We start from the raw sequence: 53720 nt of genomic DNA on the forward strand, positions 1-53720 counted from the left end.
TTTTTGGGAACTTCAATCTGTTCTTGCGTATAACTATTCGCATAGCTCGTGACAGTTGTTGTCGCACCAATCCGATTTTTCGTTGTGAATTTTGAAGCATCTAAGTCCCGCATACCTTCCACAAATTCATCTAATGCTTCATAAAAAGGTTGGTCAATCTTGTCTTCTACAAGGTTCCCCGCTTCTCCTGCAAAGTCATATAAAACTTCAAAATCCTCGAACAAACTTTGATATTTGCTTTTATTATTCGTATGTGAAAATGAAATGGCGCCATCTGCATCCCATCTCGCAATATCTTTTTCCACCTCTTCTAGGTTCTTGGAGACATCTTTTAAACTATCAATCGCCCCTTTACCCCAAACGCCTTTGCCGATTAAGCTCCCAATGCTTTTTTCAGCTTTCTCAAAATCCGCTTCAATGTAGTGGACATCCTTCATCCTTTATCGCCTCCAATATTCAGCGACGCGATAATTTTTTCGCCCACTTCTTGGTCAGCTTGAATCATCGCATTTAACGTCTCAAAAACAAGTGATGATGCACGGGAATAGTGATCTTGTAATTCCAAAACGCGATCATTCGCATCGGATACTTTCTTCATCGCTTTTTTTTGCTTTTCCGGCCGTTACATAGTTTTGTTGATTGATATTCTTAATCGCCGGCGCAATCACCGATTCGAATTCATTCGCGATCGCCATTAGTTCATTCGCAATGTGTGTCAGTTCATCTGGATTGATTGAAATCGTTCCTGAACCGCCCGCTCCACTAAATGCCTGTTGTGCCATTCTCTAGCGCCTCCTTCACTGGAAACTTCAATTCGCGGTAAAGCTCATTCCACAGCCAATAACCGCTCACTTGATAATACGCCTCACGTACCACGTCAACCGCAATCAACCGCTCTTTCCAAACAAACAAGAAATACTGCTGATAAAATTCACGATTTTCTTCCACACATGGCTCCTCGTTTACATGAAAATATTCCATACTCAAAAAACGTTCATCTGGCTCACTTAGCGCAGCTAACTCCGAGTCTTCCGTACTCAGCTTACGCATTAAAAATGATTTTTCTTCTTCCGACAACGTTCTTTTAAGTAGCGGGAACTGCTGGGTAAGAAGTTGCAAAATGAATACTTTATCCATGACTTCAAACCGGTAAGAAGAATCTTCTTCCACCTCAATCAGCAAATACGCGTTCTCTGAATCCTCATCCCGAAACCCGAACATAAATTGATTGAGCCGAACATACGACTGACAGTGCTGATAGTTTTCGAGAGATTCGACAACGAGTGCGCCTCCATCTGTCAGTTCGCCAATTTCATTCAAAATCCCTTTCGCTTGAAGCGCCTCATAGCCTTCACGAAAACCTTCTTCGCCTTGCAGCTGGAAAACCGCTCGGTCTGGTAAACCGAAAACGGATTCCCCGCCAAAAGCAGAAGCAATCAAAAATAGTTCTTCTACACGAAAAGTATCCTGTGCTGTCATAGTCGTTTCACCTCACGTACTTGACTTGATTCTTCAAAGTCAGCCTCGAATTCTGACAATTTCTGTAAAGCTTTTCTTTGCTTCTTGTAACGTGATTTTACTTCCTTGTGGTATTTTTCGATTAACTCGATGTAGGTCAAGAAACTATCCCGCGTTTTCCCGTCCCACTTTGCACTTGCTACATAGGAGGTCAGGTCAGAACATTTTTTTTTGCGTTTCGCGGAGGGAGTCTTCTACGATTTTAGCCTGCGCTTTTGCTTCCGCAACTTTACTTGCTTTGATCTTCACATTACCCATTCTTTAGTCGCTCCTCCCGTTCTTTTCGCTCTTTTTCTTTCTTCGCCTTTTCAACTGCCGCCTCGTGAATTGCCTGCGCCTTGTATTCTGTATACTTGTCGTAGGCTTTGTTTTTCGCACTGACGAGCTTCGAGCGTTTATCTGCTTCGCTACTGATATACTTAGCTAGCTTCGCAGTTAGCTTCTCCCGTTTTGGATCGAAATCATTAGAAGGGAGCTTGCTGTTCGACATGTTTGGTACAGCGCTTTTGTAACTATTGAACGTTTCTTTGGCTTCTGCCATCTTATTATCATGCTCCCGAATCGCATCTTTCAATAAGTCATGCAGTTTATCATAGTCATCTCGTTTCTTTTCTGTTGGCGTATTAAAAAAACCAAATAAACCCATTCCATCTCCTCCTTCTTAAAGCGGAGCAACAAGTTTAATCCGCTCAGCTTGCCCTTGTCTGATATAGTAAGCTTCATATGGTGGTAGCGGCTGTTCTTTATAAGGCTTGTTCATGACTTCAAGTACGTTTTGGTCGATGATTCTACCAACTAAGATGCCGACTTTTTGTTTCTTGAACATTCCCGAAACTTCATCATAAGCCCTATAAATTTGTCCGCTCACAGCTCCAGCAACGAAGTAGATACCCATCTTCTCACCCTGTTCTACAAGTTTTTGAAGTGGCTTTTGCGCATCTATCGAAACATTTTCAGCTAAATAAGCCGTATCCGTTACAAGCACAACGATTGGCTCAAATTGCTTCGAAAACTCTTGGAGCGATATGCCCGTCGACTGAATTTCACGCCAAGCTTGTTCACGGTTGTCAAATGCCGCTGCAAGCTCTCCGATAATAGATGTAAAGCTTGCCTCATCACTTGCATACAAATCAACTTGATTTTGATAAGTTCCAAAGCGTGATGAACTATTATCAAATAACGTCACCTGAATACCTGTACTCTTCACAGCCATTTCCAAAATGGATTGCATCGACCTTTCCACAACATCTGGTGAGTCTGCAAGAACGAGCGTATGGCCACGCTGATTTAATGATAAGTCAAACGGCTGAACATCCTCGAAATCAACAGCAAATGGGATTCCCCCGTTTCTGAGCATCTCGGTAACTTCTTGTTTCTCTAAGTATTCCGCAATCGGCAGAACATCTGGTACCATCGGAATCGCATCCGGCACGCTACCTGTCCACGCTTCGCTCATCCGCTTACTTTCCGCCTGTACATTTTCAATAATCTCAAGCGTATCTGCCCCCGAAACCGGAAGTGCCGTTTGGAACGAAGTTGGGTTTTCAAGTTTCACAAGTCCACGCCCCGCGATTTCCTCAATCGTCAGGTCGGTTTTTCCTACAATATTGCGTGGTTCCGTCGGGTCGATCATGTAGAGCGCAATCTGCGTCTTAATATTCGCAAGCACTTGGATCCGAATCGCATTCGAACGCACTGCACTAATGGCAAGATGAATCCCAACACCTGCACCTTCACGCGCCACTTGCGCAATCAGTTTCTCAAAATCATCTTTATACGGCGCTTCTGCAACTGAGTCAAATGCATCAATCACAAGCAGAATCGAAGGAACCTCTGTCCCACTTGCTTTTTCATACATACCAATGTTCGCAACCCCGTATTCGCTTAGTTTTTGCTTCCGAACTTTAAGTTCACGCGTAATCCGGCGAATCAGTTTTTGCATCTTGATTTCTTCATCCACCATGATCGTATCCGCAACCTGCGGCAAATCTTTAAGTGGCAGAAGTCCATTTGTTCCTAAATCTAGCAAATAAATATGCAAGCGTTCTGGGCTATGCTCGCGAGCAAGACCCATCGCAACTGTTTGAAGGAAAGTTGATTTCCCGTATCCCGGACTTGAAAAGACGGCCAAGTGTCCATCTTTCGCAAGATCAAGTGTAAGAGGTTCTTGCGCTTGCATTTCTGGAATATCTAGGAAACCGATTGTCGCATGTAGTGGCGATTTTTCACGTGCCCATTCCGACATGTAATCCACAGGATGTAGTTCTGGCAAGAAAATTTGTTCTTCAAGCGGTGGAAGCCAAGGTCGAGGTAATGGCTCAATCCCCTCTGCCTCCGTATATTCATGGATATAATCAATGACAGCATCAAGTTCAGAAGGGAGCTTCGTTAAATCTTCTTTCTTGTCTAATCCGCTCAAATCTTCTGTTAAGATATCATATTGTCCCAGTTCATTAATCGCATAAATTGTCGTATCGAGATAATCTTCATCTTCTTTATCCGGCACATAATCCGCACCACTCCATGCACTTTGGAACAACTCATAAATTTCATTATTTCCGACTTGCAAGTACGCTCGACCAGGAAGCGTGATATCTGCTGCATCTGGCGTTTTCAAAATTTCATTTGAATCACTCGCATTTTGCACCTTAAGCGCCAATTTGAATTTCGAGTTCGACCAAATTTGGTCATCGACAACCCCACTTGGTTTTTGCGTCGCAAGAATCAAGTGGATTCCAAGCGACCGTCCAATCCGCGCCGTCGAAACAAGTTCCTTCATAAATTCCGGTTGTTCTGATTTGAGTTCGGCAAACTCATCTGAAATCAAGAATAGATGAGGCATCGGTTCGCTTGCTTTGCCTTGTTTGTATAATTTTTGATATTGGTTGATGTGATTCACATCATGCTCACCAAATAAGCGCTGACGCTTTTGTAACTCCGCTTTAATCGAAGCAAGCGCACGCATTGACTGCGCACCATCCAAGTTCGTGATCGTTCCTAGCAAATGCGGCATGTTTTTGAATAAGTTCGCCATCCCGCCACCTTTATAGTCAATCAACAGAAATGCCACTTCATATGGGTGGAAATTAACAGCAAGTGAAATAATATACGACTGGATAATTTCAGATTTCCCTGAACCTGTCGTACCCGCAACAAGCCCGTGTGGCCCGTGCGCTTTTTCATGTAGGTTTAAATTGACAATGTCATCTTTTCCGCGTAGCCCAAGTGGCACAGCCAAGCTCTTATACGTTTCATTTTGTGTCCAGCGATTCCCGATATTTAATTCTTCCACGCGCTCCACATTATACATTTCGAGGAATGTAACTGCCTCAGGAATCGAGTTTTTCAAGTTTTGAAGATGATTGAGCGGCGCAAGTGCACGCGAAATTGTTTCCTTATCGAATTCTTCCGGTAAGTGATCTGGGATAAATGTCCGGTTCACAAGATCACCCTGCTCAAGAATGATATTCCCACTTCTATGGTCACGAATATCAACAACCGTCCGAACGTGTTCTGGTAAGCTTTGCATGACATCTTGAACAAAAACAAGTGAAACCCCAAGTTCTGATGGATCCTCATTAAAGAATTCCATCACCGTGTGGTCAAGCACAAGTTTTTCATCTGTAATAAGCACGACATAATGCGGTGCGAAAAATAGTTTTTCATTTTTATTCGGTCTTTCTGCAAGTGCTTGTTTCCGCTCTTTCAAAATTTGGTAGAGTGAATTTAACACTTGATCTCGCGAACGCTCATGATAAACAAAGCCGCGAACATTTACATCACGCAAATTCGCATGCGGAAGCCAGCGCATCCATTCCCAGTTTTCTTTTTCTTCTTCCGGGAAAATCGTCACAAATTGCAAATCATAATAACTATGAAATAGTGCTGTTTGCATGACAAGCATTTGCAACTGTTCTAAAACGAGTCCACGTGGACCAATATATCCGACAGGCCCATTCATTAAGTCTGTCGCAACTGGAACATTATTCACATCCACATATTGCCCTTTGAGACGACTAGCAGCATCCGCAAGTGGATCCTTATCTTGTGAAAACTCTTCTTCTTTATAATCTACAGAAAAACTGATCGGTTCTGTCCCAGTCCCTACTCGAAAAGTCAGGAAATCATGATGTAATCTCGTTTTTTCATAAATACGCGAATCTACACGTGTTGCCATTTCGGCGATTTCTTCAACAGAAGGATAATGATAAAGCAATGCTTGACGTTGCTTTTCACTTGCCTGATGAAAATCTTTCGTACGACGTTTCAAATATAAATCGTAGCTTTCCTCGCGTTCTTTTGTCTTTACTTTAAATTCTTTGCGATTTTTAATATATGTGACAAGCGACATGATAACCGTCATCCCTGTCATCGCAAGTGTCATTAAGATGTAGATCCCACGCGGTTGAAAAATCGAAATCAGTACCGTGATCGCAATCATCACAAGCGGAGGTAAAATCAATTTCAAAAGTCCCTCTGATGGCTTCGTAGGTGCCGCAGAAGGTTTTGCAAGCGTAAACTTATCCTCAGGCGCACGATAAATGATCCGCGGTGAACGGTGATAGTCTGGATAGTCCGGTCCAAAAGCATTATCGGCTGAGAAAAGTGGAGCAAGATCTGTCGAAATACGAGACTTAACCGCCGCAATTGTTAAATCATCTTGACCGACTGTGAGGGTGATCCCATCTACATAGAGTTGATCCCCATTTTGAAGGTCAGCTCGTCCTGTCAAGCGTTCAAAGTTGTGATAAACTTCCCCAGCGAAAACCTGCACAGCAAAAATGTCTTGTTTGTCATCTCGCATAAATACAAAATCCGCATCCGTACCCGAAAGCACCACATCATTTTCTTTTCCAGCACCAAAAGTCAGTACGAGTTTTCCAGCTGTGTCAAAAGACTGCACATCCACATTTTCTGTTAAGTAAAGTGACAACCGTCCGTTCTCGCCTACTTCAAGTTCTTGCTTTTGGTCAAATTCAAGTGCCGTGTTACCTGCCATCCACACTTCATCTTCAAAGCGCACGTCCACTGTTCCGGGAAACTCCGGATAAAAGACTGCTGCTTCCTTGTTACCGCTAATCTCCGTCACCTTATCAGGAGACACATGTTGTTTATGACAAGCTTTCCCGTTACTAACAATAAGTAAAGTATTCTGTCCCATCTTCATTCTCCCCTATTTGGATTCGGAATCATCTTTCCCGTTAATTTTTTCCATATATTTCTTCAGTTCCGCTTCAATTTCTGATTGTTTCTTCACAGACTCATTACCTGAAAGCGTCTTGTCATTTTGAACTTCTTCCAGCTGTTTCGTAAGTGCATAAACCACCAGTTCATTGTCCTGAAGTCGTTTTCCAGAATCAAGTGACTCATCAAAGTCACCGCGTCCATTATAAATCCAGTAAAGCAGATATTGTTCATCCGATTTCAAACTAACATTTTTCATGATGTTCTCTTTACGCTTATCATCGAGCTTTTCTCCTTGTAAATAAGAATAAGCTAGCTCATACTTCGAAGCTTGAGGTAATTTTTCAGGTTTTTCATTCTCTAAATCTGAAATCACCTTTGTATAATCCGTTTTAAGGAAGTCCTCATTCGCCAAAAGCAAGTCATTTTGATAAGGCACTTTGAAGAACGCAAAATAAACCACTGGTCCCGCAAGCAGTAGCGTCGCAATAATAAATCCAACCGCAAGCCCCCTAAACATCCGGAACCGTTTCTTTGGAATCAACATCATTTTTCGTTTCGAATCTGTCAATTCTTTTTCAAACGACTCTTGCAAGAAACTTTCGATTTCCTCTGTCGTCTTTGCGTCTGCTAGATGCCGCTCAAAATTAGTTCCCCGAGCGTTTTTAAGGGAGCCAGCGTATAAATTATCAAATTGATACTTCTTCGAAAACATTGCCACACAAAGCGATTGATATTGCTTAAAGAATAGTTCTTCTGTTAAGTCATAAGGATGAATGATTCCTTTTAAGCCACGGTGAACAATTTTCGGCATTAAATTTTCATCAAAAATAAGATTTCCAGGGTGAAGGAAAAACGTAAAACGCGTTCCAATCAGCGCTTTTAAATCCGCAACATTTTTAAGGGCGCGCAGTTTATCTTTTCGCTCCATTTTACTGACCTCTTCAAAGCGATACATGGTCTCCCCAATTTCATAACAAAACGTATAAGTTTCCTTTTCATGCTCAATTTTTACTGGAACAAAATATAGCGACGGTTTTGTTAAAATTTCAAGCTGAGCAGCATCTTTAATCCGCGTACGGGATTCAACAAAGCTAACGCGCCACTCATTCTGTTCATAGTTAAAATCATATGTAACACCATCAATTTCAATTGTACTTTTCATCATCTCGGCTCCCTTTTATAAAATTTCTAAGATGTCTCCATTTGTAATTGGATAATCTACCATTTTGTCATCATCACTTAATAAAATCCCTTTATTAACAGCTTTAATCGAACATTTCGAAGCATCTGGCATCTCAATTTTGAGCGTTTCTTTTAGATTATCAATCAAAGCCCTTACCGGCTGACCGACTGGAATGCGTAAGTCATAAACTTCCGCACCCCACTTCGAAAAATCCACCGTCACATTTAAATGTGTCTCTTTCGCCATCTCTTAATCCTCCCTTACTCCATGGTATTTTTACTTGCAAAATAAATTCCACCACCAAGTGCGATAACAACTGCACCAATAATCGCAATCAATGACTTTGATTCTGTACTTTTTCCTTTTTTATCCTGAACATCTTCCCCCACTTCAGAAGCTTGAGTCGTATTCGTTTTCTTGAAAAGTTCCTCCTGTGTGGTTTTCGCTGTATCACTTTTCACTGCTTTCCCTGTAAACAGTTGATCCTGCATCTCCTGAAAATTTTTTCTGTTCTTTCTTTTGTTGTGCTTTTATTTTTTTTTTCAAGATCTTGAGTGAAAAGTGGCAATTCCAACTGATCGAGCATTGTCGGCTCAGCCTTTTTAAGATCCTCTTGCTTTTCCTCATTCGTTTTTTGTAGCCGATCCGTCTTCAGATCCATCTTCCCATCATTTTCTAAGTAACCTGTTCCTGCCGCTAATGCGAAAGGAGCTGTAGCAAAGCAAGCAAGTATAATCAGTAAACCTATACTTAAAAACCTAGCTTTCATGTACGCCCTCTCCTTCCGCTGCTTCTTTTTTGACAACAAACAAGTTACTAACAATCAGAATTATAGCGACTCCAATACAAGCAAATGTCAGAATCAAAATGTTGCTTTCCCCATTCAAAATCCGATTAAGCAAGGTCTCTAAATATTGTAGTGGTGAGAATTTCTGTAGCGTTCCAAACGCAGAAGTCTTATCAACATTTAGTCCAATTGCATCGGTTAGGAATAAATACAAACTTAGCACAAGCAAAATGATAAACATCCCTACCATCTGCAACTGCCGCAACAAGTAAGTACATCCAGATACGAGGAGTAGCATGAGCAGCAAACAAATACCTATCCAGAAGAAATAGCCAATCTCGCTCACATCAAAGATTTTTCCAGAAATAAGTCCAATCATCAAACCTTCAATAACCGCAACCCCAACCGTGATACTCGTAATCGGTAAATTACGGGAAGCAATCGACAGTTCTTCACTGAATTGGTCTTTTTGAATACGTCTCTTCTCAAAAGCAGAAATGACGTATCCAGAAAATAGAGCGATAATCGTACAAATCAATACCATGTAATAAGGCGTCGTTTTATCTCCAGCGACAATCGCTTTCCCATTTACTTTTTCAACTGGATTACTCAAGAAGTTATATAGGTTTTCATTTTGACGATCTCCTACACGACTGTTCTTCATGACCTTCGAAAAGTTCTTCGAAAAAGTCTGATCCGCTTGTAATTTTTTCGCAAGTGACCCTGATAAACCGCCTGCCTCTGAAATTAAATTTTCTCCGCTTTTTTGAATATTTTTCGCTTCTTGATCAATTGCATCAAACGTGTCGTACACACCTTTTGCCGAATCTAAATTTTGTCCAGTAGAATCTGCTAAGCTCTGACTTGTCGCAAGTAAAGACCCGAATGAACTATCAAGAGCCATTGTTGCCGCTTGTTCATCCGAACTATTTCCAAGTACAACTTGATTTTCCGAAACGAGTCCCGAACTCTTTTCTCGCCAAGAATCAATATCACTTAGCATTTTTGCCAAGTTCTCATTTTGACTAATTGCTTCTTGATTCGTTCCAATAAGCCGCGCAGCCACATCTTGCGACCGTGAATCCGCATCACTCATCACCTGTTTATAATCAGCGATCCTCGACTCAAACGCAGACAATTTTTCTTTATACGCCTTCGTCATATTACCTGATGCCTTCACAGCAATCGTTTCTAGTAAGTCGTCTCGGTTGAAAATAGCATAATAGGAATTAGAAGTTGCTTGACTGTCAAGCGAACCACTAGGTGTATAGTTACTATCCCAAGGATTAATTCCATAATAAAGCTGGAATAATATGCCCGTCCGTTCATAATTCCGCACAATCAAACGCAGCTCTTTAAACATATCCGTCAAACTAAAATCATCTTTGTTATAAAACGGCAAGTCTGCAAACTCAAACGAATAAACTTCTTGAATGAGTGTTTCTTCCTTCGTTTCAATAGCTGGTTCAACTTCCTTAGTACCTGTTTTGCCATCAGTAGCACCTACATTCCTTTCCCCAGTCGCTTCAGTACCCGCCGAACTCTTCGTAGAATTGTTCGGTTCGGTCGATTCATTACCAGTAGTTCCTGGAGCTGGATTAGGAGTTGCAGCTGTATCTTGAACGACTTCCTTTTTCACTTTCTGTACAGCCGTCGCATTTATTTTCAGCGATCCAAAAATTGGAATGTCCTTTGCTGCAACATTGTCTTTCAATTTAGCAGTTGCTGAAATGGCATAATTCCCTGCCTCGCCATTTTCTTGTGAAAAATGAAGAATAAGCTTGCCATCACTTTGCTCTGCAATTTGGTAATCCACATTTTGTCCATCTTTAGTCAGTGTTAAGTTTTCCAAATCAAATCGTCTGTCGAAATTCAAACGTATTTCCATTTCCGTTCCGGGGTCCGTCTCAGATAGCATGAGCGAATCCGAATGAATCGTGAGCCCCTGCTGTTTTAATTCTTGCGCTTTCTTATTTTGCGTTTCAACAATTTGATCGTTAATAACATTCTTAGATGGATTCTGTGCTTTATCTGCATCATTGAATTCTGTAGGATTTTCATTCATATACTGCTTAGCAAGTTCTTTAATGTTCTTGTACGCTTCCGTATCAATCCCAAGCATAGCAGCATCGTCTTCCGAAAAATATTGCAGTTCCTTAATAGAATCCTTGAGCGTATCTGTAAAGCGCTTATTAATATCCGGGTCGAGCGAAGCTATTGTGAATACTTCATTCGATCCACCAGCTCCCCCAGAAAGTATCCGAACTAAATCTTGCTTAACTGCATCTTGAATCTCTGCATTGATCGTATCATTAAGCGACTGATCAACCGCTGTAATTCTCGCATTAACGTCTGCTATATAATTTTGCAGTTGTTGTGTCTGTGTCATAAGTGACGTCGTATTTTCTGACGATGTTAACTCTCGATATAAAAGTGCATTCGCTTGCTGCAATGCTCCTAGTTGGCTTTGCACATTCTCCGCAGATAAACTCGCCGTATACTTCTGCAAATTGTCTTCAAATGTTGTTCCAAAAGGTGTATGATCTTGTTGCATTTTAAGTAGACTGCTTAGATCAGTCCCATAAACTTTATTTTCTTGGTCTGCTTCTAAAAGAGAATTCTCATGACCTTTCAATAAATCTTGGAATCCAGTAAAACTTTCTTTTGAGCTCCCTGTATAGTCTTGCACTGTTTTAAATTGATCCGTATAATTTGCTAGCGGATTGTGTACCGAAACATTATAGCGATCATTATTTTTCTTTTCCTTGTTAACCAATTCTTTAATATTGTCCTGTGACTCTTGCAAGTTCGTTAATATGCTTGCAAAATAAACATCAATCACTCGCTGATTCATGTCTGAAAGTAAGTCAGAGGCTGTTTTTTCTGCTTCTGTTTTCAAATCATTGTTTCCCGTATCATTAATTTTGTAATAGATCTGTATTTTTTCCGGCGAATCCGACGTTAACGATAACGCTTTTTTCGAAAAATCATTCGGAATCACAATCATTAGATTATAAATATCCCGTTTCAATCCACTTTCAGCTACACCCCGACTTACCGTTGCCCAGTCGTGTGTTTTATCCTTCAGCACACTTGTTTGGATATCATTTCCAAACAAATATTCTTTGCCCGAAAGTTTTGCTCCTTTATCTTCATTGACAAGAGCTACATTCATTTTTTGTACTTGCTCACTTTTTATCGCACTATCTTGTTTTTCAGTCTGGCTTTGATTTCGATTTTTGCTAATGGATTGGTTCAGTCCCAAAATAGAGACAGAAGCCGTTAATCCGATTGCCAGAATCAAAAACAGCACTATTTTCCATTTTATTTTCCGCATTATCCTGTTTAGTCACTCCCGTTTTTCAAGCTTACTCTATTCCCAGACGCCTTCCATCTCCACTCACTGTGCACTTTTCAGAAAAAGCCATGTAACGAAGGGCTACATGGCTTTTCAAGACACACAAATATGTATGTTCTAAGGTAGAATGTTAGAAACCAAAGTTTTGAGAAAGTTGTTGGTCTTGCTCTTCCACTGCAGATGCAGTTTTTTGAAGTTGTTGTTCAATTTGATCCATCAAGTTTGCAAATTCAGTTACTTTTGGTTTCAATTGATTGAACTGATCATCAAAACGTTGGAAAGCTTGACCTTCCCACTCACTGCGAAGTTGTTCTTGTAGTTGAGACAAGCGTTGTAACATTTGTTCAATGTCACGTGCACTTGTTCCATAAGTTTTTGCACGATCCCGTAGTTCAGCTGGGGTCATTCTAATTTGTCCAGACATGAAATTCATCTCCTCTTTTTATGATTATTTCGATAAAATTTTACCATACTTCAGACAAAAAATATGTGGACATTTTGTGAACTTTATTCACGTTTTTCATTAAAATGAGCAATTTTGTTTTTTATTTATCATAGTTAATAACACAAAAATGAATTGTGCACATTAAAACCAAAAATTAAAGTGGCTCTGCTGCAACAGCAGAGCCACTTTTTATCTGAAAATCACATAGTGTGAAAGTTAACAAACTTTGTTTAAACTTAAGCATGTAAATTCTTCTAAATTTCGACGGGACGTTTCAAAATCAAATCCGTTTGCTCCTCTTCTCCAAATAGAAAAACATGTTCACCAGCTTGATAAAATCCAAGTTTCTTGTAAAATTGTAAGGCATCCTGATTTTCCTCCCAAACGCCAAGCCAAATGACTTCTTTTCCTTTATTTTTTGCTTCATCAAAAGCATGGCGAAGAAGTCGTCGCCCCAATCCATTTCGTTTAAAAATGGTTCGGACATAAATTCGTTCCACTTCTAAATGATCATTTCCCATTTTTTCCGTCTGACTATCTCCCCAGTTTAGTTTCAAGTAACCAGCAAGTTGCCCATCCAAATAAATCAAATAGAAAGCTGACTCCGAATCAGTAAGCTCCCTCTCTAATTGTTCTTCATCAAAAGCCCGGTCCACATATGCTTGCAGATTTTCCTCAGCATTTTGCTCTCGAAAAGTATCAATAAAAGTATCAATACTAACCGATCGAAGTAAATCAAGCTGACCCAGACTACAAGGTTCAATACTAATCATCTAAATCCACCCTTTCCACTTAATAAATCCGTTTTCCACCTTTTTTCACCGCATTCCAGTCAGTTTCAATATTTTGCCGCATTCTGGTCAGGAAGCAAACTAATGATTCAACTTCATCCTCTGAAAAGCCGTCAAGTGCAACCGAATTTGAATACTCATTTTCTCGTATAATAAATGGAAAAGTATCAAGTCCACGTTTTGTTGGAAATAGTTGCTTGTTCTTCTTATTCTGTTTATCCATTTTGCGCTCAATGAAACCATTTAATTCTAATTTTTTTACAGCCCGAGCAACTGTAGTTCGGTCTACTTTCACCATTTCCGCCAATTTTTCTTGAATTATTCCAGGAAATTCACAAATTCGAACTAAATATAAATATTGTCCCTTAGTTAATTTTAAATCTTTAAATTCAACATTACTAATCGAGTCGAGCGCTCGAGCAATATTCCCAAGTTCTCGCAACACATCTTTCACTTTCTTTCTCCCCCCTCTTTATTTTCGATTTTAATCTCTTTTTGTTGCAAATGCAATATTTTTCATTATTAATTCCGCTATAATAGGCTTATACAGAAAGGGGGAAACAGATGGACATACTTTACAAAAAAAATTTCTCCAAAAGAAAAAAGGAAACTATACGACTGTATGAAACAGCTAGACCAAGAAACTGATTTTATGCTCTATTCGCCTGAAGAACGTCTTTATCAAGAAAAACAGCTTGAAAGTTTTATTCAAAATACTCAGGAAAACGGAATTTTATTAGGTGCAATCGTACAAAACCAGATCGTTGGGGTTATTTCCGTGCAAACCTCTAATCTTACAAAAATCAAGCATACTGGCTATCTAGTCATTGGTGTACAAAAAGAATTCCAAAAGAAGGGCATTGCCTCTAAACTTTTCGAAGAAATATTCGCTTGGGCAAGAAACGAATCTATTCATCGACTCGAATTAACTGTAATCACCGCAAACTTCCCGGCCATTCAATTATATGAAAAGCTTGGTTTTTACAAAGAAGGTTTAAAAAAAGATGCTATTTACATGAAAGGCCGCTATTACGATGAATTTTACATGGCAAAACTACTAGAAAAAAGGTGAAACTCAAAAACTTGAGTTTCACCTTTTTCATTGATCACCTAGCTGTTCGTCTATTTTTCTTCCTCTTCTTTCTCCAAGCGAAGTAAAGCAAAAAACCAACCACAATGACAACACCTGCAATAAGCGCAATGAGCCACCAATAATTCGGGCTTTCGATCGTCACATCTTTCTTATTCAATTTACTCGCTTCGTCTCGTCTAATTTGAAAGTTCTTCGTAAATCGCCAGCTTTCCTTTGAAGATTTTGCTTTCAAATGGAGCGTATAATCACCTGGTTTAAGCGGCTCGCCATTCAGCAACACGGGATAAGTAAAATGAGAATTAGGTGCAACTTGCATGTCCTTTTGTGAAGATTTATATAACGTTTCCGTCTTCCCTTTTCGAGTAATCTTTGCTTCCAACTCAAAACGATTTAAGTATGTTGGTGTAGGATTTTGCAAGGTGAATAGAATCGCATTACGCGCATTCGTCTGACCCGCTTCTACTTTCCTTAATTTTAAATCTTGCTTTACTTCTTCGTCTGACTCTTGTAACGTAACGCCGATGACATAAGCATACTTATTTTCAATACTTATGCCCTTATCTTGCTTTTGACTCGTTGCAACTTTTTTCTCTTCCAACGTAATACCTCCAGCAAGTACTCCCACATATGGTTTATCCGGCATAGTAACAGCTAACTTTAAATCTACACTCTTTTTAGCAGGAACAGTAATTTTCTTTTCCACCTTTATTAAATCCCTTAATGAATAAGGTAAGGTCTTATCTCTTTGAACATTCGCTTCACCGTATTCAACAACCCCATGCATGTTAGTCGTCGCAGAATGGATTTGCGGGTTGACCACTACCGCCTTATTCGTATCATTACGCAATTTAACTACCAGAGTTTGCTTTTGTCCCGGCTTCATTTTTAAATTAAAATAGGATTTCTTCTTATCGATTTGATTGCTCGGAATTTGAGTTTCAGCAGCAAAATTAAATTCTGATGCATGTGCATCCATCGAAGTACCTAACGTGAGCGTACAAATCAAAACAAGCCCCAAGAGGTATCCAATAGCCTTTTTCATTGATTTTATTCTCCTTAAAACAAGACAAAAGGCGATATTTGCTATTACAAACATGCCTTTTGTCCTTCGTTATTTTATTCTCCACCAGGAGCTGGAACGTCTTGAAGTCTCCACAATAATGATGTTGAATATTTTTTCGCATATTTGGTTGCTTTACCAGGCACTTTCAGTGAAATACTCTTGCCGCCACTTGAATTATCCCCAAACGCAAGAACATACGTCCCTGCACCTTCACCGTTTTTAGCAGCCATGATATTTACCGCTGTCCCATTCCCATCAGGGGTTAGTGAGAAAGAATTTTTAACAGCAGAAGGTTTAGGCGAAATGGATGCCGTATTCACAACACCATTTGAAAACACCAGCTCAGCGCCTGTTAATTCTTCATTATCCGCCGTAAGAAATTGCCCTTGTTGCTTCACAGACAACGACCAACCTGTTTCGAGACCACGGTTATCCGTTACTTGGACATAATTGGGGCCGTCTCCACGACTACTGCCATCCCCAAATTTTTGAGCTACTGCATTATAAACTTGGTCAGTTGATGTAATTTTTTGTGTCCCAAAGTCAAGGCTAGATGCGTAATCGATACTAAGCGGCCCTTCGGTTCCTGGGTTTGGTCCACTTGGATCTGTTGGGTCAATAGGCCCTTCCCCGTCCCCAAGCGTTTTTGTTGGATCTGTTGGATCAACTGGTTTTACAAGCTCATTACTCGGTGAAAATTCTACGATAAGATTTGATTTGTATTCTGCTGCTGACACAGTGGAACTTAAACCAAAATTAGTTAAAACGGCTCCTAGTGATAAAGCAGAAATAGCTACAATCTTGCTCGCTTTATTTTTCATATCTTTTCCCTCTCTTTCATCAATTATTTATCATTTCCCGGAACATCGGATAATTTCCAAGTAAGTTTTGTTTTATACTGCACAGCATCTTTAGCTGATTTACCAGGAATAAATAGCGAAATGGCTTTATTCACTTTAGTCGCTTCTGCATCGCTACCTTCAGTTGCTGGTTCTTCTGATACGCTCCCCCACTTATCAATCCAACTTCCAGCTCCCTTATGAATTTGTGCCGACATAACGGTCGACTCCGCTCCAGCGGGATCAAGAACGATATCCTTGGCATCCGGTGCTTGCATCCCTTCTGCGTTACTAACAACTTGACTATCTGTAAACTTAATTTGCGCACCAACTAGTTCTTTATTTTGTGTATCTGCGTTGCTGAACTGTCCTTCTTGTTTAACCGTCAGCATCCATCCAAGATTTGTTCCACGATGGTCAGAAACTTGCACAAAATTAGACGTCCAACCTGTGCTACCATCCACTTGGTTAAATTTTTGTGCTTTTGCATAATACGTTTCATCACGAGCAGTAATTTCATTTGTTCCAAAGTCTATACTTGAGGCAAAATCTATACTTAGCGGTCCCGAAGTCCCCGGTTCTGCTAATCCCTCTGGGGTTGTCGGATCAACCGGTGTAATCGTTTCTCCTTGTGGATCATCTGGATTCATTGGTTTTGTAATCCCAGTACTCGGAACGAACTGTACTACCCCATTTGATTGATACTCAGCTCCATCTGCCGCAAAAGCAGAAACCGGTATAGCAAAAATCATACCTGCCGCTGATCCCATGCCTATCCATTTATGTAATTTCATTCAAATTCCCTCCTCAATCCTTCATATACGGCAAAAAGAACTTTATCTATTTGCCCTATCATTTTTTATTCAGTTCCTCTCTTTTGATTGCTCAGGCGCTATCCCTCCCACACCAATTAAATTCTTAGTAAGAACATTACTCCAAAAATCTAAGCTAACTTCAGCTTATCAAAATATAAATTTTCATCTTTGTAACTTTGTTCCATTCTATTTTTCAAGTTATGTATTTTTTGTGAAAAAACGTTCTTCAAATCAGTTAGTTCTCCTATAAAAAAACATCCAATTGGGAAACCGACTATCGCTTTCATCAATTGAATGTTCTTATATCAGTATATTTCACAGACCTTTTCCTTGATTTTTTAATAATCAAATGGTCGATATTTTTTGCGCAAAAATTCTTGTTCACGAGCTCTTTCTAAAATTTCATCTCGAAAATACAGTACTGCCCCACCTTTTTTCACACGATTAATTTTTTCACGATTTACTAGTGAATAAAAGCTTTGTTTTGAGATTTGCAATAAATCTAATGCCTCTATTGTTGAAACAAAGTACTGATCCAATAATTCTAATTGCTTTTCTTTCGAAAGATTATTATCCATTTTACACCTCTTATTTTACTTTTTTTAAATTTTTTCCAATAGCCAGAACTTCTCCTGACTAATTACGTTCTAAATCAAATTGCTTCTAAATTTTTATTGAAGTTTCTCAACAAAATATGAACCGAATATCTTCAGTCCGTTTTCATCAAAACAAACAAATATTTTTAATTTCTATTTTTAAATTTATCCATCAATACACGTACAGGAGCAGGTTTTATTAAAATCATAAAAATTGCATATACGACAACTGCGGTGGCAATTTGGACACACATGGAATAAAAAGCCCCTTTAATGAGCATCCCCATTCCAAATCCAGCAACTACCATTACAAGTGCAGCTATCACATAGCCTGCAGTCTCTTTAAATAAATGAATTTGCAAACTTTTTCTTATCATGATGATTTGAGCAATAGCAATTACTGCTTCTCCTGCTACAGAGGATATGGCAGCTCCAAGCGCCCCATATGAAGGAATTAATAAGAATGATAGAGCAATCGAGACAAGGATACCCACAATAAGTGACACAATTGATTTTGCTACTTGATTTGCAGCAACCATATACTGCTGGCCAATAATCGATCCCCATCCCATAAATAGAAGACCTACCGATAGAATCGCTAATACATATTCAATACCATCAAAGTTTTCCCCAAAAAAGAGTAGCGAGAAATTTTTTCGAGATTAAAATCATGCCGAAAAGTAGAGGAATTGAGATCATGTTAACGATCTGAAAGGATAGTAATGTATACTTATTCGCTGTTTTAGCTTCTCCTTTATGAAATTCGTTAGCTATCCTTGGGAAAATCACATTACCAATAGCCGTGACACAAGCTGATAACATCCTGACTACCTTATCTGAGTTCTCGAAATAACCAGTCTGTGTTAATGTAGAGAAGTTTCCCAAAAATAATTTATTCATATTCACAAAAATCTGAGTAAGCAGTTGCGGTAAAAACAAGAAAAACACGGGTCGAACATGCGGTTTCAAATCTAGATTTTTGACCGCTACTTTGTGTATTCTTTTCCTTAAATATGTCCAAAGAGTCAAATTCCCTAAAAAAGTAGATATAGCATTTATCGCTACATACAAAGCAATGTCATTTGGAGTTCGAATGAATATAAAAACACTTACAAGGGCTACTAATTTTACAACGATATTTCTTGAAATCGTCTTTTTGAAATCTTCTAGCCCAATAAAAAACCATGAAATATCAACAGCAGCAGCCAAGATAAAAATACCTTGTAGGATGAAAATGAATGTATACTCTCCGTACACATAAATAAACAAACCATATAATAACGCTGAAATAAAGAACATCACTAGTTTTATGATCATAAGTTCAAAAAATACTCTTGACCTGTCTTGATCTGATTCCCTGACCTGAGCAATTGATCTAGCACCATATATTGAAATACCTAAGTTTCCGATCAAAATAAAGTACTGAACAACTGAATACGTATACGCATATACCCCTATTCCTTCTGCCCCTAATGTTCTTGAAATATAAGGAACTGTTACTAGAGGGATCAGCATAAGAAGTATCTGATACGTCATATTATAAGCATAGTTTTTTTAAAATTTTCATATTTAATTTACTCCTGACAATAAATCTAAGCTTCTTTATATTTTCAACGCGTAGTCTGCTAAATTACTTTAAGATATACCTTTTTATTCGTCTATTTAAAATAAATTTTTGTTTGTTGAAATGTTTATTCATATCTTGGAAAATATTATTATTATCCAACTGTAAAAAATGTTCTTCCTTAAGGCCATCATAGCATGGCAATAAGCCTTTATTTGTGATTAAAATATGAGTAGCATCTTGCGTATTATCTACCATTTTTCTTTTTTTGAAAATGAATATAAAGATATTCCTCTTTTGTAATCATGCCTGTTTTTTTATGGTACGTGCATTTGAACAAATTACCATTTTCCCACTCAAACAATGTTGTCTTGGCTTTACGATTAGCATCGTTTTCACAGACATCAATCATTCTAAACTTCCAAGGATCAATATCAATAAAATCTCTTTCTTTATATCTAGGTACTTTGAGTAAATCAAATTTACTAGGCATTATTTTTTCATCAAAAAAGTAAATCCTATTAGAAGTAAATACTTTTTTATAATTTAGACCTTCATCCGACATAAACCGATCATTATTAAGTTCATTATTCCTATACAACATAAAATGTCCGTATTGATAGATTTGGTCATATCGCTGTAAAACATCCTCAGTTACAAAATGATCAATTCTTCCAAAGATCAAATCCACATCACAATAACCCCAGAAATCATAGTCTTTAATCCAATTTTGCAAGACTTTTCCATATGTTGGCTTATAATCACAAAGCTTATATGGAGATTCTAATGCAATTGGAAAATCAAAAGCTTGTTGAACAATTGATCTAAATTCCGGAAAGGACATCTTCCAAAAGCTAATGTTTTCAAACTCGATTTGCAGGTCATTATCACTAATAAAAATAAAATCAATATTTTCATTTCTGCCACATGAATTCATAAATACATTAAAATTCTCTGGAAGGTTGCCAAAATAAGGCACAATAATTACAATTTTTTTCATCTATGGAAAATCCTTCCTTTTAAAATTATAAAGATTCTTGAGTAAAATTAAAACTTAACGTGATTTTTTACTAATAATGAGATAAAGCTTTCGTCTTGTCCTACTAATACCTGTATAAAGATTGAACAACGGGTGGTAACTCTCATCAATGAGTCCAATAAATTCTACAGCCACTTCAATAAGCAGCAATAAAACAACTATTAAAATAATGGATCCCCAAGTAGTTGAGAAATATAAAAGAAAACTAATTCCTGAGAATAAAGCCGCGATCACATAGAGTAATAATACGGTTTGCCGATTGCTCAATCCTAATGCCAAAAGTCGATGATGAATGTGCGAGCGATCTGCCGTCGAAATCGATGTTTTTTTGCTTTAAGCGGCGAATAATCGCAAAAAATGTATCAGTAAAAGGTACGCCTAAAATAATAATCGGAATAAGAAGAGAGATTAGTGTCACATTCTTAAATTCCATCAACGATAAAATCGCGATCATAAACCCGATGAACATCGCACCTGTGTCACCCATAAAAACCGAGGCTGGTGGGAAATTAAAGACCAGAAATGCTAATAATGCGCCCACTAACAAGAAAGCTGTAAATGCGCTACCCATGTTCCCCAAAAGAAGCGCCATTCCTCCAATTGTCATTAAAGCAATTGTAGAGACTCCACCAGCTAAGCCATCTAGTCCATCAATTAAATTAATTGCATTTACAATAGCCAAGATCCAAAAAATCGAAATCGGAATGGCAAAGTAACCAAATTCAATTCGTCCGAGAAATGGTAGATAGATATGGTGAACCATAATACCACCCCAAATTGTGACGCAAAGTGCAGCAAGCACTTGACCAGCTAGTTTTAACTTGGGTGAAAGTTCTTTAATATCATCAATAACACCTGTTCCAACAATGATTAGCATGCCAACAAATAAAGGTAATGCGTTACTTCGATCAATAGGGGCTAAAAAAGCCATGATCGTAAAACTGAGGAAAATCGCGAGCCCACCAAGCGTTGCTGTTGGCTTCGTATGCGCATGTCTTTCACGTGGCATATCAACCGCACCAACCAAAAAAGCTAATTTACGGATAAGGGGCATCAGCAATAATCCCAATATAAAGGTGAGAACCGTCCATACTAACAATCTATATTCAACTCCATTCTTTTTGCCGTTCATCTAAGTTTGAAATACTTAGTGATTCCTGTGACTCTTCTTCCAATAAACTTTCATAGTAGCGATCCCATTTTTCAAAATACTTCTCAAGTGAAAAATCCGTTTTTATTTTTTCATATGCAGCTTGCGATAATTTTTCTCGTAGTTTTTCATCAGTCAAGAAATATCTCAGCTTTTCTACCATGGAAGATATATCCCCTGGCTTGATCAACATGCCATTTTCACCATCTTGAATCACTTGAGGAATACCTCCAACGTCCGAGGCCAAATTCGGAATACCTTCGGACATGGTTTCTAAAATAGACATTGGAAGACCTTCTTGATAGGAAGGCAGCAAATGTAGTACTGTTCCAGCTACTATTTCATCCCGATCTTCTTTTAATAGCCAGCCACCGAGGCGGACATTTTGACTAGCAAGAGCTTCCATCTCTCTTTCAACTTCTTCGATTTCACCATCTCCAAACAGCGTGAAACATACATTTGGAAATTCGGATTCTAGTTGCTTGGCGACATGAAGGATATCATAACTCCCTTTGCGTTTGCCTAGGCGACCAAGCGTAATAATTTCTGTTGCTCTCGGATTGTATTTGGGTTGTTCTTCAACCATCACTGCGTTTTCAATAATTTCAATTGGTGCATCTGTAATTTGCTCATAAAATGCTGCCCATTCTTCACTTAAAACAACAAGTCCATCTAAACGAGAAAGTTCTCGCCGAATCTTTTTTTTTCGCTTTTTTTCCTGCCAATTTGTAAAAAGTGTCAAATTGAGAGGCATGCATATGGAAAATGACTTTTGTACGACGTGGTACTAATTTAGCGAGTAGTGCTTTTCGATAAAAACTGCTTTTTTGCGCTACATGAAAATGAACAACATCGATCTTGTCTTTTCTAATATTTTTGCGTAATGTCAACACGGCTTTTATTCCTGTCGAAAATTTATGTTTTTCTGTCCATGTCGCTAGGTAGGATACCTGATTTTCACCACTATAATATTCTTTAAAATTGGCAATAACCGTTGCAATGCCACCTTTTGAGTCAGATTTTGGTCCAACCATTAATATATTCACTTTGCTTCACTTCCTTCGAAACCGCTTCTTCTTCATTTGCAGAAGAGTGCTTGTATTTTTGTAAAAGTATTCCACCGCATACAAGCCCAAGCATGGTTGAAGATAGTGCTGAAAACATCACATGTCCTGCTGAAATACTGTAGAACATTAGAACCATGAAGGCGATTGTATAAATACTGCGATTTTGTTTTTTTAGTGATACAAAGAAGAAATAACCAAGCATCACTGTAGTTAGTACAACCCCAATTAAACCAAGTGCATAAAGTCCATCTACTGGATCCATTTCAATCAAACCATATCGTTCAAAATTGATGGATCGATATTCAAAGCCGAAACCGATTAGAGGAATGAGGAAATTGTTACGATTATCTGCAAAGAGTTCGTAACCAGCCACCATATAATCACTTCGCGAGCTCGTTAAAAGTCGAACTAAATTTCCGTTATATAGCCGATAAAAATAGGTGATTCGATCAACCATTCCAGATGTTGCAGAGATAATGAAATCCCAACCTGCCACCACAAGACCAATAAGTGCTGCGACAGCAATAATAAATATAATTAGGCGATAAATAGATTTAAATTGCTTTTGACAAACAAGAAAATGAATCAGAATACCAACAGTAAATAAGATTCCATAAATGATTCCTGTTTTCGTACTAATTAGGATGAGTGTGACGATAATGCCTAGATAAAGAATTAATAAAGCGACAGTCTGTAGAACTGCTTTTCTTTCTAATGCTTTTATGAAATGCCAGCCGACAAAAGTTGCATTAATCATGAACGCAATCGTAAGATCGTTACTTGCAAAGAAAAAGCTTTTATATCCAGCATTACTATTAACATAAGCCTGATTTCCGACATTTAAAAAATAAGGAATTAACATTTCTAATGTGAATAAAATACTCACAACCAAAAAGATTTTGCTGTAATTCATCGTTAAGAAAATTTCTTTACGCTGATAAACAAAATAGGCAATGACCACCCACAAGAAAAATTTCGTAAAAACTGCTAAATCTGCGAATAAAAAGGACACAGAATTTTGCAGAACAATAGCTTGCAAAAATAGCAACATCAGTGAGCCAGCTATAAAAGTAATCGAGATCAGCGTGTAAAAAGTTTTTTCTTAAGTCCTGCATGAAGAATACAAACAACAAGGTAAATGAAACAAAAGAAGCGATAGGCTGTACCAAGTGGCAAAGGAACATTGAAGCTGATAAAAAGCCCATTTAAAAAATCAACCAGCGGAAAAACCGACATGATAATAAAGAAAAAATAAATATTTAATGGCTTATTTTTAGTCAATGGTCACGCCTCCTTTATCCATTAATCCTTTCCTTATTTGTTTCGGAAAGTTGTAAGTGAAATTGACTGATTTGCTTTCCAAGTTTACGCCCAAACTGTTGTGCCGGTTTTTCGAATAATAAATAGGAAAGATAGGCTACTACAAAAATTAGGGGTAAACTTAATAACTCAACAACTACTAATGATGAAATGACATTGTGTAGTAAATAAATCCAAGGAATAAACACAACACAATGTACGAGATAAACGCTAAACGATATCTTTCCTAAGAAAAGATAGATAGGGCGAGACAACCATGCTTGAACAGTTTCTGACTGGTAACAAACAAGAATTATCCCCACACATCCAACACCAATGACTACATCTGAAAACACCTGCGGCACATTTATTCCAGTAACAAGAAGTGCAAATCCATGGAAATAAAGAAAAATGGATATTAGCATGAGATACACTTTTTGCTTTTTGCTAAACGTTCGAATAGATTCCCAGTAAAGCGTTAGCAAGATACCAGCAATAAAAAATCCAATATGGAAAATCGTTTGACCGATTAAAAATTGTTGATCGATTATAAATAAGACGACTGTCCCAAGACCAAAGGATAAAGCGATTAGTCCAACTCCCCATTTCAGTCCTTTTCGTTCGATAAAATAATAAAATAGAGGAAAAAGAATCGAAATCCGAAGTTCAACAATAAGCGACCAAATCACAGGATCAATGCGATCAACATAATTCCCACTCATGAAGATATTCTCTAAAAAAAACTTTCCACTGAAGTGCATCTGTTCCAAAAGTGTTAAACCAACCTGATAATGTGGAAATACCCGATGGTGTGAACTTTAGAAACAAACACTCTGTTAAAAGAATAATGGCTAGAAACGGGAGATAGATTCTACAAATACGTTTTACCAAAAAAGCTGCATAGCCCTGCCACGTAAATCGATCTTTATTTTTAAGTGCTAGGCTAAGTGCAATTCCGCTCAATAGAAAAAAGAGAATAACAGCACTTCTGCCAAGCGGCTCAAAAATTTCTTTCATCAACGTTTCTTCTCTAAAAGTTCCTGCGAGGTGTGTTGCAACAACCGTAACCGCTGCAATACCTCTTAGTGAATCCAAAAAATAGATTCGTTTTGACATTCCTTCTTAGCCTCCCGATTTTTAATGACGATGCATTTTCGCTTTTCCAACTTTAAAGAGAAATGATGCATTCCCTTTCACACTGCGACTAAACATTCGACGCGGTTCTTGAATAAAGCGGTAAAACCATTCAAGTCCTGATTTTTGCATCCAAACAGGCGCACGTTTTGTTTTTCCTGCAAGTACATCAAAACTTCCGCCAACTCCCATTGCAAATGGCACCTTCATAACATCTTTATACTCGTTAATCCAAAACTCTTTTTGTGGACTTGAAAAAGCCACAAACAAAAGATCAGCTTTACTATCACGAATTTGTTCTGCAATAGAAAGCGACTCTGACTCATCGAAATAACCATTGCGATAACCTGCAATTTCAAGATCAGGGTATTCCTCACGATGTTTTGCTACGACTGCTTCCACAACTTCTTCGGTTGCCCCAAAATAAAAGGGGCGCCATCCTTTCTCAGCAGCAAGCGCGACAAGTTCTGAGAATAAGTCAATTCCTGTCACACGTTCTGGCACATCATAGCCAAGAATTCTTCCTGCCCAAACAATTGACTGACCATCTGCATTGATTAAAGGACAATCATTGACAATCGCTTTTAACTCAGGATTTTTAGCCATTAAATTAACCTTGTTCGCATTGATCACAACATGTTGCGTCGGAATTCTTGATTCCACAATGCGTTCAACCTCTTCAATTGTTTCGCTCATTGTTAGACAATCTAATTGGCTACCCAAAAACTCTACACGCTTCCCTATATTTCCTTCTGCTACATACATTTTAGGTTTATCATCCTTCCAACATTGAATATTATTCCAAATTTTCCTTTTATTTATTTTGTATTTTCTATACCAAAACTATTTATAAGCATAATAGTAATAATTACTTTTCTTCTCACTTACACCGTTCAGAACAGCCCCAATAATCGGTGCTCTTGTCATCCTGATTTGTTCAACTGCTTGTTTTGTACGCTCTTTAAGTGATGATCCAAATCGAGTTACAAGAATTACACCATCTGTTTGCGGTGCAAGAACAAGCGCATCGGATACAATTGTAATAGGTGAAGTATCAATAATAATAAGATCAAAAGTTTGTTGTAGTTCTTCTAATACGTTTGCCATTTTTTTTCGATCCCAACATTTCATTCGGATTCGGTGGAATGGCTCCACTTGTTAAAACAAACAAGTTATCAATTTCTGTTGACTGATAGCTCTCCTCTAAACTAATTTCATCAGTTAAGACAGCCGAAAGACCCGTATATAAGTTCTTAGAGAAAGTTTTATGAATGGTAGGTTTTCGCAAATCTGCATCAATCAACAACGTTTTCTTACCCTGCTGAGCAAAGACAACTGCCAGATTAGCTGAAATCGTTGACTTACCGCTTCCTGCTTCAGGTGAAGTAATTAGAATCGTTTTGAAAGTAGAATCAATGCTTGAAAAATCAATGCCTGCACGGATTGTCTTGAACTGTTCACTTACAGGTGAATTCGGATCATTGTATGCGATTAATTGCTTCCGTTCGGTTCTTTTTTTTCATTCCTAGCACTCTCCTTCTCTATATTTTTTTCTAGCTCCATCTGTTCTGGCTCAAAAGCATTGACCGTTCCTAGTACAGTAAGTCCAAGTGCATCTTGTAGATCTTCCACACTTTTAATCGTGCGATCAAAGATGGTCTGAACAAAAATAATCATGATCCCAATTATTGCTCCAATTACAAATGAAAGTGTCAGCATTAAACTCTTATGAGGTTTAACAGGTGCTTGTGTTTTAGAATACTGAGCTTGAGAAAGTATTGTTACATTATCAACTTTCATAATATTCGGTATTTGTCTTTCAAAGACCTGCGCGGTTTTATTAACTATTTCCGTCGCACCTTTTGCGCTTGGATATTCAGCTGCAATCTCGATAATTTGTGAATTCGAGTTATTACTTACCTGGATTGCACCACCAAGTTCAGCTTGCGAATATTTATTTCCTAATTCTTTTTCCACTTCTTTTAAAATTCTTGGGCTCGTGACAATCGCACTATACGTGTCAACTAATTGTAAGTTCGCCTGGACATCTTGCGCTTGGATATTGGTTTCACTCGAATCTACTTGGTTCACCAAAACTTGCGTCTTACTTTGATAAACAGGCGTAGCAATAAACCAAAGATAGATACTCATGATACAGACACATAAGCCGATTGCCCCCAAAATGTACCATTTACCCCGGCTAATCGCACCAAATATTCTTTTTAAATCAATTAATTCCTCCATTGCACTCTCCTACTCCATTATTTAAAACGAAGGGACTCTTTCTATCCGACTTAGCGAGCCAATATTCCCCAACGAAAGATAGTGATTCTTCACCACATGATTTGGGAATATATGTTTAGTATCAAATACATAGGTCTGTTTCATCTCACTTAAATCCTCTTCAGTTAACGTTTTAAATTCATTATGATCTGTTAAAACAAGTAATAAGTCACTATCGAGCGTCGCCTTTTTGAAATCTTTTTCAATCCAAGACTGATTCACATGCGGATCGAAAACACTGACCTCATAACTTCCGTCATTCAATAATTTTTGCGTGATTTCAAGCGCGGGACTTTCACGAATATCATCCACATTTCCTTTATAAGTGACCCCTAGAACAGTTATTTTTTTACCATTAATTTGTTCCATTAATATTTTTGTTCTTGAAAAAACAAAGTCTGGCATCGATGTATTAATGGCCCGAGCTGTTTGAATAAGAGGGGTGGTTTCTGGTGTGCTAGCCACGATAAAATACGGATCTACCGCTAGACAATGCCCACCGACACCTGGCCCTGGTGAATGAATGTTGACACGTGGATGTTTATTTGCCATTTCAATCACTTCAAGCGCATCAATGTCGAGGTCCTCTCCGATCTTCACAAGCTCATTTGCAAGCGCAATATTGACATCGCGATAAGTATTCTCCATTAGTTTGGAAAGCTCTGCCGCAGAAGCAGATGAGGTGATTAATTCGCCTTCAACGAAAATACTATAGATTTTTTTTTCCAGCTTCCGTGCACGCACTCGTCACTCCGCCAATAATTCGATTGTTATACTTTAATTCATGTAAAATTTTTCCTGGAAGCACGCGTTCTGGACAATGCACAAGAAAAATATCTTTTCCAATTTCAAACCCAGCCTCTTCGATTAGTGGTTTCACAAAGTCTTCTGTCGTACGCGGTGCAATCGTTGACTCAACAATGACTGTATTTCCTTTTTCAAGAACCGGCACGAGTGATTTCACTGCATCAAGCACATAGGTTAAGTCGCAACTTTTATACTGATCGTCTTTGTTAGGCGTTGGAACAGCCACAATAAATGCATCGGCTGGTTCCACCTTTAGCTGTGCCTTGAAGTTCCCAGACTGAACAGCTTTTTTTTAGTTCTGTTTCCAGCCCAGGCTCTTCTAAATGCACATGTCCATTATTTAACATTGTAATAACATCTTCTTTTACATCTACACCAATAACTTCTTGATTATGATTTGCGAACATAATGGCTGTGGGTAAGCCGATATAACCTAAGCCAATCGTAACAATTTTCATTCTGACACCTTCTTATCTCACTATTCTATTTCGTCTTTACTTCCCATTTTGCTTTTACTTTATCACTAGGTTTATATTGCAATTCTGTTGGCGTTACATCTTTCTTTAATACAAAATAAACAGTTCCTGTAAGTGAATCTCCTTTTTCAAAAGAATCACCAAATGAAGCATAACTATAATCTGGTTTTACTGTTTTGCCATCACTTGTTTTAAGGAGAAAATCAACAGTCCCGATACCCTTTTGGTCGTTACTTACATTTTCAGCTTTCACCTTAAAGCTGTAGACTTTTTTGTTAGAATCTTTTTCATCTGACACTTTACTTACATCACTGTTTTCCAGAGTGATTTTCATGTTATCCACTGTAACTGTGTTATCATTTTTGGACACTGAAACACTTTGCTTGGTTGTTTCTTTTTTATCATTACTTGTCTTATCACTAGTATCACTTGAACAAGCCGTTAGAAAAACGACAAACAAGGCACTAAAAATCAACAATACTTTTTTCATTTTTATTGACCTCCATAAAATTGAATTCATTGAGATACCAGACTTGGTATCTCAATGAATCAGAATTGCTTTATTAAGCAGTGAAGCTGTATTTGTCTAATTCTTTGTGTTGAGTTGTTTTGTTATAACCATAGATCGTTACTTTCGAACCAGGTTTAACAGCTTTAGTCCAATATTTGAAAGTTCCATCGGCATTGAAAGATCCTCCCCAAGGTTGAACTGCTCCGTCAACCTCGATGTAAGCAACTTCAATATCGCCTGTGAATGTTCCTTCAACATATGCTGTATTCCAGTTATATGACGCACCAGTAAATTTACCTTGTAGGTTCGAGCCAGCTAGAGATTGAACTGTAATCTCTTTACGATCCAATTCTTTACGTTCGTTTGGCTTAGCAGCATCATATGCAACTAGAGTTACTTTTTGACCTGCTTTAAGCGAACCAGCATAGTAAGAAAAGTTTCCATTAGAGAAAGATCCACCACTTGATTTAAGAGCGCCATCTACATATAGATCTACTTGTTTAACATCACCTGTATAAGAACCAGTGATTTGAGTATCTCCATCAAAAGCAGCACTTGGTTGATAGTTCCAGAAGTTACAACTTGTTTCCCTTGAACGACAAATGATTTTCTATCCAATTCTTTACGTTCATTTGGTTTGTATCCATCATAAGCAACTAATTCAACTTTTTGACCTGCTTTAAGCGAACCAGCATAGTAAGTGAAGTTTCCATTAGAGAAAGATCCACCACTTGATTTATATTGTCCGTCTACATATAGGTCAACTTGTTTAACATCACCTGTAAACGTACCAGTGATTGTTGTTTCACCTTCAGAAAGTACTTTTGGATTAATAGTTCCAGAAGTTGCAACAACTTTATCTTTAATGTTTACTTGTTTACGATCTAACTCATTATCATCTTTGTCATAACCAATGATTACAACGTCATCGTTTTTGTTAGTGATTGTGTTTACACCGATCCAGAAAGCATAGTTTCCATCTTTAGAGAATGTTCCACCTTTACTTCCTAGTTCAGTTCCATTGATCATGATTTTCGCGTAGCTAATGTCACCATCGAAAGAACCTGTAATGCTTGATTCACCGATTGTGTAGTCAGCAGATTTGAAAGTACCTTCAGTTTCGTTACCTTCGTTTCCGCCGTTTCCACCACCGGATTTAGAAACTACTTTAACGTAACCAGTTTTTTCAGTTGCAAGACCAGTGTTGTTTACAACACGATAAGTGACAGGATAAGTTCCTTCAGTACGTGTATCAACTTGGTTACTTGTAACTGTTAATTTGTTTGTAATAAGACCATCTTTAGGATCTGTAGCAATTACACCTTTAAGAGCCATTTGGTCAGTATAGTCAGAACCAACTTCTACTTCTTCAATACGTTGGTCTGTGAATTCGATTTCTGGTTTTTCAACACCGTAACCAGGGTCGATTTTTTGAAGATTTATTGTAGCTGTATCTTTCCATTTACCTAAAAGATTAAGTCCACCGTGTTGTCTACCAACAAATTTATATTGTGAGTTAATAGAATCTGGAATACGAACGCCAGATTCTTGAACTGCTGTTCCAAGGTCAATATCAACATACGTAACAACACCGTTTACTGGTTGAACGATTGTCCCAGTGAATGGAGGGTTTACAACTTCCAAACGGTTTTTCGAAGCGTTATAAGTGATTTTCCCAGAGTTTACTGGTTCTGGTTGACGGTCAACGCCCCAGATCATGTGTCCAGTTTTCGCAGTTACATTTTGAACGAATTCTTTTGTATTTGCGATTTCTTTGAACTCATCTGGCAAATCGATATAAGCCGTTGTTGATGCTTCGATGCTTGCTTCAACTAAAGTGCTACGTTGTACACTGATTTGCAAGTGACCTGTAGTTTTTCCATCAATGATTGATAGACCATTTTTGATTACCGATGTATCACCAGTAATTGTTGTGCTTGTTGTGAAACCAATAGAAATCCCAGGTCCCCAAGCTGCTTCTACTCCTTCTCCTGAAGTTTCAGTAGTTGCTTCTTGACTGCTTCCTTCAGTAGTTGCTTCTTCTTTAGTTGTTGCTTCTGTGTTCTCTTCTGTAGTTGCTGCTTCTGTGTTTTGCTCTTGTTCTGTAACGATTACGCCTTCAACTTGATTAGCTTCCTCAGCATCTGCTGCCCAAGCTGTTACCGGAGTTACTAAAACATTACCTACAAGCGCTAACGTTGCTGCAAGAGTTAAAACTTTTTGTGCATTTCCTTTTTTAGACATTATTCGTCTCCTTTATTTTGAATTTTGGGTGAAACAATTATGAATAACACTTCATAGCCATTTACGTAAAATTAAAAATTTAATTGCGCAATTTTTGATTTGTGTGTATCAATTGATCGCCCCAACGAGACTTAGTATAGAGCGAAATCACCCTTCTAAAAAATCAAAAACGCGATTATAAAAAGATTCTTTTTGCTCAAAAAGGGAAAGGAAGAATGAGATTCATCCAAGAAACCGATTGCATATTACCACATATCATTTCCATTAATAATCAAAATCTGTTTTTTTTATATGTCTGATTATGCTCATTTGTCTTTTTCCTATATGTTTTAATGAATAAAGCTTAATAGAAATGTTAAGGGGGGGAACTAATGAAGTTAGATTTAGATATTCTTGATACAAATATCGAACTTGAGTGGTCCATACTCAACTTACTTAGAAAAGAGGATCGCTGGTTTTCGACGGAAGAACTTGCAAAAAATTTGAACAAGACATCTTCATTGATCTTGAAAGCAATTGCTTCATTAAGGGATAACTTAGAAGAATTCAACAGTGACCAAATGACTTTACATGTTTCAAAAGGGAAAGGCGTTTATTTAGAAATCAAGAGCAGTAATATTGATATCGGCTTATTTTTTAATTTTTTTTGATTTCAAATACAAGTACGTATAAGCTTTTTTATAGTATAGTTACAGAAAATTTTTGTTTCGGCTAAAAAATTTGCTTTTGAAAACTTTCTAAGTGAAACAACAGTACGCAGACATATTAAAAAGATAAAAGAAGCTATTCAGCCTTATGAACTGAAATTAAATCGTAGCACGGCGGTTCTTTCAGGCAGAGAGGCACAAGTAAGGCTCTTTTTAAATATGGTTTTTTGGGCGCCTTTTTTCTGGAAAAGTTTGGCCTTTTTCAAATATCGATGAGCATCACCTTTATTTTGTAACGAAGCGTATCTCTGCTGATGCAAACATTGAGCTTAGCGAAGTCCAAGCAAGACAACTGATGTATTTTCTTGCCATTAGCGCGATCAGGCGACGAAATAACCACTACATTTCAATAGAAGAATCCTGGCATGAATTACTTGAATCCAATGATAGTTTTCAACTTTTCAAAGAACAAATCAAGCCTTACACACCTATTACCCAACAATATCCTGGTGAGATGGCCTTTTTATTCTTCATGACTATCATCCAAAGTGAATCTACACAGACTATACCTTTATTAATTAGTAATTTTCGTTTTAATCGATCTAAAAACACAAAATTATATCAAGCCACTGAGCAATTCATGGAGAAATTTGAAACTGAAATCGTTCCAGTTCCTCACAGTCAGAAGCGGTCATTTCTGCTGGCAGTGTTTTCTGAACATCTATTCGCCAGTCTCTTCCATAATTTTTCAACTAGTATAAGTGGGAATGAATTTTCACCTTATACCCATCACCGATTACCTGTTTTAAAGCAAAAACTTCATCAACTCATTGATGAGCTATATAATGAAACAAAAAATCCTATTTTTTTAGAGAAAAAATTCTTAGCCTCACGCTATGCACTACTTCTAAGTCTAATTACACCACTCCATGTCTTTGAGCAACGAATCAAAGTTCGACTAGAAACTGATTTATCCTATATTGCGAATAAATCTATCATTGACCAAGTAAAAGAATATTTTACAAACAACTATAATATTGCTTTTATTCGTAATGAAAGTAGTGAACAAGCCGATTTAGTACTAACAAATATTCCATCTCAAATCCCAAAAGGTCCTGAAGTAGTTTCTATTCATCGTCTTCTTGCACCACGGGATTTCAAACTCATTCGGGAGACACTTGACCGAATTACCGAGAAAAAAGTGCAGCAGCAAAAACTTCATAAATTTAGTTAAAATAACACTTTTTTAGGCGTTCACAGTCCTTTTTTTCATTTATAATAAAAATGGAAGATAGAATGAAAGAAAGTAAAGGAGCAGAAAAATGACTTTTATTAACCCTTGGGATGAGCGGTTTATTTATACGATTAGATTCATCCTCCCAGAACAGCCAAGGAAAATTCTTACAAGAACCATTATCGAAAAACAATTATTAGATAAAGAAAAAGTGATCGAGAATTGGTTAGATATTTTCCCGCAAACTATCGTAAAAGAGGTCGAATTTTCCTTTGAAGCAATGGAACGAAATGAGCGTAAATTCAAAGCCTTTAAACATCAACATCATTAAAAAAGCGAGTATTCTTTTTAAGAGTACTCGCTTTTTCTATTTATTTAAGACACCTTTTGCTTGATAAGCTTATCTAACCATTGCCCTTGTTGCAAAATAAGGTTCATTCCTTCTAATATGGAAGAATCTTTCTTATTCTTGACGTACTCAAGAACCATTACTTTTTGATGCTTATCAGCAATTTTTTTCCAAGCAGCAATGAACGCTTCAAGGATTGACAACTCAAATTTTTCTAGTGAAATTTTAAATCCTGAAATAAGAGGCAGGTAATACATAAGCCGTTCCAAACTATTGATCCCGCAACCTACATCATCTAACATTACTTCGTAGCCAAATGCCTGTAATGATCTTATTTTTCCATATAAAAAGGCATCTAACTCATCTGGTGTAAAATGACTTTTACTTTCAGGCAACTGTACCAAATTCTCGGTAATCTCGATAACAATTTGTTCATTATAGATACGTAACTTCTCAAACATCTTCATTGTCTCTAAACAAAAGAATTGACTTGACCTAATATTAATCGAAATTTTCGGATATACTTTTTTTGCTACAATTTTCATTAATTCTTTCTGCAACCAGTTTATAAATGATGGATAATTTTCCTCAAAAAAAACAGCCATCTCATCGTCAATTTTTGTAAAAGAACCTTTTTTTCCTTCTTTTTTTTCCTATCACCAGCTCATGCATAACAATTTTTTTATGTTTAATATCATACACTGGTTGCGCAATTAATCGATAATTTTTAAACATCTTCCCAGTCCTTTCGCTTTTCATGCCCTCATCTTACTCGTTTTTTTAAAAAAAATAGTAATCAGGTTTCGCTTTTTGAAAATGCCATTTTTGCTTTCTGAACGTTTTTGTTTACCTATGTGGGAAAAAGGCTAAAATAGAAGTATAGGACTATAACGAGGAGGAAACACAAATGAAAATTGGACTTGATATGTTTGATTCCATGTTAAAAAAAGAATGGGATCTCCTTGCCATTCTCCGTGGAGTCGATCGTTGGTTTTCAACTGAAGAATTGCGAGAAAAGTTAGATGTAACGCCTGCGTATTTATTAAAAACAATCAATAAGCTTGTGGCTGATATTGATAGTTTTGGCGATGGTCAGCTTGAAATACAGGTTTCGAAGGGGCGCGGTATAAGATTTATAACCAATCACTCAAATGCTAACCCGCGCGACTTACTTATTTTTTTAACTGAAGAAACGCTCGGATTCGCTTTATTTAAAGCTCTCTTAAATGAAAACTTTGGCTCTACTCAAAAATTCGCCTATGACCATTTTGTCAGTGATGCTACAGTTCGCAGGGTTTTAAATAAATTTCGAGATGCAATTAAACCTTATGAAATAGAAATTTCTCGAAACGATGCGATTATCGAAGGCAGAGAAAGCCAAATAAGACTTTTTTTTTAATATTGTTTTATGGAAAATTTATGCTGGAAAAGGATGGCCATTTGAAGGCGTCAACGAACAATACGTTGAGTTTCTTGCAAACTCCTTAGCAAAAGAAGGTAACTTGAAATTAACGTCTCTCCAAACTCGACAATTAATGTATCTCCTTGCCATTGCAATGATTAGACGTCGGAATAATCATTTTGTAGAATATAATCCCGCTTGGGCAGAAATTTTGGACGATAATAAAGTCTTTTCGCTTTTCAAGAAAAAAAGTTGCTCCTTTTTCCACTACATTTTTTAATTCTGCTCCCGGCGAAATCGCATTTCTCTATCTATTACTTATTATTCAAAACGAGAACTTGCAAACTCTTCCATTGCTTAAAGCAAACTTTCACGCCAACAAAAGAAACAACAGCTCTGTCTATCAAGCAACTGAAATGCTTTTTGAAAAGGTCGATCAAAACATTCAGCAAATTCCTGAAGATAAACGGGAGTTATTTTTATTAAATGCTTTTTCCTTTCATTTATTTGCAAAAGTTTTCGATTATTTTTCAACTGACATTAGTGGTTATGATTATTCAGTTGCTTTTGATCCAAGTCTGCCTTCTCCTGTTATAGCAAGTCTTCAGGAGAACATTTTACAGTTAATCAATGACTTCTATAAGAAGACGAAAAATGAAATTTTCTTAAAAGGGGAATACTTAGTTTCCAAATACGCATTACTTTTTGGCTTCATTGACGCCCATCTTTATTACGAGCCTAAAGTCACTATAAAAATCTCCACAGATTTACCCTATCTCGCGTACTTACGGATTCGTGAGCAAATTTGTAATCTTTTCGGTAATAGTTTCAACATCAGATTTATCGATGAATCAGCTCCCGAAAAAAGCGATATTTTACTCACGAATATCCCACTTGAGCAACATATTGAGCGCCATGTAAGTGATCGTATTATTTTTATCAATCGCAACCTAACAATGCGCAACTTGCTGTCACTTAGAAAAAATCTGCACGAAATAACTGTAGCCAAGCAAGCACTTGAAGCATAAAAAAACGGACCTATCTACTGAGCTATTCAGCAGATAGGTCCGTTTTTTTAGTTTATTTTAGCTTTCGGGGCTTCAATTTTTTCAATACCACCCATATATCCTTGAAGAACTTTCGGAATTCGCACAGAACCATCTTTTTCTTGATAATTTTCTAAAATGGCTGCAACAGTCCGTCCGATAGCAAGACCTGAACCATTTAATGTGTGAACAAATTCTGGCTTCGCATTTTTCTCACGACGAAATCGAATATTTGCACGGCGCGCTTGGAAAGACTCAAAATTACTACAAGACGATATTTCACGATATGTCCCATAACTTGGAATCCAAACCTCTAAATCATATTTCTTAGCAGCAGTAAAGCCTAAATCCGCTGTACACATGCTAAGCACACGATAAGGTAGTTCTAAACGGCGCAAAACTTCTTCCGCATTATTTGTTAATTTTTCAAGCGCTTCATAGGAATCTTCTGGTTTAACAAATTGAACAAGTTCCACTTTATTAAATTGATGTTGCCTAATAAGTCCACGAGTATCGCGACCCGCAGAACCAGCTTCTGAGCGGAAACAAGCACTAAAAGCAGTATATTTTCTTGGTAAATCTTCTAGATTCAAAATTTCATCACGATGGTAATTCGTTACGGGCACTTCAGCCGTTGGTATCAAGAAATAATCTTCTTTTTCTACCAAAAAAGCATCTTCTTCAAATTTTGGAAGTTGACCAGTACCCGTCATACTCGTCCGATTTACAAGGTAAGGGGGGAGCATTTCATCGTAGCCATGTTCTTCTGAATGAAGGTCCATCATAAAGTTCAACAAAGCGCGTTCAAGTCGAGCGCCTAGTTTCTTGTAAAAAACAAAACGACTTCCTGTTACTTTTGCTGCATTTTCAAAATCTAAAATATCAAGGTCTGTGCCCAGATCCCAGTGTGGTTTTGCTTCAAAATCAAAATTAGGTAGTTCTCCCCACTTGCGAATTTCAACATTATCGTCTTCGGAATCTCCTATAGGTGTCGATTCATGCGGTATATTTGGAATTGACATCAAAATATCGTTTAACTTGTCATCGATCTCCTTCAATTCTAAGTCGAGCGCTTTGATTTTATCTCCAACAATACGCATTTCTTCAATTTTCTCATCCGCATTTTCTTTATTCCGTTTCAAGACTGCAATTTCTTCCGAAACACGATTTCGTTCCCCTTTAAGGGTTTCCGTTTCAAGAATTAAAGAACGACGGCGTGCATCAAGTTCCCCAAACTTCTCAAACTCCCCAAGGTCTTCCCCGCGATGTGCGAGTTTTTCTTTTACTTCATCAAAATGATTTCTCAATAGTTTTACATCTAACATTTATTTTTCCTCCTTTATTTAAGCTTAAAAAAACAAAAAAACTCCCATCTCTTTCCCACACAAATATGCAGAAAAGGGACGGAAGTTATATCCGCGTTGCCACCCTAATTGAGATCCTTAGATCCCCAGCTCACTTAAGAATTAACGGCTCTAAACCGGAATGATTTACTTACCCTTACTAGGCATTCCACCATTCACTCCAAGATGGATTCACAATTTCCGGCTACAGGTTTCCACCAGCCACCTGCTCTCTTTAAAACCCAAAATTTGCTACTATTTCTTGTCAACGTTTTCGTTTTTTATATTACCTTCAGTGTACTCGATATTTTTTAACTTCGCAACCCCTTTTTCACTAAGCAAGAAACTTTCGAACATCGTATAGTCAGATTTGAGAGCATCCAAAAAACCATTTTGAAGCAAATGATCGAGTTCAAATAAAAGCGGTACATGCGTCATTTTTTCTTCCGTTGCAATAAGAACAAATAAAGCCACTTCCTCATTTTCCGCTAGCGTAATTGGTTCTTTTAAATATAATAAACTTGCGCCTGCACGAAACGATCCAAAACGATAATCCGTTAAAATCAACATAACACGAGGATAAATGAGAGCCGTCCGGTGCGCCTCCATTTCCATCAGTAAACGTTCAAAATAGCTTTCCTGTGCAAACTTGCGCTCAAGTAGTGGCTTTTTAAGGGCGCAAATCACATCCGTGAGAGTTTCCGCTTTTCCCCAAACCATTGCAAACTCTGAATCCGCGATGAAAGTTTCTAGTTTCGCCGTCTCAGAATGTTTCACAACCGTTTCTTCCGAGATCTCCCCGTAAAGACTTTTAATTTGATTTAGCAAACGCTCAGAAATCTCCTCAATCCCCGTTTGCCGCTTCAAAATTTGTTTGAGTTGCTCCCGCTTTTTCGGTTTCGCTTCTCCATTTTTATAACTTCGTAAAATCTTTTTCTTGGCAGTTTCCGTTAAAATTACTGGGACATGTATCGTTTGCCCCGTAAAATGAAAATAACTCGGGTCTGTAGCAATACAAAAATTCACTTTTTCTGGAAAATAACGAGCATTTTCACTCGAAAAGGCACCAACAATCATTACCTCGGGCATTAACTGCTTAACTTGGGTTTTTAACAGCGAATTAAGGACATCCGAGTAATCGGACACGATTAAAACCTTGGGAATGCTCACATCCGTTTGTTCTTTTACAACCGCCTCTTCGAAAAATACAGCTAAATGTGCTAATTCTTCATTTTTAAATGCCGTACCAAAATACCGCTTATAAAGAGCATCTTGCTCCATGAGCTGCATTACTTTTTTCGTGAGTCCAAAAACTTTTTGAAATTGCTCACTTACCGTATCGAGCGAATACGCGGGTAGCTCCATTTGAAACTGATGGCGATAAAACAAAACTTTGATATACGTCTGAATATGTTCCGTCAGTTCTTCTTTTCGCTTTATATAAAGGCCAATCATCTTTTCAAACAATCGAATAATTCGTTCAGAAATTTGAAGTAGTTCACCAAAAGGCACACTTTGAAAATGCGCATCTTCATTCTTATCTAAACAAAGCAAAAGCGCTCCATAGTATTCCTGTTCGGCAAGATATTCCTCCGGACGAGATAGTTCTTGGACCCCATCAAGCAGAGCTTTAGCTGCCGTAAATTCAAGCCGTTCATGAATCAAAGGGCGATCAATTTCTTCCCAGTAAAATGGCTGATTAGAGTTTACCCGAATTTGGTAAAGCTGCATCGCCTTCGTCAAAATCCGCAAGTCTTTTTCCGAAAGTTTCTTGCTTAAAATTTCTTCTGCCATTTCGACTGCTTTCCTAGCTTTTCTTGAAAATGCTCGCTCACTTCCTTTTGACTTACCGAGTAGCAGCTCAAGCAAAGTCTCATAAAGCGGATCATTTCGTTCCATTTCAATCCGATAAACAAAATCGTAAAGGAGCTCGCGGCGTTTTATTTCCATCGTAGAAATAAAGTAGCCCCGAGCTTTTGTCGATTTCACTTCTAATCCTTGTTTCTGTAATTGTGCTTTCAAAAATTGAATATCCTTTAAAATTGTATTGCGCGAAACATCTAACTCCGATTGTAACGAACCCAGTTGCCACTTACGATTTTCTATCAAAAGTAGCGCAAGTATCAATTGGCGTCTTTCCTCAACCTTGAGTAGGTACTTTGTTTCGCCCACTTGTTTCAGCCAACTCTCAATAACAGTAACTTGCTTGGCGGACAAGCTAAGTTTACCAGCTACACTTTCAAGCGACTCAATTTCTTCCTGTTTCAGTAAATAATTACATTTCTCTAAATAATGATAAATCGTTCGCCGTGAAAAGCCCAACATCCGTGCAAGCGAAGAAATACTTTGAAATTCTTTTTGTTCCGCCAACTGCTTTAAAAACAAATAAAACCGAGTATCCAGTATTCGCATCATCTTCTGCACCTCTTTTATTTTGAGCTTATCAGAAATCCATTCGTTTGAAAATATCCTCACTGCCCATAATAAGCATTTACCCCGTGCTTCCGGTAATAATGCTTGTCGAGCAAGTAATCCGGGATTGTTTCCGTCCCGCCGAGCAATTCCGTCAAGAGCGCCATATGCGCCACCTCATCCAAAATAATACTATGCTCCACAGCCTTTTCAAGATCTTTCCCCCAAGAAAACGGGCCATGTCCGCGAACAACAACGCCAGAAACGGCTGCCGCATCCACTTGATTTCCTCGGAAAGTTTCAACAATAACGTTCCCTGTTTCGCCCTCATAGTCGCGTGCAATTTCCGCTTCCGTCAGTTGCCGCGTACACGGCACCTCGCCATAAAACGCATCTGCATGCGTCGTCCCATAAGCCGGAATCGCCCTGCCTGCTTGAGCAAAACTCGCCGCCCATTTCGAATGCGTGTGTACCACCGCCCCAACGCTTTCAAAATTCTGATACAAAATCACATGCGTCGCTAAATCCGATGACGGCTTTAGTTGACCAGAAAACGGCTTACCATCAAGATCTGTCACGACCATTTGACTCGGCGCCATCTCCTTATAAGGCACTCCGCTCGGCTTAATTACAATCACACCTTGTTCGCGGTCAATTGTGCTGACATTTCCCCAAGTTAATTTGACAAGCCCAGCTTCTGGAAGCATCATATTCGCTTGATAAACTGCTTGTTTCAATTCGTTAATTCGATTTCCATCCATGTCGCCGCAGCCTCCTTCCACTTTTCTTCTATAAATCGCTTCGCTGCAACCAGTTCATCATAATAATTGGGGCTTGCTTCGCTCCACATCTCAATCAAAAACGGCCCCGCATAATGCAACATCTGCAACGTTTTAAACGCACCAACAAAATCTACGCAGCCCGAACCGAAAGGAACTTCTTTAAATTTCCCGGGAAATAATCCATCCACTTGAAGTGTATCTTTCAAATGGATTGCCGCCGTTTCAGCAATTCCTTCCGCAAGTTCAAAACCCACATCATTTTCTGGCCATGCCGATAAATTCCCAATGTCAGGATAAACTTTAAGCCACGGAGAAGTGACCAGTTCAGCTTTGATACGCAAATATTTTGTAATCGAGCTCATAAATGGATCATCCATGATTTCAATCGCGAGCACCACTTGTTTTTCAGCTGCCCAATCGAGTGCCAAGCGCAGATTTTCAATAAAGCAAGCCCGCGTTAGGACACTTTTTTCTTCATAATACACATCATAGCCCGCCAGTTGAATAACCCGCACACCTAAATCCGCCGCAAGATCAATCGCTTTTTTCATAATGACAAGTCCCGCCTCACGCGTTTCTTGTTTACTCGATCCGAGCGGGAAACGTCTGTGTCCACTTAAACAAATTGAAGGGACTCGGATGCCACTTTCTGCACACATTAGCCAAAATTCCTCTCGTTCCTTCCGAGTCCAGTCTAACCGCGCTAACCGCTCATCCGATTCATCAATCGAAAGCTCAATGAACTGAAAGCCAAGCTCCTTTGCTAGCGCAAATTTTTCCTTCCATGAAAAAGCTTTTGGTAGCGCCTTTTCATAAATCCCAAAAATCGGCTGCTTCATTTTGCATCACCAAAAATCCGCCGCATTTCCTCTTTCATTTCAAAAGCCGCGACTTTAGGATCTGGACTTTCCGTAATTGACCGCCCCGCAATAAATGTAAACACATCAACTCCAGCAAATAATTGGAGCGTCTCCTTCTCAAGGCCACCCGTAACAGAAACCCGGAAACCCATTTCAACCAACTTTTTCACCCGTGTTAAGTCTTTTTCACCCCAAGTTTCACCAGCCAAAAGCGCATCTCGACTCTGATGATAAACCGCTTGAGAAATTCCTGCTTCAAGCTACTTTTCCGCATCTTGATACGTCCAATTTCCATAAAGTTCTACTTGCAGTTCGGAAACTTGTTCGGCTGCTTTTTTCATCGTCGGAATGGTCGCCGAGCAAATAACAGTCATCCAGTCTGCTCCTGCTAGACTTGCATTCTGAGCAACTGTCCCACCTGCATCGGCACATTTAGTATCCGCGACCACAATTTTATCTGGATAAAGTGCACGTAGACATTTTACCGCTTGCATCCCTTCTGCCAAACAAAGAATCGTGCCAGCCTCGATGATATCCACCTCGTCACCCACTTTTCTGACAGTTTTAAGCGCATCACTTAAGCTCGACTGATCGAGTGCTACTTGTAAATTTGGTATTGCCATTTTTCTTCACTCCTTACTTAAATACTTGGAAACATCCGCTTCATCAATTAGCTGTAAGACATCCCGAGCGTTTCTTGCTGCCTTTAATTTTTTTTATAATCTCTTCTATTTCGAATAACGCCACGATTTGTGGTATAGCAATCCCAGTATGAATATCATTTGAAGTGGCAGCAAGCGCGACAAGCACTTCCACACTTTTCCCATCCGAGAACTGCACAGGTTTTTCAAGCGTAATCAAACTGAAGGCATCCCGGTAAACACCATCTTCCGGTCTTGCATGCGGCATGGCCATTCCTTCCATTAAAACGTAATAAGGACCAAATTTTTCTGTGGACTGAATAATCGCCTCGCCGTATCTTGAATCTACAGCACCACTTTCAACAAGTGGCGCTACAGCCTTCAAAACAGCTTCCTGCCAAGTTGCTGCTTTTTCATTAAGCCGAATGGAGTGATTATCCAAGAGTGACTTTTTTAATGAAACAGACTCCATCTAAATCCCTCCTATTCTAGGCTTTCTGACAGTTTCGATTTGATTTCTGCATCGTCCATCAAATTCTCAAGTCCTAGCAATTTACCGTTTGTCCGACCATCTAGTTCGTGGATCAAATGTTTCGAAGCCACTACGATATCATAACTTGCCGCTTGAGATTTAGCTTCACCAACACTGCAATAATCCACTTTAAAATCCGCTACATTCATTTCACGAAGCGCCTTTTCAATTTTCATCTTGATGACCATGCTCGATCCCATTCCATTTCCGCATGCCGCTAGTACTTTTAACATTTAGAATTCCTCCTTTAATTTTATTCAAGACCTTGTTCGTAAGCTTCTTTGTTCTTCGCACGTCTGTACTGTAAAATCGGCACCAGTAAGAACAAAACAACGAGAATGGCATAGCCGATCACACCCAGTTTGTCCATGATGACCGCTGCCCATGGCCAGTAAAGTTCGAAATCAATGTTACCGTGCCAGCCGCCAAATTTATAAAGCCCAACGAACATCACCGCAAACGCACTAATCGCCACCTGCAATACCCCAGAAACAAATGAACAAATCAGCGCTGCTCGAGTCCCGCCACGCTTATTCGCATAAATAGCAATCGTTGCATTGTCAAAAAATACAGGAACGAAACCAGTAATAATAAGTACCGGCGATTTAAAGACAATCAAACCGAGGATTGTAATAAATTGACCAATAGCACCGGCGATAAAGCCAAATAAAATCGCATTAGGTGGGGCAAAGTTATACGTCGCTGCACAGTCGACAGCTGGAAGTGCCCCGGGCAAAATCCGATTGGAAATCCCTTGAAAACTGTTGGTAAGTTCCGCTACGAACATCCGAACCCCTTGCATCAAGATCGCTAGATAAACAGCAAACATCAGTGATTGCTGTAAAATGTACATGGGAAACGATGTTGTAGCCGTAAATTCGGGGTTGATACTCCGCATATAATCTTCACCGAGAATAACCATAATCGTCCCAAAGAAAAGTAGCATAAGCGTTCCAGTCGCCACAATATTGTCGTGAAAAATGGAGAGCCATTTCGGCAATTTAATATTATCGAGATTTTTTTCTTTGTCGCCCAATTTTCCAGCTACCTTATCCGTCAACCAGACAGCAATCATTTGTTGGTGTCCAATAGCAAACCCTGCATTTCCCGTTAAACGCTGCGTAGGACCAACTGTCAAATTGGATGTTACACCCCAATAAAGTCCTGTTAACACACCAACCATGATGGCTCCTGTCACATTGCGGAAGTCCGGGAAAATAAAGAACACAATCCACGTTACAGTAGCCGCTTGCTGTACCATGATATGCCCCGTAATAAATAAAGTCCTCACCTTAGTAAATTTACGAAATAGTACAAGCAAAATATTAAGTACGAAGCCAACAAGAAGCGCAATCATCGTCCATGAAGTTGTAAGACCAATCGACTTCATAGCGGCGTTAACTGCATTCAAACCAAAATAAGGGTCAATCACCGCGGCATCCAGATGAAACCTATCATTTAGTCCCGCAAGAATCGGTCTAAAAGTAGATACAAGTCCGACAGCCCCGACATTTAAAATCATGTAGCCGACCGTTGCTTTGACAAAGCCAGCAAAACATTCATAAATAGGCTTTTTCAGAAGTAAATAACCGATGAAAACAATAATTCCGATGAAAAACTCCGGTTTCTGCAAAATATTGTTAGCAAACCATTCAAAACAGCTCAATAAAATATTCATTATAGTTTCTACTCCTTTTTACTTGCTGATTTTATAAAAACGAAGGAAAAGGAAGATCTGGGCTTGTTGTAAACACATCGTGGAAGCCACGATCAAAATTAAATTCTAGACGATCTTTATCATTTGGATAGGTGAACTTTCCACCAACTTGCCAGATAAACGGTTTGAATTTGTATTGCAGGCGGTCTTTTTTCATTTTCCAAAGCGCCAAAATTTCTTTCGGATCCGCTGCAAAATTAGACCAAATATCGTAGTGAACAGGAATTACTACTTTTGTATTAAGCGATTCCGCCATGCGCAACATGTCAATTGATGTCACCTTATCTGTGATGCCACGTGGATTCTCTCCGAATGCGCCAAGGCAGACATCAATTTGATGTTCATTTCCGTGACGTGCAAATTGGTTGGCATAATGCGAATCTCCAGCATGATAAACTGAACCGCCAGATGTTTCAAATAAGTAATTGACTGCAATTCCATCCATATCTTGCGGCAACTTATCTGCTAATGTTTCGCCTTCTGGAGCGGTCACAAGTGCCGTCCGGTCAAAGGCTTCAAGCGCCGTGATCTTCACAGATTTCACCTGCACCTCATCCCCCGGTTTCACAACAATGCATCTTTCCTTCGGGACGCCCCAGCGAATCCAAGTTTCCACAACTTCTTTCGGTCCGATAAACGGAACATCTTCCGCACTATTTTGGAGAACTGCCGCTGCCGTATTTATATCCAAGTGATCGGAATGAATATGCGTGACAACAAGTGCATCGACTCCCCGGATCGCAAAAGGATCAATTACAAATGGCTGCGTGCGCAAATTAGGTTGCAAATTTTGAACACCGCTCATCCGCTGCATTTGATGTCCATTTTTCATCTTGCCATTACCGTGCGTGCGCTTCCCAGTTCCGCACCATAAGTCACAAAGAATGTTCGTATCTTCATGCGTCTTTAACCAAATCCCCGTACAACCAAGCCACCACATTGTAAAACTATTCTTTTCAACTTGTGTTGCTTCGATTTCTTCATTTAACCAAGTTCCCCATTCAGGGAAAGTTGATAAAATCCAATTCTCGCGTGTTACTTCGTTAATCTGACTCATTTTCTTCTCTCCTCTTCTTAAAAAGTAAGCGCTTTATATTTTTATATTAAGAAAATACGCCAACAAAAAACAGACCAACCTTGCCACACTAAAACTGTGCGGAGGTGGTCTGTTTCTTATTTAGCCATTATGGTTACTTCCGAGCGCCTACTTTTCCCGCCTGCATAATTTCATTCTCATAAAACGCAAGCTTCTTCTCTAGTCGAGCAACCGTATCATTCATAAAGCGCTGTTTCTCTAGTAACTTTTGATACTCTTCGTCCAAAATTTCTTTTCGCTCTACAAGAGTTTCCTCACCTTCTTGATACAGCTTGGAATAACGAGCTAACGATTCCACAGATAGACCTGCATCTCGCATACATTTGATAAATTCGATCCAATTTAAATCATCGTCATTAAAATCTCGATTTCCTGCCTGATTTCGTGTTACAGGGGGTAGTAAGCCTTCTTTCTCATAATAGCGCAGAGTTGCCGGCGTCATCCCGTACTTCTCAGCCGCTTCTGAAATATTCACTGCACTTCGCTCCTTTCCTCTTCTTTATTTTAGCAATTCCTCAAGCAAGAAACCATAAATTAAAAGTGTCCAACAATTTTATGTGGCACATAGGGGTTTTCCAAATATGTCTGGTCATCTAGTGTCAACTTGAAATCCACTGCAGCAGCTGCTGATTCCACATGACTTAGCTTCGTCGCACCAATAACAGGTGCAGCCACCGATTCCTTCTGCAGCAACCATCCAAGTGCAATATTCACTCGACTCGTTTCATATTTTTCTGCCAGTTCAAAAACACGATCAATAATTGCCTGATCTTTTTCTGCGGTTTCATCATATTTAGATTTTAATATTTCATCTGTCGTCGTACGTTTGGTTGTCTCTGTCTTTTCATGAATCAATCTACCTGAAGCAAGTGGACTGTAAGGAGTCAGTGCAATTTTTTGGTCTGTGCAGTAGGGTAACATCTCTCTTTCTTCTTCCCGGTAAATCAAATTTAAATGATTTTGCATAGACACAAACTTCGTCCAACCATTCTTTTCAGCAATATAGTTGGCTTTTTGAAATTGAAACGTATACATAGACGAAGCCCCAATATATCTTGCCTTCCCTGCCTTTACAACATCATGCAATGCTTCCATAGTTTCTTCGATCGGTGTATGATAATCCCATCGGTGAATAATGTATAAATCCACATAATCAGTTCCAAGCCGTTTCAAACTTTGATCGATTTGTGTCATAATGGCTTTCCTCGATAACCCCTGTCCATTTGGTCCAGTGAACATCTTCTGGTGTACTTTTGTCGCCAAAACAATTTCATCTCTTTTGGCAAAATCCTTAAGCGCTTTTCCGAGAATTTCTTCACTTCTACCTAGAGAGTATACATTTGCGGTATCAAAAAAATTGATTCCTAATTCAAGAGCTCGCTTAATCAAAGTACGACTTTCTTCCTCTTTTAGCACCCACTTATGTATCCAACTATCAGGATCTCCAAAGCTCATACTTCCCAAACAAATTCTTGAAACATCTAGTCCAGTATTTCCAAGTTTCGTATATTCCACCTTAATCACCCTTTCAGAATAAATTTACATTTATTTTACAACTTAAAGTTTACTTTAAAGCAAATAAAAACAAACTAGCATCTCTAATAGCGACTTAGCTATCCTTACGCTTGATTGTTTAAAGGAACTCGAGTTAGCTGTTCTTCGCCAAATGAAGCTAATTGGCTTTGATGATACGCTTTTATCACGGCATACATCGCCAAAATTGTCTTCTGTCGCGCAAGACACGCTAAAACTTGCCGAGACTACTTGCGAAAATCTTTTAGCGCTTATTCAAAATCCAAATTTGGCAGCGCCTAAACAGCAACTTGTCCCTGTTCATTTAATTGAGCGAGAAACCACGTAACCCCGAGCAAACGCCTCGTTTGCTCGGGGTTACGTTTTATTAGGAGACGAGTTTGAGTCCAATTGCCGCACACAGTACCATCGCGATGAATACAATTCGCTTCCAGTCCTTGGATTCATGATAGATAATCATGCCAAGAATCGCTCCCCCAGAAGCGCTATCCCCGTCCAAATGGCGTAAGCTGTTCCCATCGGGATTATCTTCATCGCGTAAGCGAGGAAGATAAAGCTAAGGCCAAACCCAAGAACCAGTAATAAAAAGGCTTTCAGGTTTTTATCTTTGTGTAATTTATTAATCATGAGCACTCCAAACATTTCAAAAATCCCTGCCAAAATCAGTGCTAACCATGCCATTACGATTCACCTTCCTTTTCCACTTTGTCTTTTGTGACGAGTTTGAGTCCAATTACGCCAGCTAAAAGCACTAAAATCAGCAAAACTTTAGCTAGTTTAAACGGTTCTCCGAAAAAGAGAATTTCTGAAAAAACGGTGCCTGCGGTTCCAAGTCCAACAAAAACTGCATACACTGTCCCAACCGGCAACTTGCGCCCCGCCATAATCATGAGGTAAAAGCTAATCACAATTGCAATGACTGTTCCAATCCACTCTAGTGTATTTGTGGCGTGTTTTAGTCCAATCACCCAAAAAACTTCAAAAAATGCTGCAATAAATACTTTAATCCAATTTACATTCATCTTTAAAACCTCCAATTTTGAATATAAAAAAGCCCGGGAGAAACTGATGACTAAATCAGTTATCTCCCAGGCTTTTATCCTTCCGTGGCATCGCTAAAAAGCGACGAGTTTTCTCTCGAACCAGACCAACCAAAAAGTTACGGAACCCTAGAAAACTTTTCATTTATTTTATTATTACGTAAAATTATACACATTTATATCTAAAAATCAAGTTTTTTCTTAATCGAATATCCCCTCTACTCTAAAATACCATTTATTAAGATTCAAATTCCATGCACTAGAAAAAAAAGACAATTCCTCAGCTCTTTAACAAGAAACGTCAGAATTGCCTTCATTCATTTATTTCATATTTTTAGTTGAACCAGCCCTTGACGCCATCTGCCACGTAGTTTCCAATTCCTTGGAAGAAGCCGCCCACTGCTTTTGCAGAACGCGAAAAGATACCTGCTTTTTCCACATCTTCGCCCGCTAAAACGGGAATGCTTTCTGACTGTTTGCCATCTATATAGCCAAGGTTATCTCCGTCTTTAAGCGAAAGTGACATTGTTCCAAGCTTATCTCCTTTTTTCACAGGAGCTGTTACGGTTTTATTCTTTAGCGTGACTTTCGTGTCTACTTTTGGTTTTCCCGTCGCATTTGGCACGACAAGTGACACGTCTTTCCCTGCTGTGAGTGAAACTGTGCTTTCTTTTCCATTTTCGACTTTCGCAGAAGCTGGTTTCTTGATTTTGCTACCTTTTTTCTGAACTTCTTCTAATTTAAAGTTATCAAATGCGTAATCAAGCATTTTATTCGTTTCATCAAAGCGTGCACTATTATGCTGTCCACTGCCTTTTCCACCATTCGCATGAAGAACAACAGTAATCACGCGCATCCCATTTTGAGTTGCTGTCGCCGTTAAACACATGCCGGCATAATCTGTCGTTCCGGTTTTTAGTCCATCTACCCCTTGGCGCCCGTAAATAAGTCCCGGAAGTAGCCAGTTCCAGTTACTCATCGCAATTCGGTCCGATGTTCCTGGACGGAAATCTTTTTTCGTTGTGCTCGCTGTTTTAAGAACTTCGGGATAATCTTGAATCAAGTGTTGCGCAAGTTTTGCCATACCTTTTGCAGTCATTTTATTTTCATCATTTTTATCGCCAACTTGTTCTTTGCCCTTTAAATCCAAGTTGTTCAAGCCTGTCGAATTGACGAAATGATGCTCACCGAGTTTTAATTCATCGGCTTTTTTGTCCATCATTTTCACAAAGTCGCCTTCCGAACCGGCCATTTTTTCAGCAAGTGCAATCGCCGCTCCATTCGCCGAATAAATCGCCATCGCTTCATAAAGTTCTTTCACCGTATATTCTTCGCCTTCACGTAGAGGCACGTTTGAGAGGGAAGTATCTTGCGAAACTTTGTGAGCATACTCGGAAATTTTCACCTTGTCATCCCAGCTAATTTTTTTTCGCATCTAGTTGCTCGAAAAGAAGATATTCATCCATCATTTTCGTCATTGAAGCAATACCCATGAGTTTATCCGCATCTTTTGAATAAAGAATTTTTCCAGTGCTTTCTTCGATCGCAATCGCTCCGTTTGCATTAATCGTTGGTGCATCTGCCGCGGCCGCCGATTGAGGTGCAAAAACAAGTCCAGAGATTGCTAGTGTTCCTGCCATAACGACAGCGCCGATTTTATTCCATAATTTTTTCAACAATACCTTCTCCTTTATTCAAAGCTGCTAACTTACAACAGCCAGTTATTCAATCCATTTCAAATTTCGTCATCTTTATTCACGCATGGATTTATTTTAACATGAATAAAAGGGAACGTATAGGAGATGAACGGCATAAATCAAACTTGCTTCTCATCCAAATGTTCTAGGTCATTATATTTAGAAACGCTAATGAGATTATTTTTATTTTTCGTGTTTATTCTTGGGGATTCAGGTACGAATACAGAAGATTTCTTTAGCGCTGACAAAATGGCAGGAATAGTTTCTCCCCGGTAATCTCTGTGTTCCGATTTGATATGTCGACAGAAATCAAGCCTTTATACCTATGTAATATTTCTATTTGTTTTAGATATTTTTATATAAAACTTTCCAATTCAATCACGAAGTTAAAAAATCCATGTTTTGAGCGCTAGCATAAACCCTTTGCTTCATTCATCAAAATTAGGGCAATATCGAATGCGAAGTTAGATATATGGAGCATTTTAATTTTCATATTTCAGTTTTAATGAAAATGCTTAAAATAAAAAGTAGTGGAAAATAATCCTTGAAAATCGTTTCAATTGTTCATTTAAAAATGTCATAAATTCGACACAAAATAAGGATTTCCCTTCAAATGTGTGCTTAACTTTCACTCGTTTCAGTGTAGTGGCAGTGATATAATTCACTTAAATTCGTTGTGAAAGGGGAATTGATCATAAAAATAATGAAAATCCGTGTTCAAACTAAGAAGGTTTTTTTTGGGAGCGATTAGCTTATTTGCCCTGTTTGTTCTTTCCTTTATTTGTTTTCAAGGGAGCGTTTCCGCAGCAGAGGAAAGTAAAGATGGCGTACGAAACGAAAGTCTGCAGATGAAGATTATTCCAAGAGGAAACCCTGCGACTAGTAGGGAGAGAGAGCAACGTGGCAAAGAACATACATCATTTGAATCGACCGGTTTATTTTTATACAAGGGAGATGAAATCACTATCGAAGTAGAAGGCGATCCAGAGAATCTGGAATTGCGAGTGGGACAATGGGGCGGCTATACAAATACTCCTTATATTGCTACCGGCTCACAGTTATATGCCTTCCAAGACGGTGTGGTGAAACTTCATGGAGGAACTAATAAATTTACTAGAAATTTTTCAGGAGGAATGGTTTATCTAGTCAATTATTCCACTACGAAAACAGAAAATATTACGATTAAAGGTGGCGTAAAAGTTCCTCACTATATTCAAGGAAAGACGTCAATCGATTCCTTTAAAAATCAATTGGAAAATTATAAAGATGTTCCATTTATGGAGTTTGTGAACGATGACGCCATTGCAACCATTCGAATAGATCGAGCGAAAAGATATTTTTTGAAAAAAGGGGATCAAGTGGATGTATTCATGTCCTCGCTAGCTAAAATTGTTAAACTGCAAAACGAAGCAGCTGGTCTTTCCTATGACGGCCAAGGGGTAGAAAGAAAGGATCCGCAGCGCATTCATGTCGTGAACCCAGAATGGGGAGCAGGACAACTATTTGCAACAAATAACTTCATCGGAATCCACAGTGCAACGGATAAAGACCGCACAATTTTCAGCACGGGACTTAGTAGTACAGACTGGGGAATGCTTCATGAGTCCGGACATACCTATCAAAATAAAATGTATCAATGGTATAATATGACCGAAGTAACCGTTAATATTTATGCAGACTATGCACAAAAAATGTGGTCTTCGGATGGAACTGGAAGATATGATGCAGTAAATGTAAAAAACGGTAGTCGAGCAAGCGTACAAAAGTATTTTAAAAAATTAGAAGCAGATCCGACATGGAATTTCGACCGTGAGGCAGCGGAAACAAATGATTATCATTTTGCTTTACTAGGGATGTTTTTAACATTACCGAGAACTTTCGGCTATGATTTTTATCCGGTACTAAACCAATCCTATCGTTCCTTACCAGAAGAAGAGTTGCCGAAAACTGATGAAGAACAGAAGCAACTGTTTATTTTAATGACGAGTAAGACTGCCCATCGTGACCTAACACCTTTCTTTGAACATTGGCGTTTCACGGTAACAGATGAAACAAAAGAAAAATTAAACGCATTAAAACTTCCAACTTTGGAAAAAGAGATTTGGAAAGATATATTAGCAACAGAGCAAGAGGAAAAAGCTGGGACATATCGTATTTCAAATACTGTTGGACCTTACTCTGTTCCACAAGTTGAATGGAACTCAAGTATTCCACAATTTCCATTTGAGAATTTAAGAAACGCTCTGAATGCAAGTGACTTAGTCGCCAATATGTATTCAACACCTATTGCGTCAAATACAAGTTTAGTAACAACTGGAACGGTTGCAGATGGAACGAGTTTTGATATCCAGAATGCCTATGCTTACTTTATAAACGACCTGGGGATCCCTAACAAAATTCCTTTTTCTGTAAAAATAACGCCCGGAGATAGTGTTGTAATGACAGGACAACGTGGTCGCTACGCAGTTTTAAGTTACGATCCAAAAGCAAAAACTCTTCTTGCACGGGGAAATTCGAATAAAATCTTAGAAAACCTACCTAATAACCTTTATCCGCGAGTAAAAGTTTATGAATAAAAATATGCAAACCGTCAAAAAAGAAGCAGAAGGTTATGGAAAAACGTATGGTTATGAATTTGCAGGTAATCTAGACAATGTACCCGTTGATGTTGGAGACATCGTTGAAATTTATCATCGTGAAGCAACCAAGCGGGTACAGCGCTATAAAAACAACGAACTTTTGACAACTAATAAGGATACTTATTATTATCAAATTACGAAAACGGGCTGGCGAGAAATCACCTTCAATCCGCAAAGTATCGAAGGCTCTTCCATCGCTGCCAAAGTTGGTGATAGCGGTGATTTAGATTTACAAATGACACCATCAAACAGTATTTTACCAAGTGACTACGAATACACTATTTCAGACCCCTCTGTCATCAAAATTGATAGCAAAGGGCACTGGCAAGCACTGAAAAAAGGCAAAACAACAATCAACGTAACGGCTAAACTTCCCGATGTAGGAAATTTAGCTGGTGCAGATTATCCGACTGAATTAAAAACAACGATTGAAGTAGACATTGCAAATAGTGGAGCTCCAATTAAAATCCAATATGTTGATTTGCAAGGCAATCCGCTGACAGATGTGCCTGAACAAGTGCTTAATGGTGATACTGGTGATGTTATTCATTTAGATCAGTATGCACTGACGGTTCCCGGTTACACACTCCTCACAGAGACAGCGAATAAAACAGCAGTAATTTCTAGTGAAGCTCAGGTTATTTCATTGCGTTATGGCGGAAACATTATTGATGTTACAAGCGATAATATCGGAACAACAGTTGGTGAGACCGGGAAATTACAAATCGAATTAGTTCCTGAAATAACAGAAATGCCATCAGAAAAGCTTATGAAAGCCAAAGACATCACTTATCAAGTGGCTGACCCAAGTATTCTTCAATTAGCGTCGGACGGCAGATGGAAGGCTCTTAAAAACGGTTCAACGACAATTACTATTTTAGTGACACTAGACAGTGGTAAAAAAACTAAAACTAGCTAAGCCACTTGAAGTAACAATTGGTTACAATGCTAAACCAATCCATATCAAGTATCAAACGACAACTGGAAAACTCTTAGACGAAGAAAGTATTTATGGGAACAAGGGAGAAAATTATCAAGCTATACCAAAAAGAATAAACGGCTATACATCTGTTCCCGTTAAAAATCAAATGTTCACTTTCACTGATAAATCGCAAGAAATTGTATTTGAATATGAACTAAACCAGCTTAAACTTCAAGATATCAGTGCCAAAGTCGGTGATGAGGGTATATTCCAAGTCTCCATCCTTCCCGAGACCAATAAAGAAAAATATGTATTTGAATACGTGGTAGAAAACCCGGATATCGTAAATGTCACAAGCGAAGGTAAATGGGTAGCGAAAAAAGCAGGAGAAACAACGATTGAAGTTCACGCGATTTCCGATAGTTTAACAAGAAAAACAGCAATAGCACCAATGCTTTCCACTAAAATAACATTTAAAGTAGCGGAAGAACTATCAAAAGAGGATGACGTTACTCCTCCAGAGGGTAAAGAAGCGACATCTGAATGACAAAGAGGCTATTCAAAAATAAATAAAATTTT

General features: G+C 38.5%; 56 protein-coding genes, 7 pseudogenes, 1 riboswitch and 1 other annotated feature. Of the genes and pseudogenes, 11 read left to right on the plus strand and 52 right to left on the minus strand.

The window, feature by feature from the left end:
* The 14 genes and pseudogenes from MAQA_RS11895 to MAQA_RS11955 all read right to left on the minus strand — a co-directional run.
* A pseudogene (locus tag MAQA_RS11895) lies at nucleotides 1–437 on the minus strand (hypothetical protein); the annotation flags it as partial.
* Complete coding sequence (locus MAQA_RS15830; protein WP_241463227.1) at nucleotides 434–598, minus strand: hypothetical protein; 165 nt, start codon at nucleotides 596–598, stop codon at nucleotides 434–436. The gene MAQA_RS15830 and the pseudogene MAQA_RS11895, both read right to left, overlap by 4 nt.
* Nucleotides 573–782: a hypothetical protein gene (locus MAQA_RS15835; RefSeq protein WP_241463228.1), complete on the minus strand. Its 210-nt coding sequence runs from the start codon at nucleotides 780–782 to the stop codon at nucleotides 573–575. The genes MAQA_RS15830 and MAQA_RS15835 overlap by 26 nt, the downstream gene beginning before the upstream one ends.
* Entirely contained in the window at nucleotides 763–1479 is a 717-nt protein-coding gene (locus MAQA_RS11905; protein ID WP_036074185.1) for a DUF5081 family protein, read from the minus strand. Before MAQA_RS11905 ends, MAQA_RS15835 begins: the two co-directional genes overlap by 20 nt.
* 289 nt (nucleotides 1480–1768) lie before the next feature.
* Nucleotides 1769–2164, minus strand: a complete 396-nt coding sequence (locus tag MAQA_RS11915) for a hypothetical protein (RefSeq protein WP_036074186.1) — start codon at nucleotides 2162–2164, stop codon at nucleotides 1769–1771.
* A gap of 15 nt (nucleotides 2165–2179) precedes the next feature.
* On the minus strand, nucleotides 2180–6679 hold the full coding sequence (gene essC, locus MAQA_RS11920; RefSeq protein WP_036074187.1) for a type VII secretion protein EssC: 4500 nt from the start codon (nucleotides 6677–6679) through the stop codon (nucleotides 2180–2182).
* A gap of 12 nt (nucleotides 6680–6691) precedes the next feature.
* Nucleotides 6692–7867 (minus strand): type VII secretion protein EssB, encoded by a 1176-nt coding sequence (gene essB / locus MAQA_RS11925; RefSeq protein ID WP_052008588.1) that lies wholly within the window; start codon nucleotides 7865–7867, stop codon nucleotides 6692–6694.
* Nucleotides 7868–7882: 15 nt separating this feature from the next.
* A complete protein-coding gene (locus tag MAQA_RS11930; protein ID WP_036074190.1) occupies nucleotides 7883–8134 on the minus strand; it encodes an EsaB/YukD family protein in 252 nt (83 codons plus the stop codon).
* A gap of 14 nt (nucleotides 8135–8148) precedes the next feature.
* Nucleotides 8149–8349, minus strand: a complete 201-nt coding sequence (locus tag MAQA_RS13875; RefSeq protein WP_052008589.1) for a type VII secretion EssA family protein — start codon at nucleotides 8347–8349, stop codon at nucleotides 8149–8151.
* Nucleotides 8346–8657, minus strand: coding sequence for a type VII secretion protein EssA (gene essA, locus MAQA_RS13880; RefSeq protein WP_052008590.1), 312 nt, complete (start codon nucleotides 8655–8657; stop codon nucleotides 8346–8348). The genes MAQA_RS13875 and essA overlap by 4 nt, the downstream gene beginning before the upstream one ends.
* Entirely contained in the window at nucleotides 8647–12012 is a 3366-nt protein-coding gene (gene esaA, locus MAQA_RS11940; protein WP_036074192.1) for a type VII secretion protein EsaA, read from the minus strand. Before esaA ends, essA begins: the two co-directional genes overlap by 11 nt.
* Nucleotides 12013–12163: 151 nt before the next feature.
* Nucleotides 12164–12457, minus strand: coding sequence for a WXG100 family type VII secretion target (locus MAQA_RS11945; RefSeq protein WP_036074194.1), 294 nt, complete (start codon nucleotides 12455–12457; stop codon nucleotides 12164–12166).
* Nucleotides 12458–12732: 275 nt separating this feature from the next.
* Nucleotides 12733–13251: a GNAT family N-acetyltransferase gene (locus tag MAQA_RS11950; RefSeq protein WP_036074196.1), complete on the minus strand. Its 519-nt coding sequence runs from the start codon at nucleotides 13249–13251 to the stop codon at nucleotides 12733–12735.
* A gap of 19 nt (nucleotides 13252–13270) precedes the next feature.
* Nucleotides 13271–13723, minus strand: coding sequence for a MarR family winged helix-turn-helix transcriptional regulator (locus MAQA_RS11955; protein WP_036074197.1), 453 nt, complete (start codon nucleotides 13721–13723; stop codon nucleotides 13271–13273).
* A 168-nt stretch (nucleotides 13724–13891) separates the two neighbouring features.
* On the opposite strand from MAQA_RS11955, the gene MAQA_RS11960 reads away from it, so the two are divergent.
* Nucleotides 13892–14341: a GNAT family N-acetyltransferase gene (locus tag MAQA_RS11960; RefSeq protein ID WP_052008591.1), complete on the plus strand. Its 450-nt coding sequence runs from the start codon at nucleotides 13892–13894 to the stop codon at nucleotides 14339–14341.
* Nucleotides 14342–14375: 34 nt separating this feature from the next.
* Here the strand turns inward: MAQA_RS11960 and MAQA_RS11965 are convergent, their stop codons facing one another.
* From MAQA_RS11965 to MAQA_RS12045, 23 genes and pseudogenes are all read right to left on the minus strand, one after another.
* Nucleotides 14376–15404, minus strand: coding sequence for a WxLIP family cell surface protein (locus MAQA_RS11965; protein WP_036074199.1), 1029 nt, complete (start codon nucleotides 15402–15404; stop codon nucleotides 14376–14378).
* A 74-nt stretch (nucleotides 15405–15478) separates the two neighbouring features.
* On the minus strand, nucleotides 15479–16246 hold the full coding sequence (locus MAQA_RS11970; protein ID WP_036074200.1) for a WxL domain-containing protein: 768 nt from the start codon (nucleotides 16244–16246) through the stop codon (nucleotides 15479–15481).
* A gap of 23 nt (nucleotides 16247–16269) precedes the next feature.
* Complete coding sequence (locus tag MAQA_RS11975; RefSeq protein ID WP_036074201.1) at nucleotides 16270–17058, minus strand: WxL domain-containing protein; 789 nt, start codon at nucleotides 17056–17058, stop codon at nucleotides 16270–16272.
* 359 nt (nucleotides 17059–17417) lie between these two features.
* The gene (locus tag MAQA_RS11980; RefSeq protein ID WP_036074203.1) at nucleotides 17418–17657 is read right to left on the minus strand and encodes a helix-turn-helix domain-containing protein; all 240 of its coding nucleotides are present in this window, start codon (nucleotides 17655–17657) and stop codon (nucleotides 17418–17420) included.
* Nucleotides 17658–17821: 164 nt separating this feature from the next.
* Nucleotides 17822–18247, minus strand: coding sequence for a polysaccharide biosynthesis C-terminal domain-containing protein (locus tag MAQA_RS15840; protein ID WP_241463229.1), 426 nt, complete (start codon nucleotides 18245–18247; stop codon nucleotides 17822–17824).
* 46 nt (nucleotides 18248–18293) lie between these two features.
* A complete protein-coding gene (locus MAQA_RS15845; RefSeq protein ID WP_241463230.1) occupies nucleotides 18294–19190 on the minus strand; it encodes an oligosaccharide flippase family protein in 897 nt (298 codons plus the stop codon).
* Between the two features lie 296 nt (nucleotides 19191–19486).
* Complete coding sequence (locus MAQA_RS11990; protein WP_241463231.1) at nucleotides 19487–20239, minus strand: DUF6625 family protein; 753 nt, start codon at nucleotides 20237–20239, stop codon at nucleotides 19487–19489.
* A gap of 54 nt (nucleotides 20240–20293) precedes the next feature.
* Nucleotides 20294–21377: pseudogene (locus MAQA_RS11995) on the minus strand (glycosyltransferase family 4 protein).
* Nucleotides 21378–21384: 7 nt separating this feature from the next.
* A complete protein-coding gene (locus tag MAQA_RS12000; RefSeq protein ID WP_241463232.1) occupies nucleotides 21385–22170 on the minus strand; it encodes a glycosyltransferase family 4 protein in 786 nt (261 codons plus the stop codon).
* On the minus strand, nucleotides 22079–22474 hold the full coding sequence (locus tag MAQA_RS15850; RefSeq protein WP_241463233.1) for a glycosyltransferase: 396 nt from the start codon (nucleotides 22472–22474) through the stop codon (nucleotides 22079–22081). Before MAQA_RS15850 ends, MAQA_RS12000 begins: the two co-directional genes overlap by 92 nt.
* Entirely contained in the window at nucleotides 22443–23546 is a 1104-nt protein-coding gene (locus MAQA_RS12005) for an O-antigen ligase family protein (RefSeq protein ID WP_052008592.1), read from the minus strand. The genes MAQA_RS15850 and MAQA_RS12005 overlap by 32 nt, the downstream gene beginning before the upstream one ends.
* 29 nt (nucleotides 23547–23575) lie before the next feature.
* A complete protein-coding gene (locus tag MAQA_RS15855) occupies nucleotides 23576–23776 on the minus strand; it encodes a hypothetical protein (protein WP_052008593.1) in 201 nt (66 codons plus the stop codon).
* 14 nt (nucleotides 23777–23790) lie between these two features.
* The gene (locus MAQA_RS16270) at nucleotides 23791–24516 is read right to left on the minus strand and encodes an acyltransferase family protein (protein ID WP_052008594.1); all 726 of its coding nucleotides are present in this window, start codon (nucleotides 24514–24516) and stop codon (nucleotides 23791–23793) included.
* On the minus strand, nucleotides 24497–24910 hold the full coding sequence (locus MAQA_RS16275) for an acyltransferase family protein (protein WP_052008595.1): 414 nt from the start codon (nucleotides 24908–24910) through the stop codon (nucleotides 24497–24499). The genes MAQA_RS16270 and MAQA_RS16275 overlap by 20 nt, the downstream gene beginning before the upstream one ends.
* 21 nt (nucleotides 24911–24931) lie before the next feature.
* Nucleotides 24932–25693 (minus strand): WecB/TagA/CpsF family glycosyltransferase, encoded by a 762-nt coding sequence (locus MAQA_RS12015; RefSeq protein ID WP_206537557.1) that lies wholly within the window; start codon nucleotides 25691–25693, stop codon nucleotides 24932–24934.
* Nucleotides 25694–25771: 78 nt separating this feature from the next.
* A complete protein-coding gene (locus MAQA_RS14715; RefSeq protein ID WP_193786425.1) occupies nucleotides 25772–26035 on the minus strand; it encodes a P-loop NTPase family protein in 264 nt (87 codons plus the stop codon).
* On the minus strand, nucleotides 25998–26420 hold the full coding sequence (locus MAQA_RS14720; RefSeq protein WP_338151631.1) for a CpsD/CapB family tyrosine-protein kinase: 423 nt from the start codon (nucleotides 26418–26420) through the stop codon (nucleotides 25998–26000). The genes MAQA_RS14715 and MAQA_RS14720 overlap by 38 nt, the downstream gene beginning before the upstream one ends.
* Nucleotides 26420–27172 carry a YveK family protein gene (locus tag MAQA_RS12025; RefSeq protein WP_036074204.1) on the minus strand — a complete coding sequence of 251 codons (753 nt, stop codon included), beginning with the start codon at nucleotides 27170–27172 and terminating at the stop codon, nucleotides 26420–26422. Before MAQA_RS12025 ends, MAQA_RS14720 begins: the two co-directional genes overlap by 1 nt.
* A gap of 21 nt (nucleotides 27173–27193) precedes the next feature.
* Nucleotides 27194–28476 (minus strand): annotated as a pseudogene (locus MAQA_RS12030) (nucleotide sugar dehydrogenase).
* Nucleotides 28477–28501: 25 nt separating this feature from the next.
* Nucleotides 28502–28984, minus strand: a complete 483-nt coding sequence (locus tag MAQA_RS12035; protein ID WP_036074206.1) for a DUF4352 domain-containing protein — start codon at nucleotides 28982–28984, stop codon at nucleotides 28502–28504.
* 73 nt (nucleotides 28985–29057) lie between these two features.
* The gene (locus MAQA_RS12040; RefSeq protein WP_036074209.1) at nucleotides 29058–29354 is read right to left on the minus strand and encodes an immunoglobulin-like domain-containing protein; all 297 of its coding nucleotides are present in this window, start codon (nucleotides 29352–29354) and stop codon (nucleotides 29058–29060) included.
* 33 nt (nucleotides 29355–29387) lie between these two features.
* A pseudogene (locus MAQA_RS16695) lies at nucleotides 29388–29534 on the minus strand (immunoglobulin-like domain-containing protein); the annotation flags it as partial.
* Entirely contained in the window at nucleotides 29498–31249 is a 1752-nt protein-coding gene (locus MAQA_RS12045) for an immunoglobulin-like domain-containing protein (protein WP_036074211.1), read from the minus strand. The gene MAQA_RS12045 and the pseudogene MAQA_RS16695, both read right to left, overlap by 37 nt.
* Before the next feature lie 371 nt (nucleotides 31250–31620).
* On the opposite strand from MAQA_RS12045, the gene MAQA_RS15865 reads away from it, so the two are divergent.
* The 4 genes from MAQA_RS15865 (at nucleotide 31621) to MAQA_RS12055 (ending at nucleotide 33461) form a co-directional block, all read left to right on the plus strand.
* The gene (locus MAQA_RS15865; RefSeq protein ID WP_241463234.1) at nucleotides 31621–31899 is read left to right on the plus strand and encodes a helix-turn-helix domain-containing protein; all 279 of its coding nucleotides are present in this window, start codon (nucleotides 31621–31623) and stop codon (nucleotides 31897–31899) included.
* A gap of 48 nt (nucleotides 31900–31947) precedes the next feature.
* Nucleotides 31948–32172 carry a helix-turn-helix domain-containing protein gene (locus MAQA_RS15870; protein WP_241463236.1) on the plus strand — a complete coding sequence of 75 codons (225 nt, stop codon included), beginning with the start codon at nucleotides 31948–31950 and terminating at the stop codon, nucleotides 32170–32172.
* 79 nt (nucleotides 32173–32251) lie between these two features.
* Nucleotides 32252–33130: a hypothetical protein gene (locus MAQA_RS15875; protein WP_241463235.1), complete on the plus strand. Its 879-nt coding sequence runs from the start codon at nucleotides 32252–32254 to the stop codon at nucleotides 33128–33130.
* Between the two features lie 88 nt (nucleotides 33131–33218).
* Nucleotides 33219–33461 carry a hypothetical protein gene (locus tag MAQA_RS12055; protein ID WP_036074213.1) on the plus strand — a complete coding sequence of 81 codons (243 nt, stop codon included), beginning with the start codon at nucleotides 33219–33221 and terminating at the stop codon, nucleotides 33459–33461.
* A gap of 44 nt (nucleotides 33462–33505) precedes the next feature.
* Here MAQA_RS12055 and MAQA_RS12060 read toward each other — a convergent pair whose 3' ends face one another.
* Entirely contained in the window at nucleotides 33506–34084 is a 579-nt protein-coding gene (locus tag MAQA_RS12060) for an EAL domain-containing protein (protein WP_036074215.1), read from the minus strand.
* A gap of 302 nt (nucleotides 34085–34386) precedes the next feature.
* On the opposite strand from MAQA_RS12060, the gene MAQA_RS12065 reads away from it, so the two are divergent.
* Together MAQA_RS12065 and MAQA_RS12070 are read left to right on the plus strand one after the other, a co-directional pair.
* Nucleotides 34387–34878, plus strand: a complete 492-nt coding sequence (locus tag MAQA_RS12065) for a helix-turn-helix domain-containing protein (protein ID WP_036074217.1) — start codon at nucleotides 34387–34389, stop codon at nucleotides 34876–34878.
* A 419-nt stretch (nucleotides 34879–35297) separates the two neighbouring features.
* Nucleotides 35298–35909 (plus strand): hypothetical protein, encoded by a 612-nt coding sequence (locus MAQA_RS12070; protein WP_149023363.1) that lies wholly within the window; start codon nucleotides 35298–35300, stop codon nucleotides 35907–35909.
* Between the two features lie 47 nt (nucleotides 35910–35956).
* Here MAQA_RS12070 and serS read toward each other — a convergent pair whose 3' ends face one another.
* The 11 genes and pseudogenes from serS to MAQA_RS12125 form a co-directional block, all read right to left on the minus strand.
* The gene (gene serS / locus MAQA_RS12075; RefSeq protein ID WP_036074222.1) at nucleotides 35957–37252 is read right to left on the minus strand and encodes a serine--tRNA ligase; all 1296 of its coding nucleotides are present in this window, start codon (nucleotides 37250–37252) and stop codon (nucleotides 35957–35959) included.
* Nucleotides 37253–37323: 71 nt separating this feature from the next.
* Nucleotides 37324–37548 (minus strand) — a binding site (T-box leader).
* Complete coding sequence (locus MAQA_RS12080; protein WP_036074224.1) at nucleotides 37526–39685, minus strand: BglG family transcription antiterminator; 2160 nt, start codon at nucleotides 39683–39685, stop codon at nucleotides 37526–37528. Its footprint overlaps the feature before it by 23 nt.
* Nucleotides 39686–39741: 56 nt before the next feature.
* Complete coding sequence (araD, locus tag MAQA_RS12085; RefSeq protein ID WP_149023364.1) at nucleotides 39742–40443, minus strand: L-ribulose-5-phosphate 4-epimerase AraD; 702 nt, start codon at nucleotides 40441–40443, stop codon at nucleotides 39742–39744.
* The gene (locus tag MAQA_RS12090; RefSeq protein WP_036074225.1) at nucleotides 40416–41303 is read right to left on the minus strand and encodes an L-ribulose-5-phosphate 3-epimerase; all 888 of its coding nucleotides are present in this window, start codon (nucleotides 41301–41303) and stop codon (nucleotides 40416–40418) included. The genes araD and MAQA_RS12090 overlap by 28 nt, the downstream gene beginning before the upstream one ends.
* A pseudogene (locus MAQA_RS12095) lies at nucleotides 41300–41947 on the minus strand (3-keto-L-gulonate-6-phosphate decarboxylase UlaD). Before MAQA_RS12095 ends, MAQA_RS12090 begins: the two are co-directional and overlap by 4 nt.
* A 43-nt stretch (nucleotides 41948–41990) precedes the next feature.
* A complete protein-coding gene (locus MAQA_RS12100) occupies nucleotides 41991–42437 on the minus strand; it encodes a PTS sugar transporter subunit IIA (protein ID WP_277619986.1) in 447 nt (148 codons plus the stop codon).
* An 11-nt stretch (nucleotides 42438–42448) separates the two neighbouring features.
* On the minus strand, nucleotides 42449–42730 hold the full coding sequence (locus MAQA_RS12105) for a PTS sugar transporter subunit IIB (RefSeq protein WP_036074227.1): 282 nt from the start codon (nucleotides 42728–42730) through the stop codon (nucleotides 42449–42451).
* A 20-nt stretch (nucleotides 42731–42750) separates the two neighbouring features.
* Entirely contained in the window at nucleotides 42751–44175 is a 1425-nt protein-coding gene (locus MAQA_RS12110; protein WP_036074229.1) for a PTS ascorbate transporter subunit IIC, read from the minus strand.
* Nucleotides 44176–44206: 31 nt separating this feature from the next.
* On the minus strand, nucleotides 44207–45271 hold the full coding sequence (gene ulaG / locus MAQA_RS12115) for an L-ascorbate 6-phosphate lactonase (RefSeq protein WP_036074232.1): 1065 nt from the start codon (nucleotides 45269–45271) through the stop codon (nucleotides 44207–44209).
* 133 nt (nucleotides 45272–45404) lie between these two features.
* On the minus strand, nucleotides 45405–45785 hold the full coding sequence (locus tag MAQA_RS12120) for a MerR family transcriptional regulator (RefSeq protein ID WP_036074235.1): 381 nt from the start codon (nucleotides 45783–45785) through the stop codon (nucleotides 45405–45407).
* A 59-nt stretch (nucleotides 45786–45844) separates the two neighbouring features.
* Nucleotides 45845–46825: an aldo/keto reductase gene (locus MAQA_RS12125; protein WP_036074237.1), complete on the minus strand. Its 981-nt coding sequence runs from the start codon at nucleotides 46823–46825 to the stop codon at nucleotides 45845–45847.
* A gap of 79 nt (nucleotides 46826–46904) precedes the next feature.
* On the opposite strand from MAQA_RS12125, the gene MAQA_RS12130 reads away from it, so the two are divergent.
* Nucleotides 46905–47171, plus strand: a complete 267-nt coding sequence (locus MAQA_RS12130) for a substrate-binding domain-containing protein (protein ID WP_077913622.1) — start codon at nucleotides 46905–46907, stop codon at nucleotides 47169–47171.
* 39 nt (nucleotides 47172–47210) lie between these two features.
* Here the strand turns inward: MAQA_RS12130 and MAQA_RS12135 are convergent.
* From MAQA_RS12135 to pbpD1, 3 genes and pseudogenes are all read right to left on the minus strand, one after another.
* A pseudogene (locus MAQA_RS12135) lies at nucleotides 47211–47524 on the minus strand (DMT family transporter).
* Complete coding sequence (locus tag MAQA_RS12140; protein ID WP_036074239.1) at nucleotides 47524–47865, minus strand: DMT family transporter; 342 nt, start codon at nucleotides 47863–47865, stop codon at nucleotides 47524–47526. Before MAQA_RS12140 ends, MAQA_RS12135 begins: the two are co-directional and overlap by 1 nt.
* Before the next feature lie 61 nt (nucleotides 47866–47926).
* Nucleotides 47927–48027, minus strand: a riboswitch (guanidine-I (ykkC/yxkD leader).
* 190 nt (nucleotides 48028–48217) lie between these two features.
* Nucleotides 48218–49523, minus strand: a pseudogene (pbpD1, locus tag MAQA_RS12145) (D-alanyl-D-alanine carboxypeptidase PBPD1).
* 794 nt (nucleotides 49524–50317) lie between these two features.
* On the opposite strand from pbpD1, the gene MAQA_RS12150 reads away from it, so the two are divergent.
* Genes MAQA_RS12150 through MAQA_RS12160 form a run of 3 tightly spaced genes read left to right on the plus strand, consistent with a single transcriptional unit; the run spans nucleotide 50318 to nucleotide 53688 of the window.
* Entirely contained in the window at nucleotides 50318–52156 is a 1839-nt protein-coding gene (locus MAQA_RS12150; protein WP_036074241.1) for a M60 family metallopeptidase, read from the plus strand.
* Nucleotides 52157–52160: 4 nt separating this feature from the next.
* On the plus strand, nucleotides 52161–53138 hold the full coding sequence (locus tag MAQA_RS12155) for an Ig-like domain-containing protein (protein WP_159099976.1): 978 nt from the start codon (nucleotides 52161–52163) through the stop codon (nucleotides 53136–53138).
* Entirely contained in the window at nucleotides 53113–53688 is a 576-nt protein-coding gene (locus tag MAQA_RS12160; RefSeq protein WP_036074245.1) for a MucBP domain-containing protein, read from the plus strand. The genes MAQA_RS12155 and MAQA_RS12160 overlap by 26 nt, the downstream gene beginning before the upstream one ends.
* The last annotated feature ends 32 nt before the right edge of the window (nucleotides 53689–53720 follow it).

It is taken from the genome of Listeria aquatica FSL S10-1188, from assembly GCF_000525795.1.
Taxonomy (GTDB): Bacteria; Bacillota; Bacilli; order Lactobacillales; family Listeriaceae; genus Listeria; species Listeria aquatica.

Coding starts and splice junctions, on each gene's coding strand:
- essB (WP_052008588.1), bottom strand. CDS start 7,867: ATGAAAAGTACAATTGAAATTGATGGTGTTACATATGATTTTAACTAT.
- MAQA_RS12015 (WP_206537557.1), bottom strand. CDS start 25,693: ATGTATGTAGCAGAAGGAAATATAGGGAAGCGTGTAGAGTTTTTGGGT.
- MAQA_RS12035 (WP_036074206.1), bottom strand. CDS start 28,984: ATGAAAAAAGTATTGTTGATTTTTAGTGCCTTGTTTGTCGTTTTTCTA.
- araD (WP_149023364.1), bottom strand. CDS start 40,443: ATGGATGGAAATCGAATTAACGAATTGAAACAAGCAGTTTATCAAGCG.
- MAQA_RS14715 (WP_193786425.1), bottom strand. CDS start 26,035: ATGGCAAACGTATTAGAAGAACTACAACAAACTTTTGATCTTATTATT.
- MAQA_RS15875 (WP_241463235.1), top strand. CDS start 32,252: ATGTATTTTCTTGCCATTAGCGCGATCAGGCGACGAAATAACCACTAC.
- essC (WP_036074187.1), bottom strand. CDS start 6,679: ATGGGACAGAATACTTTACTTATTGTTAGTAACGGGAAAGCTTGTCAT.
- MAQA_RS15845 (WP_241463230.1), bottom strand. CDS start 19,190: ATGCTGATCCCTCTAGTAACAGTTCCTTATATTTCAAGAACATTAGGG.
- MAQA_RS12005 (WP_052008592.1), bottom strand. CDS start 23,546: ATGTTGCTATTTTTGCAAGCTATTGTTCTGCAAAATTCTGTGTCCTTT.
- MAQA_RS12070 (WP_149023363.1), top strand. CDS start 35,298: ATGCTTTTTGAAAAGGTCGATCAAAACATTCAGCAAATTCCTGAAGAT.
- MAQA_RS12065 (WP_036074217.1), top strand. CDS start 34,387: ATGAAAATTGGACTTGATATGTTTGATTCCATGTTAAAAAAAGAATGG.
- esaA (WP_036074192.1), bottom strand. CDS start 12,012: ATGCGGAAAATAAAATGGAAAATAGTGCTGTTTTTGATTCTGGCAATC.
- MAQA_RS11905 (WP_036074185.1), bottom strand. CDS start 1,479: ATGACAGCACAGGATACTTTTCGTGTAGAAGAACTATTTTTGATTGCT.
- MAQA_RS11970 (WP_036074200.1), bottom strand. CDS start 16,246: ATGAAAAATAAAGCGAGCAAGATTGTAGCTATTTCTGCTTTATCACTA.
- MAQA_RS11915 (WP_036074186.1), bottom strand. CDS start 2,164: ATGGGTTTATTTGGTTTTTTTAATACGCCAACAGAAAAGAAACGAGAT.
- MAQA_RS16275 (WP_052008595.1), bottom strand. CDS start 24,910: ATGTCAAAACGAATCTATTTTTTGGATTCACTAAGAGGTATTGCAGCG.
- serS (WP_036074222.1), bottom strand. CDS start 37,252: ATGTTAGATGTAAAACTATTGAGAAATCATTTTGATGAAGTAAAAGAA.
- MAQA_RS12060 (WP_036074215.1), bottom strand. CDS start 34,084: ATGGCTGTTTTTTTTGAGGAAAATTATCCATCATTTATAAACTGGTTG.
- MAQA_RS15865 (WP_241463234.1), top strand. CDS start 31,621: ATGAAGTTAGATTTAGATATTCTTGATACAAATATCGAACTTGAGTGG.
- MAQA_RS11980 (WP_036074203.1), bottom strand. CDS start 17,657: ATGGATAATAATCTTTCGAAAGAAAAGCAATTAGAATTATTGGATCAG.
- MAQA_RS11950 (WP_036074196.1), bottom strand. CDS start 13,251: ATGATTAGTATTGAACCTTGTAGTCTGGGTCAGCTTGATTTACTTCGA.
- MAQA_RS12105 (WP_036074227.1), bottom strand. CDS start 42,730: ATGTTAAAAGTACTAGCGGCATGCGGAAATGGAATGGGATCGAGCATG.
- MAQA_RS11960 (WP_052008591.1), top strand. CDS start 13,892: ATGAAACAGCTAGACCAAGAAACTGATTTTATGCTCTATTCGCCTGAA.
- MAQA_RS11965 (WP_036074199.1), bottom strand. CDS start 15,404: ATGAAAAAGGCTATTGGATACCTCTTGGGGCTTGTTTTGATTTGTACG.
- ulaG (WP_036074232.1), bottom strand. CDS start 45,271: ATGAGTCAGATTAACGAAGTAACACGCGAGAATTGGATTTTATCAACT.
- MAQA_RS11945 (WP_036074194.1), bottom strand. CDS start 12,457: ATGTCTGGACAAATTAGAATGACCCCAGCTGAACTACGGGATCGTGCA.
- MAQA_RS12080 (WP_036074224.1), bottom strand. CDS start 39,685: ATGATGCGAATACTGGATACTCGGTTTTATTTGTTTTTAAAGCAGTTG.
- essA (WP_052008590.1), bottom strand. CDS start 8,657: ATGAAAGCTAGGTTTTTAAGTATAGGTTTACTGATTATACTTGCTTGC.
- MAQA_RS12100 (WP_277619986.1), bottom strand. CDS start 42,437: ATGGAGTCTGTTTCATTAAAAAAGTCACTCTTGGATAATCACTCCATT.
- MAQA_RS11975 (WP_036074201.1), bottom strand. CDS start 17,058: ATGAAATTACATAAATGGATAGGCATGGGATCAGCGGCAGGTATGATT.
- MAQA_RS12055 (WP_036074213.1), top strand. CDS start 33,219: ATGACTTTTATTAACCCTTGGGATGAGCGGTTTATTTATACGATTAGA.
- MAQA_RS12045 (WP_036074211.1), bottom strand. CDS start 31,249: ATGTCTAAAAAAGGAAATGCACAAAAAGTTTTAACTCTTGCAGCAACG.
- MAQA_RS12140 (WP_036074239.1), bottom strand. CDS start 47,865: ATGAATGTAAATTGGATTAAAGTATTTATTGCAGCATTTTTTGAAGTT.
- MAQA_RS15835 (WP_241463228.1), bottom strand. CDS start 782: ATGGCACAACAGGCATTTAGTGGAGCGGGCGGTTCAGGAACGATTTCA.
- MAQA_RS15830 (WP_241463227.1), bottom strand. CDS start 598: ATGAAGAAAGTATCCGATGCGAATGATCGCGTTTTGGAATTACAAGAT.
- MAQA_RS12155 (WP_159099976.1), top strand. CDS start 52,161: ATGCAAACCGTCAAAAAAGAAGCAGAAGGTTATGGAAAAACGTATGGT.
- MAQA_RS15840 (WP_241463229.1), bottom strand. CDS start 18,247: ATGGGATGGGGATCGATTATTGGCCAGCAGTATATGGTTGCTGCAAAT.
- MAQA_RS11930 (WP_036074190.1), bottom strand. CDS start 8,134: ATGGCGAAAGAGACACATTTAAATGTGACGGTGGATTTTTCGAAGTGG.
- MAQA_RS11990 (WP_241463231.1), bottom strand. CDS start 20,239: ATGAAAAAAATTGTAATTATTGTGCCTTATTTTGGCAACCTTCCAGAG.
- MAQA_RS12090 (WP_036074225.1), bottom strand. CDS start 41,303: ATGAAGCAGCCGATTTTTGGGATTTATGAAAAGGCGCTACCAAAAGCT.
- MAQA_RS12110 (WP_036074229.1), bottom strand. CDS start 44,175: ATGAATATTTTATTGAGCTGTTTTGAATGGTTTGCTAACAATATTTTG.
- MAQA_RS16270 (WP_052008594.1), bottom strand. CDS start 24,516: ATGAGTGGGAATTATGTTGATCGCATTGATCCTGTGATTTGGTCGCTT.
- MAQA_RS12025 (WP_036074204.1), bottom strand. CDS start 27,172: ATGGAGGAATTAATTGATTTAAAAAGAATATTTGGTGCGATTAGCCGG.